Source organism: Allobosea sp. ASV33, assembly GCF_016428755.1.
Taxonomy (GTDB): Bacteria; Pseudomonadota; Alphaproteobacteria; order Rhizobiales; family Beijerinckiaceae; genus Allobosea.
This window is the reverse complement of record NZ_JAELTI010000023.1, coordinates 1-57,671: the sequence shown is the minus strand read 5'-3', so window position 1 is coordinate 57,671 and position 57,671 is coordinate 1. Positions and strand designations below refer to the sequence as shown.

Annotated in this window: 49 protein-coding genes and 1 tRNA gene (1 of these 50 running past the window's edge); 40 read left to right on the top strand and 10 right to left on the bottom strand. The window is 67.4% G+C overall.

The window, feature by feature from the left end:
* From hslU to trmB, 16 genes are all read left to right on the top strand, one after another.
* A protein-coding gene (gene hslU, locus JHD80_RS09815) for an ATP-dependent protease ATPase subunit HslU (protein WP_199086538.1) crosses the window boundary here: on the top strand, positions 1-803 show its 3' portion. The gene continues 508 nt to the left of window position 1, outside the view; only the last 803 of its 1,311 coding nucleotides appear in the window; its start codon lies off the left edge, out of view; the stop codon is at positions 801-803.
* Complete coding sequence (gene murJ, locus JHD80_RS09810; protein ID WP_199086536.1) at positions 803-2,371, top strand: murein biosynthesis integral membrane protein MurJ; 1,569 nt, start codon at positions 803-805, stop codon at positions 2,369-2,371. The genes hslU and murJ overlap by 1 nt, the downstream gene beginning before the upstream one ends.
* 46 nt (positions 2,372-2,417) lie before the next feature.
* Positions 2,418-3,479 carry a tryptophan--tRNA ligase gene (gene trpS, locus JHD80_RS09805; RefSeq protein WP_199086535.1) on the top strand — a complete coding sequence of 354 codons (1,062 nt, stop codon included), beginning with the start codon at positions 2,418-2,420 and terminating at the stop codon, positions 3,477-3,479.
* Between the two features lie 72 nt (positions 3,480-3,551).
* On the top strand, positions 3,552-4,046 hold the full coding sequence (locus JHD80_RS09800; protein WP_199086533.1) for a universal stress protein: 495 nt from the start codon (positions 3,552-3,554) through the stop codon (positions 4,044-4,046).
* A 103-nt stretch (positions 4,047-4,149) separates the two neighbouring features.
* A complete protein-coding gene (locus JHD80_RS09795; protein ID WP_199086531.1) occupies positions 4,150-4,710 on the top strand; it encodes a NifU family protein in 561 nt (186 codons plus the stop codon).
* Between the two features lie 57 nt (positions 4,711-4,767).
* The gene (gene tsaB, locus JHD80_RS09790; RefSeq protein ID WP_199086529.1) at positions 4,768-5,454 is read left to right on the top strand and encodes a tRNA (adenosine(37)-N6)-threonylcarbamoyltransferase complex dimerization subunit type 1 TsaB; all 687 of its coding nucleotides are present in this window, start codon (positions 4,768-4,770) and stop codon (positions 5,452-5,454) included.
* Positions 5,455-5,525: 71 nt separating this feature from the next.
* Positions 5,526-6,005 carry a GNAT family N-acetyltransferase gene (locus tag JHD80_RS09785; protein ID WP_248311466.1) on the top strand — a complete coding sequence of 160 codons (480 nt, stop codon included), beginning with the start codon at positions 5,526-5,528 and terminating at the stop codon, positions 6,003-6,005.
* Positions 6,006-6,086: 81 nt separating this feature from the next.
* Positions 6,087-6,887, top strand: a complete 801-nt coding sequence (locus JHD80_RS09780; protein ID WP_199086525.1) for a lysophospholipid acyltransferase family protein — start codon at positions 6,087-6,089, stop codon at positions 6,885-6,887.
* A 106-nt stretch (positions 6,888-6,993) separates the two neighbouring features.
* Positions 6,994-8,364, top strand: coding sequence for a tRNA (N6-isopentenyl adenosine(37)-C2)-methylthiotransferase MiaB (gene miaB / locus JHD80_RS09775; RefSeq protein ID WP_199086524.1), 1,371 nt, complete (start codon positions 6,994-6,996; stop codon positions 8,362-8,364).
* Positions 8,365-8,613: 249 nt separating this feature from the next.
* Positions 8,614-9,720, top strand: a complete 1,107-nt coding sequence (locus JHD80_RS09770) for a PhoH family protein (RefSeq protein ID WP_349237244.1) — start codon at positions 8,614-8,616, stop codon at positions 9,718-9,720.
* A complete protein-coding gene (ybeY, locus tag JHD80_RS09765) occupies positions 9,717-10,289 on the top strand; it encodes an rRNA maturation RNase YbeY (RefSeq protein ID WP_248311465.1) in 573 nt (190 codons plus the stop codon). Before JHD80_RS09770 ends, ybeY begins: the two co-directional genes overlap by 4 nt.
* 12 nt (positions 10,290-10,301) lie before the next feature.
* On the top strand, positions 10,302-11,291 hold the full coding sequence (locus JHD80_RS09760) for a hemolysin family protein (protein ID WP_199086522.1): 990 nt from the start codon (positions 10,302-10,304) through the stop codon (positions 11,289-11,291).
* Positions 11,291-12,886, top strand: coding sequence for an apolipoprotein N-acyltransferase (gene lnt / locus JHD80_RS09755; protein WP_199086520.1), 1,596 nt, complete (start codon positions 11,291-11,293; stop codon positions 12,884-12,886). The genes JHD80_RS09760 and lnt overlap by 1 nt, the downstream gene beginning before the upstream one ends.
* A gap of 116 nt (positions 12,887-13,002) precedes the next feature.
* On the top strand, positions 13,003-13,416 hold the full coding sequence (locus JHD80_RS09750) for a helix-turn-helix domain-containing protein (RefSeq protein WP_199086518.1): 414 nt from the start codon (positions 13,003-13,005) through the stop codon (positions 13,414-13,416).
* A gap of 155 nt (positions 13,417-13,571) precedes the next feature.
* On the top strand, positions 13,572-14,777 hold the full coding sequence (gene metK, locus JHD80_RS09745; RefSeq protein WP_465246512.1) for a methionine adenosyltransferase: 1,206 nt from the start codon (positions 13,572-13,574) through the stop codon (positions 14,775-14,777).
* Between the two features lie 220 nt (positions 14,778-14,997).
* Positions 14,998-15,693, top strand: a complete 696-nt coding sequence (gene trmB, locus JHD80_RS09740; protein ID WP_248311463.1) for a tRNA (guanine(46)-N(7))-methyltransferase TrmB — start codon at positions 14,998-15,000, stop codon at positions 15,691-15,693.
* Here trmB and JHD80_RS09735 read toward each other — a convergent pair.
* Positions 15,668-16,756: a DUF2336 domain-containing protein gene (locus JHD80_RS09735; RefSeq protein ID WP_199086515.1), complete on the bottom strand. Its 1,089-nt coding sequence runs from the start codon at positions 16,754-16,756 to the stop codon at positions 15,668-15,670. The two genes, trmB and JHD80_RS09735, sit on opposite strands and share 26 nt — an antisense overlap.
* 141 nt (positions 16,757-16,897) lie before the next feature.
* On the opposite strand from JHD80_RS09735, the gene rimP reads away from it, so the two are divergent.
* The 6 genes from rimP to truB all read left to right on the top strand — a co-directional run bounded on the left by rimP (position 16,898) and on the right by truB (position 24,327).
* Positions 16,898-17,674 (top strand): ribosome maturation factor RimP, encoded by a 777-nt coding sequence (gene rimP / locus JHD80_RS09730; RefSeq protein WP_465246511.1) that lies wholly within the window; start codon positions 16,898-16,900, stop codon positions 17,672-17,674.
* Positions 17,675-17,679: 5 nt separating this feature from the next.
* A complete protein-coding gene (gene nusA, locus JHD80_RS09725; protein ID WP_199086513.1) occupies positions 17,680-19,272 on the top strand; it encodes a transcription termination factor NusA in 1,593 nt (530 codons plus the stop codon).
* Between the two features lie 14 nt (positions 19,273-19,286).
* On the top strand, positions 19,287-19,976 hold the full coding sequence (locus JHD80_RS09720) for an RNA-binding protein (protein ID WP_248311462.1): 690 nt from the start codon (positions 19,287-19,289) through the stop codon (positions 19,974-19,976).
* Positions 19,973-22,795, top strand: coding sequence for a translation initiation factor IF-2 (infB, locus tag JHD80_RS09715; protein WP_199086510.1), 2,823 nt, complete (start codon positions 19,973-19,975; stop codon positions 22,793-22,795). Before JHD80_RS09720 ends, infB begins: the two co-directional genes overlap by 4 nt.
* Before the next feature lie 154 nt (positions 22,796-22,949).
* Complete coding sequence (rbfA, locus tag JHD80_RS09710; protein ID WP_199086508.1) at positions 22,950-23,390, top strand: 30S ribosome-binding factor RbfA; 441 nt, start codon at positions 22,950-22,952, stop codon at positions 23,388-23,390.
* Entirely contained in the window at positions 23,380-24,327 is a 948-nt protein-coding gene (gene truB / locus JHD80_RS09705; RefSeq protein WP_199086506.1) for a tRNA pseudouridine(55) synthase TruB, read from the top strand. The genes rbfA and truB overlap by 11 nt, the downstream gene beginning before the upstream one ends.
* A 123-nt stretch (positions 24,328-24,450) precedes the next feature.
* Here truB and hemA read toward each other — a convergent pair whose 3' ends face one another.
* The 3 genes from hemA to JHD80_RS09690 form a co-directional block, all read right to left on the bottom strand.
* On the bottom strand, positions 24,451-25,662 hold the full coding sequence (hemA, locus tag JHD80_RS09700; RefSeq protein WP_199086504.1) for a 5-aminolevulinate synthase: 1,212 nt from the start codon (positions 25,660-25,662) through the stop codon (positions 24,451-24,453).
* Positions 25,663-25,742: 80 nt separating this feature from the next.
* Positions 25,743-26,999 carry an allantoate amidohydrolase gene (locus JHD80_RS09695; protein WP_248311461.1) on the bottom strand — a complete coding sequence of 419 codons (1,257 nt, stop codon included), beginning with the start codon at positions 26,997-26,999 and terminating at the stop codon, positions 25,743-25,745.
* 287 nt (positions 27,000-27,286) lie between these two features.
* Positions 27,287-28,033 (bottom strand): SDR family NAD(P)-dependent oxidoreductase, encoded by a 747-nt coding sequence (locus tag JHD80_RS09690; protein ID WP_199086501.1) that lies wholly within the window; start codon positions 28,031-28,033, stop codon positions 27,287-27,289.
* Positions 28,034-28,444: 411 nt separating this feature from the next.
* Between JHD80_RS09690 and JHD80_RS09685 the strand changes: the two genes are divergently transcribed.
* Both JHD80_RS09685 and JHD80_RS09680 read left to right on the top strand, forming a co-directional pair.
* On the top strand, positions 28,445-29,251 hold the full coding sequence (locus JHD80_RS09685; RefSeq protein ID WP_199086499.1) for a WecB/TagA/CpsF family glycosyltransferase: 807 nt from the start codon (positions 28,445-28,447) through the stop codon (positions 29,249-29,251).
* Positions 29,252-29,261: 10 nt separating this feature from the next.
* Positions 29,262-30,164 carry a DUF6492 family protein gene (locus tag JHD80_RS09680; RefSeq protein WP_199086492.1) on the top strand — a complete coding sequence of 301 codons (903 nt, stop codon included), beginning with the start codon at positions 29,262-29,264 and terminating at the stop codon, positions 30,162-30,164.
* Here JHD80_RS09680 and JHD80_RS09675 read toward each other — a convergent pair.
* On the bottom strand, positions 30,156-31,397 hold the full coding sequence (locus tag JHD80_RS09675; protein ID WP_199086490.1) for a lipopolysaccharide biosynthesis protein: 1,242 nt from the start codon (positions 31,395-31,397) through the stop codon (positions 30,156-30,158). The two genes, JHD80_RS09680 and JHD80_RS09675, sit on opposite strands and share 9 nt — an antisense overlap.
* Before the next feature lie 153 nt (positions 31,398-31,550).
* On the opposite strand from JHD80_RS09675, the gene JHD80_RS09670 reads away from it, so the two are divergent.
* Positions 31,551-32,603 (top strand): endo-1,4-beta-xylanase, encoded by a 1,053-nt coding sequence (locus JHD80_RS09670; protein ID WP_199086489.1) that lies wholly within the window; start codon positions 31,551-31,553, stop codon positions 32,601-32,603.
* A gap of 24 nt (positions 32,604-32,627) precedes the next feature.
* On the top strand, positions 32,628-35,201 hold the full coding sequence (locus tag JHD80_RS09665; protein WP_199086487.1) for an exopolysaccharide transport family protein: 2,574 nt from the start codon (positions 32,628-32,630) through the stop codon (positions 35,199-35,201).
* Positions 35,202-35,225: 24 nt separating this feature from the next.
* Here JHD80_RS09665 and JHD80_RS09660 read toward each other — a convergent pair whose 3' ends face one another.
* Entirely contained in the window at positions 35,226-36,251 is a 1,026-nt protein-coding gene (locus tag JHD80_RS09660; protein WP_349237243.1) for a glycosyltransferase family 2 protein, read from the bottom strand.
* Positions 36,252-36,441: 190 nt separating this feature from the next.
* On the opposite strand from JHD80_RS09660, the gene JHD80_RS09655 reads away from it, so the two are divergent.
* Entirely contained in the window at positions 36,442-37,611 is a 1,170-nt protein-coding gene (locus JHD80_RS09655) for a glycosyltransferase (RefSeq protein ID WP_199086485.1), read from the top strand.
* Positions 37,612-37,617: 6 nt separating this feature from the next.
* Here the strand turns inward: JHD80_RS09655 and JHD80_RS09650 are convergent, their stop codons facing one another.
* Positions 37,618-38,721: an AbrB family transcriptional regulator gene (locus JHD80_RS09650; RefSeq protein WP_199086483.1), complete on the bottom strand. Its 1,104-nt coding sequence runs from the start codon at positions 38,719-38,721 to the stop codon at positions 37,618-37,620.
* Between the two features lie 302 nt (positions 38,722-39,023).
* Between JHD80_RS09650 and JHD80_RS09645 the strand changes: the two genes are divergently transcribed.
* The 5 genes from JHD80_RS09645 to JHD80_RS09625 all read left to right on the top strand — a co-directional run bounded on the left by JHD80_RS09645 (position 39,024) and on the right by JHD80_RS09625 (position 44,775).
* Positions 39,024-40,100: a DMT family transporter gene (locus JHD80_RS09645; protein ID WP_199086481.1), complete on the top strand. Its 1,077-nt coding sequence runs from the start codon at positions 39,024-39,026 to the stop codon at positions 40,098-40,100.
* Between the two features lie 110 nt (positions 40,101-40,210).
* Positions 40,211-41,254 (top strand): GMP reductase, encoded by a 1,044-nt coding sequence (locus tag JHD80_RS09640; RefSeq protein WP_199086479.1) that lies wholly within the window; start codon positions 40,211-40,213, stop codon positions 41,252-41,254.
* A 98-nt stretch (positions 41,255-41,352) separates the two neighbouring features.
* Positions 41,353-42,384 carry an amino acid ABC transporter substrate-binding protein gene (locus tag JHD80_RS09635; protein ID WP_199086477.1) on the top strand — a complete coding sequence of 344 codons (1,032 nt, stop codon included), beginning with the start codon at positions 41,353-41,355 and terminating at the stop codon, positions 42,382-42,384.
* Between the two features lie 187 nt (positions 42,385-42,571).
* Positions 42,572-43,735 carry an amino acid ABC transporter permease gene (locus tag JHD80_RS09630; protein WP_248311460.1) on the top strand — a complete coding sequence of 388 codons (1,164 nt, stop codon included), beginning with the start codon at positions 42,572-42,574 and terminating at the stop codon, positions 43,733-43,735.
* Positions 43,732-44,775 carry an amino acid ABC transporter permease gene (locus tag JHD80_RS09625; RefSeq protein ID WP_199086473.1) on the top strand — a complete coding sequence of 348 codons (1,044 nt, stop codon included), beginning with the start codon at positions 43,732-43,734 and terminating at the stop codon, positions 44,773-44,775. The genes JHD80_RS09630 and JHD80_RS09625 overlap by 4 nt, the downstream gene beginning before the upstream one ends.
* A gap of 185 nt (positions 44,776-44,960) precedes the next feature.
* On the opposite strand, the gene JHD80_RS09620 is transcribed toward JHD80_RS09625, so the two are convergent.
* Complete coding sequence (locus tag JHD80_RS09620) at positions 44,961-45,503, bottom strand: GcrA family cell cycle regulator (RefSeq protein WP_199086471.1); 543 nt, start codon at positions 45,501-45,503, stop codon at positions 44,961-44,963.
* Positions 45,504-46,048: 545 nt separating this feature from the next.
* Here JHD80_RS09620 and JHD80_RS09615 point away from each other — a divergent pair.
* From JHD80_RS09615 to JHD80_RS09605, 3 genes are read left to right on the top strand one after another with little or no spacing between them, the layout of a single operon-like run.
* Positions 46,049-47,269 carry an aspartate aminotransferase family protein gene (locus JHD80_RS09615; protein ID WP_199086469.1) on the top strand — a complete coding sequence of 407 codons (1,221 nt, stop codon included), beginning with the start codon at positions 46,049-46,051 and terminating at the stop codon, positions 47,267-47,269.
* A 43-nt stretch (positions 47,270-47,312) separates the two neighbouring features.
* The gene (gene argF / locus JHD80_RS09610) at positions 47,313-48,236 is read left to right on the top strand and encodes an ornithine carbamoyltransferase (RefSeq protein WP_349237242.1); all 924 of its coding nucleotides are present in this window, start codon (positions 47,313-47,315) and stop codon (positions 48,234-48,236) included.
* Positions 48,236-49,240, top strand: coding sequence for an Hsp33 family molecular chaperone (locus tag JHD80_RS09605; protein WP_199086467.1), 1,005 nt, complete (start codon positions 48,236-48,238; stop codon positions 49,238-49,240). Before argF ends, JHD80_RS09605 begins: the two co-directional genes overlap by 1 nt.
* A gap of 118 nt (positions 49,241-49,358) precedes the next feature.
* On the opposite strand, the gene argE is transcribed toward JHD80_RS09605, so the two are convergent.
* Complete coding sequence (gene argE, locus JHD80_RS09600) at positions 49,359-50,537, bottom strand: acetylornithine deacetylase (protein WP_199086465.1); 1,179 nt, start codon at positions 50,535-50,537, stop codon at positions 49,359-49,361.
* Positions 50,534-50,926: a Co2+/Mg2+ efflux protein ApaG gene (gene apaG / locus JHD80_RS09595; protein WP_199086463.1), complete on the bottom strand. Its 393-nt coding sequence runs from the start codon at positions 50,924-50,926 to the stop codon at positions 50,534-50,536. Before apaG ends, argE begins: the two co-directional genes overlap by 4 nt.
* A gap of 193 nt (positions 50,927-51,119) precedes the next feature.
* Here apaG and JHD80_RS09590 point away from each other — a divergent pair, with 193 nt between their 5' ends.
* The 5 genes from JHD80_RS09590 to JHD80_RS09570 all read left to right on the top strand — a co-directional run.
* Positions 51,120-52,208: a 2'-deoxycytidine 5'-triphosphate deaminase gene (locus JHD80_RS09590; RefSeq protein ID WP_199086461.1), complete on the top strand. Its 1,089-nt coding sequence runs from the start codon at positions 51,120-51,122 to the stop codon at positions 52,206-52,208.
* Between the two features lie 123 nt (positions 52,209-52,331).
* Positions 52,332-52,406 (top strand) — tRNA-Gly (locus JHD80_RS09585).
* Between the two features lie 397 nt (positions 52,407-52,803).
* On the top strand, positions 52,804-54,453 hold the full coding sequence (locus tag JHD80_RS09580; RefSeq protein WP_199086459.1) for a tetratricopeptide repeat protein: 1,650 nt from the start codon (positions 52,804-52,806) through the stop codon (positions 54,451-54,453).
* A 169-nt stretch (positions 54,454-54,622) separates the two neighbouring features.
* Positions 54,623-55,396: an SDR family oxidoreductase gene (locus JHD80_RS09575; protein WP_199086457.1), complete on the top strand. Its 774-nt coding sequence runs from the start codon at positions 54,623-54,625 to the stop codon at positions 55,394-55,396.
* 144 nt (positions 55,397-55,540) lie between these two features.
* On the top strand, positions 55,541-57,671 hold a 2,131-nt coding region (locus JHD80_RS09570; RefSeq protein WP_199086455.1), incomplete at its 3' end, for an autotransporter outer membrane beta-barrel domain-containing protein.

Genomic DNA, 57,671 nt, shown 5'->3' with positions numbered 1-57,671 from the left:
GCGGCGCATCCGCCCCGATGTTCGAGGTGCCCGGCATGCCCGGCGCCTCGATCGGCGCGATCAACCTCTCCGATATGCTCGGCAAGGCCTTCGGCCAGAAGGGCAAACCCAAGCGCGTCCTGGTCAAGGACGCCTACCAGCCGTTGCTGGCGGAGGAAAGCGACAAGCTGATCGACCAGGATGCGATCATCCAGGCCGCGATCCGCGAGGTCGAGGAGAACGGCATCGTCTTCCTCGACGAGATCGACAAGATCTGCGCCCGAGAGGGCAAGGGCGGCGCCGACGTCTCGCGCGAAGGCGTGCAACGCGATCTGCTGCCGCTGATCGAGGGCACCACCGTCGCGACCAAGCACGGCGCCGTGAAGAGCGACCACATCCTCTTCATCGCGTCCGGCGCCTTCCACGTCTCGCGCCCCTCCGACCTGCTACCGGAACTGCAGGGCCGCCTGCCGATCCGTGTCGAGCTCAACCCGCTCGACATCGAGGATTTCAAGCGCATCCTGACCGAGACCGAAGCCAGCCTGATCAAGCAGTCGGTGGCGCTGATGGCGACGGAGGAGGTCAGCGTGACCTTCACGCCGGACGCGATCGATGCCATCGCCCGCATCGCCGTCGAGGTGAATTCGACGGTCGAGAATATCGGCGCCCGCCGGCTCCAGACCGTGATCGAGCGCATTCTCGACGAGATTTCGTTCACGGCGCCGGACCGCTCGGGCGAGGCCGTGACGATCGACGCCCCCTATGTCGAGGCCCGCATCGGCGACCTCGCCAAGAACGCCGACCTGAGCCGGTTCATTCTCTGATGGAGCCGGCGGCATCGGCGCCGGAATCCTCCCGTCTCGCGCGCGATTCCGCCGTTGTCGGCGCAGCCACGATCGCCTCGCGCCTGCTCGGCTTCGCGCGCGACGTGCTGATCGCGCGGCTGCTCGGCGGGGGGCCGGTGGCGGATGCCTTCCTGGCGGCCTTGCGGCTGCCCAATCTTGTCCGGCGTGTCCTGGGCGAGGGTGGGCTGAATGCTCCCTTCGTGCCGCTCTATCTCGCGATTAAGGGCGAGCGCGGCGAGGCGGCGGCCCGCGGCTTTGCCGGCGAGGCCGCCGGACAGATCGGCATGCTTTTATTGGTGCTGGTCGGCTTAGGCGAGTTGCTCGCACCCTGGCTTGTCCTCGGCCTCGCCAGCGGCTTCGCCGAGGCGCCCGAAACCCTCGCATTGGCTGCCTCCTACACGCGGCTGATGCTGCCCTTCCTGTTCCTGACGACGCTGGCCGCCATGCTGGCGGCTTTGCTCAATGCCGAGAAGCGCTTCACGGTCGCCGCTCTGGCCCCGGCGCTGATGAACGCGATCCTGCTGGCCGTGCTCCTGCTGCTGCATGCGAAGGGTGTGCAGCCCGAGACCGGCGCCCGCTGGCTCGCGCTCAGCACCAGCCTGACGGGCCTCGCCCATCTCGTGATGATCCTGTTCGCTTTGCGCGGCCCGGGCCTGCCGCGCCCGAGCCTGCGCTGGTCCCCGGACATGACGCGGCTCGTCCGCACGGGCGGCGCGACCTTGCTCGCAGCCTCCGCCGCGCAACTCGTCCTGCTGGTGGCGACGCAGATTGCCTCGACGGGACCGGGCGCCGTCGCCGCGCTGTATTATGCCGATCGCGTCTTCCAGTTGCCGCTCGGCTTCGTCGGCGTCGCGATGGGCACCGTGGTGCTCTCGGACATGGCGCTGGCGGCGAACCGGGAAGGCCCTGACGCCCTGCTCGGGCAGGCCCTGGCGCTAGGTCTCGCGCTCGCCCTGCCGGCTGCAACGGCGCTGGTGGCGCTCGCGGAGCCGATCGTCTCGGCGCTGTTCGAATATGGCCGCTTCGATGCCGCCGATCGCGCCCGCACCGCCGCGGCGCTGGTCGCCTTCGGCTATGGCCTGCCCTTCGCCATCGCCGCAAAGGTCTTCGGCCAGGTCTATTTCGCGCGCCGCGCACCGCGCCTGCCGTTGCTGTCCGGCGGCCTTGCGGTGCTGGTCGCCGCCCTCGTCGGCTTCTGTCTGGCGAACGAGGGCAACGCGGCGCATATGGCGGCGCTCGCAGCGACCTTTGCTTTCGTGGCGCAGGCCTGCCTGCTGGGTGGAATGCTGCTGCGTGACGGCATCTGGCGCCCGAGCATCGGTAGCTTGCGGCCGGTCGCCGCCGGGCTCGCGGCCAGCGCGATCATGCTCGCCGTTCTGGAGCTGTCGCTGCGGTTCTTGGCCGGGCCTTTGGCCTTCGATCAGCCGGCCTTGCATCGGGTCGGAGCGCTCGGCCTGCTCTGCCTTGCGGGGCTCGTAAGTTATGGCGCGGCGGGCTGGGCGCTCGGTGCCTTTGGCGCTCTCCCCTTGCGCAAGCGGCGGGCTTGAGCCAGAAGCGCCGCTTCCCTTCTCCATCGTGACGACGGAGTGCCCCATGTCGGGTTTTCATCAGCGCGTATTCTCAGGCATGCAGCCGACCTCGACGCTGCATCTCGGCAATTATCTGGGCGCGCTGACCAACTGGGTCGCGATGCAGGATACGCATGAATGCATCTACTGCGTCGTCGACATGCACGCGATCACCCAGGGGCTGGACGTCTGGGGCGGGCCGAAGGTCCTGACGGGCGCGATTCGCGAGGTTGCCGCCGCCTATATCGCCGCCGGCGTCGATCCGAAGAAGAGCATCATCTTCAACCAGAGCCAGGTTGCCGGCCACGCCGAACTGGCCTGGGTCTTCAACACGGTCGCCCGGCTCGGCTGGCTGAACCGGATGACGCAGTTCAAGGAGAAGGCCGGCAAGGATCGCGAGAACGCCTCCGTCGGTCTCTACGATTATCCGGTGCTCATGGCCGCCGACATCCTGCTCTACAAGGCGACCCATGTCCCGGTCGGCGAGGACCAGAAGCAGCATCTCGAGCTCACCCGCGACATCGCCCAGAAATTCAACAACGACTTCGCCGAGCGGATCGCGGAGCTGGGCCTCGGGACGGGCGATCAGGGCTACTTCCCCCTGTCCGAGCCGATCATCATGGGCCCGGCCCAGCGCGTGATGAGCCTGCGCGACGGCACCAAGAAGATGTCGAAATCGGACGCGTCCGACTATTCGCGCATCAACCTGACCGATGATGCCGAGGCGATCGCCCAGAAGATCCGCAAGGCCAAGACCGATCCGGAGGCGCTGCCCTCCGAGGAGAAGGGGCTGGAAGGCCGGCCAGAGGCGGAGAATCTCGTCGGCATCTATGCCGGCCTCTCCGGTACCTCGAAGCAGGCGGTTCTCACGCAGTTCGGCGGCGGCCAGTTCTCCGGCTTCAAGGCGGCGCTGGTCGATCTCGCGGTCGAGAAGCTCGCGCCCATCGCCGGCGAGATGCGCCGCCTGCTGGCCGATCCCAGCCATATCGATGCGATTCTCGGCGAAGGCGCAGCCCGCGCCGATGCGATCGCCGCACCGATCATGCGCGAGGTCAAGGACATCGTCGGCTTCGTGCGCAGCCGGTAACGTTGGGTGGACTTGCGCCGGGATGCCGGCGCAGGCCACCATGCCCGTCCCTGAAGCGCGGCAGGACAATTCATGGTCAAGAGACGGCGCTCCTACGAGACAGGCCATCGCCCGAAATTCCTCGCCGTGGTCGACGGCAGCGAGGAATGCGCCAAGGCGATTCGCTTCGCCGCGCGCCGCTGCGCCCGCGTCGGCGCCTCCATCGTCCTGCTCGGCGTCGCCACCCCGCCCGAGCACGAAACCTGGCTCGGCGTCGGCGAAGTGATGCAGGCGGAGGCCGAGGCCGAGGCCGAGAAGCGCCTCGATGCGGCGGCTGCAGCGGTGCGGACCTTGGCCGGGCTTGAACCGGAGAAGGTCGTCCGCGTCGGCAACAAGGCGGACGAACTCGTCAAGCTGATCGAGGAGGACGAGGACATCTCGCTGCTCGTGCTCGCGGCCGGTACGAGCAGCAAGGGCCCCGGCCCGCTCGTCAGCGCGCTCGCGGGCAAGTCCTCGGCGAGCTTCCCGATCCCCGTCGCCATCGTGCCGGGCCATCTGGAGGACGAGGAGATCGACGCCCTCGCCTGAAGGCGGCGGTCTGCGATCCCATGCCGCTGGAATGATTCCAGCCGGCGGCCTATATCGGAGCCAGGAACGGCGACCTTGAATCGCCGGTACCGGAGGCAAGTCCATGTTCATCCAGACCGAAGCCACGCCGAATCCGGCGACCCTGAAGTTTCTTCCCGGCCGCGCCGTCATGCCCGACGGCACGCTCGACCTGCGCGATGTCGGCGATGCCGAGCGCTCGCCGCTGGCGCAGCGCCTGTTCGGCGTCTCCGGCGTTTCCGGCGTCTTCCTCGGCTCCGATTTCATCACCGTCACCAAGTCGGACGGCGAATGGCCGCATCTGAAGCCCGCGATCCTCGGCGCGATCATGGAGCATTTCATGTCGGGCGCCCCGGTCCTGGCGGCCGGCTCGGCCGCCGACGTGATCGAGGAGGGCGAGTTCTTCGATCCCGCGGATGCTGAGACCGTCGAGACGATCAAGGACCTGCTCGAGACCCGCATCCGCCCGGCGGTGGCCGGAGACGGCGGCGACATCACCTTCCGCGGCTATCGCGACGGCACGGTCTATCTGGCGATGAAGGGCTCCTGCTCGGGTTGCCCCTCCTCGACCGCGACGCTGAAGCACGGCATCCAGAACCTGCTGCGCCACTTCCTGCCGGATGTGCGCGAAGTCGAAGCCGTCTGAGAGAGTTGCGGGAATTTTTGTGACGATGAGCCGGGCCTTTCGCGGAATGACATCCTGATGCGCATTCTCGCGATCGATACCGCGCTCGGCGCCTGCTCGGCCTGTGTGCTGGATACGGCCGACATGGTGAAGCCCCTGGCGATCGAGCAGGTCGCGATGGATCGCGGCCATGCCGAGGCGCTGATGCCGCTTGTCGAGCGCGTCATGAAGGATATCGAGGGCGGCTTCGGCTCGCTCTCGCGCGTCGCCGTCACCGTCGGCCCCGGCAGCTATACCGGCCTGCGCGTCGGCGTCAGCGCGGCGCGTGCCATCGCCTTCGCGGCCGGTATCCCGGCCGTCGGCGTCACCACGGTCGCGGCCTGCGCCGCGCCCCTGATCGGGCGCGAATCGGGCCGTGTCATCGCCGCCGCGCTCGATGCCAAGCACGGCCAGGTCTGGTTCCAGGCCCTGACGGGCGAGGGCAAGCCGCTGGTCTCGCTCCGGCAGGTCAGCTATCGCGATGCGGCCCGCGCCATCGGCGCAGGTCCCGTCAGTCTCGTCGGGTCCTCGGCGCTCGCCGTTGCCAACGAGGCTTGGGCGATCGGCCTCGATGCGCTGGTGATCGACGATGCCAAGGCGCCCGATATCGCCTGGGTCGCCCGGCTCGGCTTCATCGCCGATCCGGAAACCGCGCCGCCCCGGCCGCTCTACCTGAAGGCGCCCGAGACGACGCCGCAGGACAAAGCCCGCCTGCCGCGCCGGTGAGCCTATCCCCCAAATGGTGGTTGCCGCTGCGTCAATCTGTGCGAACAGGCGGCATGGATTGGTTGCGCCGATTGCTTCACCCTGATTCGCCGCCGCCGCGGACGATGCGGCTCGATGCCGGCCACGCCTTGCAGGTCGCGACGCTGCACCATCAGGGCGGCTTCGCCCGCGGCTGGGAGCCGGCCGAATGCGCGGCGCTGATCGCCGATTCGGCGGTCGTGGGCGATGGCGTCTTCAGCGGCGGCCACAGCCGTCCCGAGGGTTTTGTCATCTCCCGCAAGGCTGCCGACGAGGCGGAGATCCTGAGCATCGTCGTCGCGCCTGCCCGCCGCCGCGACGGTTTCGGCCGCGCGCTGCTGGCAGCGCATCTCGCGCGGCTGGCCGAGGAGGGGGCGAACCACGTTTTCCTCGAAGTCGAGGAGGGCAATCTCCCGGCCGAGCGGCTCTACCGTCATTTCGGCTTCCGCGAGGTCGGCCGGCGCAAGGGCTACTATCCCAAGCCGGACGGTAGCCGCGCCACGGCGATCGCGATGCGGCTCGATCTCGCGTGACAAGCCGGCGCAATCGCGCCATTGACGGCAGCAGATTCCCAACGAGACCGCCCTTTCGCCGATGACCGAACCCGCCTCAGCATGAACGGACTCCGCTTCGGTGCGCTTGCCCGTCTGGTGATGCTGTGCACCGGCACGCTCGGGCTGGTCCTCGCCCAGCTCGTCGTCATGCGGGTCATGCCGTCGCGCCGGGGTGCCCTGCCGCTGCGCTTCCATCGCCTGACCTGCTGGTGTCTCGGCGTCCGGCGGCAGGTGCGGGGCACGCCGCCGCCGGCCGGGACCGGGGCGCTGATCGTCGCCAACCATGTCTCCTGGCTCGATATCGGCGTCATCGGTGCTGAGCGCGAGGTGGCTTTCGTCGCCAAGAGCGAGGTGGGGGAATGGCCGGTCGTCGGCTTCCTCGCCAATCTCCAGCGCACGCTCTACATCGACCGGCAGCGCCGCAGCGCGACCGCAGGCATGGCCGCCACGATGGGCGCGCGCATCGCCAATGGCGAGGAGGTCGTGCTCTTCGCCGAGGGCACGACCGGCGACGGCACGCGGATCCTGCCCTTCCGCTCCTCCCTGCTCGGCGCGGCGCATCAGGCGATGGGCGACGCCTCGGCGGATGTGACGGTCTATCCGCTGACCCTCACCTATACCGGCTGGCAGGGCCTGCCGGGCGGGCGCATCGGCCGCGCGGCCCTTGCCTGGTATGGCGACACCGAGCTCTGGCCGCATCTCAGGCATGTGCTGGAATGCGGCGCGATCGATGCCGAGCTGGTCTGGGGTGAGCCGATCGTGATGGGGCGTGCGACCTCGCGCAAGGAAGCGACGCGGCTTGCCGAAGCCGCGGTCCGCAAGGCGCGCCAGCAGGCCGTCACCGGCCGGCTCGACGCCTGACGCCGGTTGGTCCGCGGCTTGCTTGCCGTCGAACTGCGCCGCGCGGCCGTTCCCAAGGCGCCCGATCCGCAGTAAAGGATGCGTTTTGGAGACCCGATCCGCACCGATGAAGAAAGTCCATATCAAGTCCTTCGGCTGCCAGATGAACGTCTATGACGGGCAGCGCATGGCCGACATCCTGAGCCATCAGGGCTATGAGGAGACGGCTACGCCGGAGGGCGCGGACCTCATTCTGCTGAACACCTGCCATATCCGCGATCGCGCGGTGCAGAAGGTCTATACCGAGCTCGGCAAGCTCCGCGACATCAAAAAGGCGCAAGGCGCCGAAGGCCAGGAGACGAAGATCGTCGTCGCCGGCTGCGTCGCCCAGGCCGAGGGCGGCGAGATCCAGCGCCGCCAGCCCGCCGTCGATCTCGTGGTCGGGCCGCAGGCCTATCACCGACTGCCCGAGTTGCTGGCCGAGGCCGGCAAGCGCCGCGTCGTCGACACCGACCTGCCGGTCGAGGACAAGTTCGGCTTCCTGCCGGCACCGAAGCGTCAGGCGATTCTGGCCCGCGGCGTCTCCGCCTTCGTCACCGTGCAGGAAGGTTGCGACAAGTTCTGCGCCTTCTGCGTCGTGCCCTATACGCGTGGCGCCGAGTTCTCGCGCCCGGTCGCGCAGATCATGGCCGAGGTCGAGCGCCTGGCCGAGGCCGGCGTGCGCGACGTCACCCTGATCGGCCAGAACGTCAACGCCTATCATGGCGAGGGGCCGGACGGCGCCGTCTGGAGCCTGGCGCGCCTGATGCATCGCGTCGCCGCGGTGCCGGGGATCGCCCGCATCCGCTACACCACCAGCCACCCTCGCGATATGGACGACGATCTCATCGCCGCCCATCGCGATCTGCCGCAGGTCATGCCCTTTCTGCATCTGCCGGTGCAGGCGGGTTCGGACCGCATCCTCGCGGCGATGAACCGCAAGCATACCGGCGACGAGTACCGCCGCCTGATCGATCGCATCCGGAGTGCCCGGCCCGATATCGCGCTCTCCTCGGATTTCATCGTCGGCTTCCCCGGCGAGACCGATGCCGATTTCGAGGACACGATCCGCCTCGTCGATGAGATCGGCTTCGCCTCCAGCTATTCCTTCAACTATTCGCCGCGCCCGGGCACGCCGGCAGCCGATCTCGACGCGCAGATTCCGCGCGAGCTGATGAACGAGCGGCTCTATCGTTTGCAGGAGCGCATCGAGCATCACCGGCAGTCCTTCAACCGGGCCATGGTCGGACGGACGGTGGATGTCCTCCTGGAAAGAGCGGGACGCTATCCCGGACAGCTTGCCGGCAAGTCGCCCTATCTGCAGGCTGTGCAGATCGAGAGCGAGGCGAATCAGATCGGCGACATCGTGCGGGTGGTGATCGAGAAGACGAGCACGAATTCCCTGTTCGGCCGGCTGGCGGAGCCGGGCGAGACCGATGGAAAGGGCCTGGCCGCTTGAGCGCGACCGGCTTCATTCCCATTTGCCAGGGACGGGCGCCGGCCTGTCATCAGGCTGAAATCGTTGCGTCCGGTTATGCTGCGAGACGACCCGGCCGGGTGCTCCTGCCCGGCTGGAACAGGCGCCGGGAACGGACCATCCGCCACCCCGGCCTGAAACGAGGCGACGCATTTGGCACAGGCTGATTCGACGCAAAGACCCGACCGGAACCCGCGGCGCGATCTGGCGCCCACCCGCCCCGAGGGCGGTGTGCGCGAAAGCGCGGGCCGCGAAGGGCTTTCGGCGACGGAGGTCGTGCTCTCCTTCGACGACAACCGGCTCGCCAGCTTGGTTTTCGGCCAGTACGACCAGAATCTCGCCCATCTCGAGCGCCGGCTCGGCGTCGTGGTCAGCCCCAACGGCAACCACGTAACCGTCAAGGGCGCCCGCGAGACCGCCGAGCAGGCGGGGCGCGTGCTGAAGACGCTCTATGCCCGCGCCAAGGCCGGCGCACCGGTCACGCTCGGCGAGGTCGACGGCGCGATCGAGGAAAGCAACGTCCAGCGCTCGCTCTTCCCGACCGCGGATGCCGGAAAAACCTCCTTCGACGCGGTCGTGACCCGCAAGCGCGGTCCGGTCCGGGCGCGCAACGCCGCGCAGGACGCCTATCTGCGCCAGCTCAAGCGCCACGAACTGGTGCTCGCCGAGGGTCCGGCCGGTACCGGCAAGACCTGGCTCGCGGTCGGGCACGCCGTCTCGCTGATCGAGCAGGGCGTGGTCGAGCGCATGATCCTGTCGCGCCCGGCGGTGGAGGCGGGCGAACGGCTCGGCTTCCTGCCCGGCGATATGCGCGAGAAGGTCGATCCCTATCTGCGCCCGATCTACGACGCGCTGAACGACTTCATGGAAGCGCGCCATGTCGAGCGCGGCCTGCAGACCGGCATGATCGAGATCGCGCCGCTCGCCTTCATGCGCGGCCGGACGCTGTCCAACGCCGTCGTGCTGCTCGACGAAGCCCAGAACGCCACGTCGATGCAGATGAAGATGTTCCTCACCCGTCTGGGCGAGGGCTCGCGCATGATCATCACCGGCGATCCCTCGCAGATCGACCTGCCGCCCGGCCAGCGTTCGGGCCTGGTCGAAGCCACCAGATTGCTCAAGGATGTCGAGGGCGTCGGCTATGCCCGCTTCGAGGAAGGCGACGTCGTTAGGCATGAACTGGTGCGACGCATCGTCATGGCCTATGAGAGCGCGGCGCGCCATGAGCGCGCGGAACGGGAAGAGCGCTTGCGCAATCCCGAAACGCCCCCGGATCTCAACCGGGAGGGCGACAGCGAAGGGCTGAAGCGGATGTTGGCGCGGGAGCGGCCGCGATGAACGATCGACCTCGCGGGCGGCGCCCGGCGCCGCCACCCGAGACGATGTCTCCCGAGATTCATCTCGACGTCAGGGCGCAATCGCGCCGCTGGCACGAGCTCGGCAAGCTGCCGAGCCTGCGCGCTCTGCTGAACGAGGCGCTGGACGCGGGGATCGCGGTATCCCCGCGCAAGCCCATGCCCGGCGCCGAGCTCAGCCTGCTGCTGACCGACGACAAGCGCATCCGCATCGTCAACCGCGACTGGCGCGGCTTCGACAAGGCGACGAACGTGCTCTCCTTCCCGGCCGCTCCGCCGGAGCGCATCGCGCAAAGCCCGCTGCTCGGCGACATCGTGATCGCCTATGAGACGGTGCTGCGCGAGGCCGAGGCCGAATCCAAGAGCGTGACGGACCATCTCCGCCATCTCGCGATCCATGGCCTGCTCCATCTCCTCGGCGAGGATCACGAGACCGAGGCCGAGGCGCGCCGCATGGAAGCGCTCGAAGTCGAAGCCCTCGCCCGCCTCGGCGTAGCCGACCCCTATGCCGGTGCCGATCTCGTCACGGCGCCCAGCCCTTCTTCCGCGTAAGTCCCCACGATCATGAGCGACGACAGTCGACAATCCCAGAACGAAACCGCCGGCCGCGGCCTCGGCCACTGGCTCGGCCAGTTTCTCGACCGCCTCGGCCTGCGTGGCGGCGGCACCGCCCGCGAGGAAATCGTCGAGGCCCTGGCCGAGCAGAATGGCGAGCTCGCCGATATTTCGGCCCAGGAACGGGCGATGCTCAGCAATGTGCTGAGCCTGCGCGAGCGCCGCGTCGGCGATGTCATGATTCCCCGCGCCGATATCGTCGCCGTTCCTGCCGAGGCGACGCTTGACGAGCTGCTCGCGCATTTCCGCACCGCCGGCCATTCGCGCCTGCCGGTCTTCGACGACACGCTCGATGATCCCCGCGGCATGGTCCATATCCGCGACTTCCTCGAATACATCGCCGAGAAGGCCCGGCCCGGAGAGAACGGGCCGCCGGAGGAGAATGGCAAACTCGCGGTTCCGCATACGCTTTCGGATGTCGATCTCACGACCCGCCTGTCCGAAACCAAGCTCTTGCGCCCCGTCCTCTACGTCCCGCCCTCGATGCCGGCGGTCGACCTGCTCGTGCGCATGCAGTCGACCCGCACCCATATCGCGTTGGTCATCGACGAATATGGCGGGACCGACGGTCTTGTCTCGATCGAGGACCTGATCGAGATCGTCGTCGGCGATATCGAGGACGAGCATGATCTCGAGGAGACGCCGATCGTCCCCGCCGGTGAGAATCGATTCACGGCCGATGCCCGCGCGACGCTGGCCGAGCTCAAGGCCGCGACCGGCGTCGATCTCTCCGGAAACGAGATCGCCGACGATATCGATACGCTCGGCGGATTGATCGTGACGCTCGCAGGGCGCGTTCCGGCTCTTGGAGAAACGGTGAGAGGCCCGGACGGGCTCAGCTTCGAGATCCTCGATTCGGACCAGCGCCGCGTGAAGCGCCTGACCATCCACTGCCATAGCGAACCCGCGACCGACGAACCGGCGATGGAGTCGGGTTGATGGGGCTCGCGGGGGTCGCGGAGGCCGTCATCCTGGGCTGGGGGTGGCGGAAGCGCCTGATCGCGCTCGTCGCCGGCGCGAGCGGGGCGCTCGCCCTGCCGCCGCTCGATCTCTGGCCTGTTATCATCGTGCCGATGACCGTCGCGGTCTGGCTGATCGACGGCGCCGTCGGCACCAGCGCCTGGCGCCGCTTCCGCGCCGGTTTCGCGGTCGGCTGGTGGTGGGGCTTCGGCTTCTTCCTCGCCGGTCTGTGGTGGCTGGGCGCGGCTTTTCTCGTCGAAGCCGATAAGTTCGCCTGGGCGATGCCGCTGGGTGTCGTCGCGCTGCCGGCCTTCCTCGCCGTCTTTCAGGCCGGCGCTTTCGGCCTGGCGCGGCTGGCCTGGCCGCAGGGGGCCGGGCGCATCCTCATGCTCGCCGCGATGCTGGCGATCAGCGAATGGTTGCGCGGCCATGTCCTGACCGGCTTTCCCTGGAACATCTACGGCATGGTGCTAACGGGCGAGATCCATCTCGCTCAGGCCGCCTCTCTCGTCGGGCTCTACGGGCTGACGCTCTTTGCCGTCGCGATCGGCGCGGCGCCGGCCGTGCTCGGAACGGCGCAGACACCGGCGGGGCGCCGCCTGGCGCCGCTCCTGGCTCTGGTGACATTGGCGGGCTTCTTTGCCTTCGGATATTGGCGCGTGCCGGCCGCGCCCGCGCCGCTCGTCGCCGGAGTGAAGCTCAGGCTGATGCAGCCCAACCTGCCGCAGGGTGCGAAGTTCAACGGCCGCAACGGCGAGGCGATCCTCAACAACTACCTGGCGCTGAGCGACCGGGCGACCAGCCCGACCACGCCGGGCCTGCAAGGCATCACGCATCTGATCTGGCCGGAATCGGCCTTTCCCTTCCTGCTCGGCCGCACGCCCGGCGCCTTATCGCGCATCGGAGCGGCGCTCCCGCCCGACGTGACGCTGATCACCGGCGCGGCGCGGGCCGGCGAGATGCTGCCGGGCGAAAGCCGGCCGCCGATCTACAACGCGATCCAGGTGGTCAATGACGAGGGCGTCATCGTCGCCAGCTACGACAAGGTCCATCTCGTCCCCTTCGGCGAATATCTGCCGCCCTTCCTGGACACGCTGATCCGCGGCGTCGGCCTCTCCCAGTTCGTCTCGATCCCCGGCGGCTTTTCTGCCGGCGGCACCCGTGCGCCGCTCGCGATCAAGGGCCTGCCGACGGCCGCGCCGCTGATCTGTTACGAGGTGGTCTTCCCCGGCGATGTCGCGCCGCGCGGCCCGCGTGCGGGCTTCTTCCTGAACCTGACCAATGACGGCTGGTTCGGCCAGACCAGCGGCCCCCATCAGCATTTCGCGCAGGCGAGGTTGCGCAGCATCGAAGAGGGCTTGCCGCTGGTGCGCGTCGCCAATACCGGGATTTCCGCGGTGGTCGATGCCTATGGGCGGGTCGTGGCAAGCCTGCCGCTCGGCGTCGAAGGCGTGCTGGATTCGGGGCTGCCCCGCAGCGGTCCGCTCACGCTCTACGCCCGCTGGGGGGACAGCCTGTTTGCGGGGCTTCTGCTCGTTTTTCTGGCATTTTCCCGTTTTCAGGGCCGGAAATAATCCCAAGTGGAACTTTTTCGGTAGACCACCTGCCAAGCCTATAATACATGACGGCTTCCGCGCCGACCAGGATGGCGGCTCCTGGTCATGACACTGATGCCTAAGCAGGGTGAATCATGATCAAGAAGGTCCCCAATCCGATCGACAAGCATGTCGGCAGCCGCGTCCGCATGCGGCGTATGCTGGCGGGGGTCAGCCAGGAAAAGCTGGGCGAGGCGCTCGGGCTGACGTTCCAGCAGGTCCAGAAATACGAGAAGGGCTCCAACCGCATCAGCGCGAGCCGCCTGCAGCAGATCGCCAAGATGCTCGACGTGCCCGTGTCCTTCTTTTTCGACGGCGCCCCGACCGGCGACATGCCGGAGACCGGCTTCGCCGATTCCGCTGCGACGACCTATATTTCCGAGTTTCTTGCGACCAGCGAGGGCGTGCAGCTCACCAAGGCCTTCACGCGGATCAAGAGCGGCCGCGTCCGCCGCCGGATCATCGACCTCGTCGAGGCCTTGGCGGAGGAAGACGCCGGAACGGCGTGAAATTACGCTCGTTTCGTTCGATGTGACGAACGATCTTCCCGATAAGCGGATTTTAGCGCTTGACGACGAACGCGTCCGCTGCAATGACGGGCCGTTCATTGGCTGGCGCGGCTGTGCCGGCCTTTTCCATGTGCCGATTCAGGGAATCCCCGACCGTGTCACGCCAGAATTACCTGTTCACCAGCGAGTCCGTCTCGGAGGGGCATCCCGACAAGGTCTGCGATCGCATCTCCGACGAGATCGTCGATCTGTTCTTCAGGGAAGCGGTGAAGGCCGGCTATGAGCCCGCCAAGGTGCGCGTCGCCGCCGAGACGCTGGCGACCACCAACCGAGTCGTGATCGCCGGCGAGGTCCGCACCCATCTCGACGAGAAGCAGATCAAGTCGAAGGTGAAGTCGGCCGCCCGCAAGGCGATCCGCAACATCGGCTACGAGCAGGACGGCTTCCACTGGAAGAAGTGCAAGATCGACGTGCTGCTGCACCCGCAATCCGCCGATATCGCCCAGGGCGTGGACGAGTCCGGCAACAAGGATGTCGGCGCCGGCGACCAGGGCATCATGTTCGGCTATGCCAGCCGCGAGACGCCCGAGCTGCTGCCCGCCCCGATCTACTACGCCCACAAGATCCTGGAGACCCTGACGCTCGCCCGCAAGAAGGGCGAGGGCGACGCCGCCAAGCTCGGCCCCGACGCCAAGAGCCAGGTCACCGTCAAGTACGAGAACGGCAAGCCGGTCGGCGTCACCCAGATCGTGCTCTCGACCCAGCATCTCGACGAGAGCCTGACCTCGGCCGACGTCCGCAAGATCGTCGAGCCCTATATCCGCCAGGCGCTGCCGGATGGCTGGATCTCCAAGGACACGGTCTGGCACATCAACCCGACCGGCAAGTTCGTGATCGGCGGTCCTGATGGCGATGCCGGCCTTACCGGCCGCAAGATCATCGTCGACACCTATGGTGGTGCGGCTCCCCATGGCGGCGGCGCCTTCTCGGGCAAGGACCCGACCAAGGTCGACCGTTCGGCGGCTTACGCGGCGCGCTATCTCGCCAAGAACGTCGTCGCGGCCAAGCTCGCCGACCGCGCCACGATCCAGCTCTCCTACGCCATTGGAGTCGCCAAGCCGCTGTCGATCTATGTCGACCTGCACGGCACCGGCAAGGTCGACGAGGCTAAGCTCGAGGAGGTCCTCGGCAAGCTGGTCGACCTGTCGCCGAACGGCATCCGCAACCATCTCGGCCTCAACAAGCCGATCTACGCCAAGACCTCGGCCTATGGCCATTTCGGCCGCAAGGCCGGGCGTGACGGTTCCTTCTCCTGGGAGAAGACCGATCTCGTCGACGCGCTGAAGAAGGCCGTCGCCTGAGATAGCGCTTCCGCTTAAATTGACGAGGCCGGAGCCGATCGCTCCGGCCTTTTCATTTTGCTACAGGCATTCTATCCGCGCCGTCATCCCGGGCGGAGCGAAGCGTAGACCCGGGATCCATGCCTGAGCCTCGAGCGGATGCGCTCTGGCATGGATCCCGGATCGGCGCGGCTGAAGCCGCTTGTCCGGGATGACCTCGGTTTCTGCGAGACGACCTCGAATGACCCACCCCTCCGATCATGACGAACGCGCCTTCTACGGCCGCCGCAAGGGCAAGGCCTTGCGCGACGGCCAGAGCCATCTGATGGAGCACACGCTGCCGCGCCTGCGCCTGCCGGAGGGTGAGATCGCCGATCTCAAGGCGCTGTTCCCGCAGCCCGTCGAGGCGGTCCGGCTGGAGATCGGCTTCGGCGGCGGCGAGCATCTTCTGATGCGGATGCGCGAGAGCCCGCAGATCGGCTTCATCGGCGTCGAGCCCTTCATCAATGGCATGGCCAAGTTCCTGGCGGTGGCCGAGCGCGAAGGACTGACCAATATCCGGGTCTGGGACGACGATGCCGCGCTCCTGCTGCCACGCTTTCCGGCCGGCAGCCTCGATGCGATCGACCTGCTCTATCCCGATCCCTGGCCGAAGCGCCGCCAGCGCAAGCGCCGCTTCGTTTCGGAGCACACGCTGGGCCTGTTCGCCCGAGCGCTTCGCCCGGGCGGGCGCTTCCGCTTCGCCAGCGATATCGACGATTATGTCGGCTGGACCCTGTCGCGCCTGATGGCCTCGCCCGATTTCGACTGGACCGACGAGCGGCCGGGCGACTGGCGCACGCCCTATCCGGGCTGGATCCGCACTCGCTACGAGGCGAAGGCGGTCCGGGAGGGGCGCATCTCCAGCTATCTCACGGCTTTGCGTCGCGCATCCTGAGGAAGCCGAGCACGCGCTGGGCGGTGCCCTGGGCGAGGTTGCGGAAGCTTTCGCGGGCGCGCTCGACCGCGGGCTGCGACTTGCCGAAATCCTTGCGCAGTGAGATCAGCGCAGCCGTCGTCTCCCACGACCAGCCGAGCGCGCGGGCCACGAGCAGAACGGCCTCGCGGTCGCTGCCGAGGATGATCTGTTCGCTCGCCGGCAGGCCGAGCTGCGCCAGCACGGCGACACCGCAGATCGCATGCTCGGTCGCGCCTTCCTGAGCGTAGGCACGGACCTTGGCCTCGTCGAGCAGGCCGGCTTCGTTGAGCTCGCGAATATTGACGAGCGCCGCGCTGATCGCGCCGAGCTCGCCCGGCATCTGGCCGCCGGCCGTGATGGCGTCCGCCCCGCGCTCGACTGCGCTGTCGACATCGCCTGCCAGCGTCGGTTCGAGGCTCTCGCTCAAGCGTCGCCGCGCGGAGTTCTTCGCCGCGGTCATCAACTGGGCGACGAGCTCGGCCGGAATGTCGCGGCGCAGGCCCAGCGTCGCCTGGAGCGCGTCGTCCTGTGCTGCCCGCATCACCAGCACGCCCATGCCGTGGCGGGAGAAGCGCGCGGTCTGGTTGGCGGCGACCGCATGGGTGACGACGCGCCCGCCGCGCAGGATCAGGAAATCGGTGACGGGCTCGCCGAGCTCGGGCCGCTCGGTGATGGCGAGCATATGGTCGCGGCCCTTGGCGGCGGAGACCGCGACGAGATCCTGGTCGTTCAGGCGCGGCGACTGCACCAGCACGGCGCGCGCCACGGCGATTTCGTCGAGCGCGAGCTGGCGGACGACGCCGCTCGGCGCGTTCGGCACCGGCGCGATCCGCTCGGACAGTTCGACCCTGGCGCGCAGTTCGATGGCGCGCGACAGTCGGCCGATCACCACGTCGAAGACGCCGACCTGCTCTTCGTCCATATGCACGGCGGTGGCCAGGAACAGGTCCGTCAGCCGCGACAGGATGTCGGCGCGCTCGTCATTCGAGCCGCGCAGCATCGTGGATTCGAGATCTCGCAACAGCGAGCCGACCGCACTCATACCAAGTCCTCAACCGATATCCCGTTGCGTCATCTGACACGCGAAGGATGACCATCGGGTTAGCGCCGCCGCAACCGAGCTTGCATATCGGGGCGATGCGGACTAAATAGCGGCCAACAGCTCTGGTATCGGTTAACGCCGATGATCAAGAGCGGGCCCACCGGCCCGCTCTTTTTTATTGGCCGCGACCCGCCGGAGGCAGACGGAACGGTCCGGGCCATGAGTGAACCCACCCACGAGCCGATAACGGCAGCCGATCAGGAACCCCGCCTCGTCGTCGAGAGCGGCGTGGCGTTGCGTGTTGCCGCGATCATCGAGCCGGCGATCGTCGATCTCGGCTACCGGCTGGTGCGCGTGCGCATCAGCGCCCAGAACGGCTGCACCCTGCAGATCATGGCTGAGCGACCGGACGGCACGATGAATGTCGAGGGTTGCGAGGAGATCAGCCAGGCGGTGTCGCCGGCGCTCGACGTCGACGACCCCATTCAGGCGGCCTATCACCTCGAGGTGTCCTCGCCCGGCATCGACCGGCCGCTGGTGCGCGCCAGCGATTTCGAACGCTGGGCCGGCCACCTCGCGAAGGTCGATACCAGTGAGATCGTCGCAGGCCGCAAGCGCTTCCGCGGCATCCTGCGCGGTGTCGCCGGGCAGGATGCGCTGCTGTCGCGCGACGACGCCAAGAGCGAGGAAGAGCGCGACGTCGCGATTCCGATGCGCGCGATCGCCGAGGCCCGTCTCGTCCTGACCGATGCGCTCATCACCGAGGCGCTGCGCCGCGGCAAGTCCGGCCTGCCGCCGGAAATGCCTGCCGCCGAAGAGATCGCCAGCCCGAAAAAGGGCCGAGGAAAATCGCTGGGGCCGCGGCCGAAGAAGGCCGACACGCAGGCCCCGCACGAAAACGATAACGAAGAGGAGTGAGCGTCATGGTCGTCAGCGCCAACCGGCTCGAACTGCTGCAGATCGCCGACGCGGTCGCCCGCGAGAAGTCGATCGATCGCCAGATCGTCGTCGACGCCATGCAGGACGCCATCGCCAAGGCCGCCCGCTCGCGCTACGGCATCGAGACCGACGTCCATGCCGAGATCAACACCAAGACCGGCGAACTGCGCCTCGCCCGCCATCTCCAGGTCGTCGACACCGTCGAGAACCCGGCGATCGAGATCACGGTCGACGAGGCCAAGCGCCATAACCCGGCCGCGCAGGTCGGCGACGTCATCGCCGATCCGCTGCCGCCCTTCGATTTCGGCCGCATCGCCGCCCAGTCGGCCAAGCAGGTCATCGTCCAGAAGGTGCGCGAGGCCGAGCGCGACCGCCAGTACGACGAGTACAAGGATCGCATCGGCGAGATCGTCAACGGCGCGGTCAAGCGCGTCGAATACGGCAACGTCTTCGTCGATCTCGGCCGTGGCGAAGCCATCATCCGCCGCGACGAGATGATCCCGCGCGAGACCTTCAAGGTCGGCGACCGTGCCCGCGCCTATGTCTACGACGTGCGCCGCGAGCCGCGTGGCCCGCAGATCTTCCTGTCGCGCACCCATCCGCAGTTCATGGCCAAGCTCTTCGGCCAGGAAGTGCCGGAAATCTACGACGGGATCGTCGAGGTGAAGGCTGTCGCCCGCGATCCGGGCTCGCGCGCCAAGATCGCCGTGATCTCGCGCGATTCCTCGATCGACCCGGTCGGCGCCTGCGTCGGCATGCGCGGCTCGCGCGTGCAGGCCGTCGTCGGCGAGCTCCAGGGCGAGAAGATCGACATCATCCCGTGGTCGCCGGACGTCGCGACCTTCGTCGTCAACGCCTTGCAGCCGGCTGAGGTCGCCAAGGTCGTGCTCGACGAGGAGGCCGACAAGATCGAGGTCGTGGTCCCCGACGAGCAGCTCTCGCTCGCCATCGGCCGCCGTGGACAGAACGTGCGCCTTGCCTCGCAGCTCACCGGCTGGGACATCGACATCCTGACCGAGCAGGAGGAGTCGGAGCGCCGCCAGAAGGAATTCGTGCAGCGCACGGACCTGTTCATGAACGCGCTGAACGTCGACGAGACGGTCGGCCAGCTCCTGGCTTCGGAAGGCTTCCGCAATGTCGAGGAGCTCGCCTATGTCGACCTCTCCGAGCTCGCCTCGATCGAGGGCTTCGACGAGGACACCGCCGGCGAGATCCAGAGCCGCGCGCAGGAGCATCTCGCCGCCGTCGAGGCCGAGCTGGACGAGAAGCGCCGTGCGCTCGGCGTCGAGGACGCCTTGCGCGAGGTCGACGGCGTCACCACATCGATGATGGTCGCGCTCGGCGAGAACGATGTGAAGACCGTCGAGGATCTGGCGGGCTGCGCTACCGACGATCTCGTCGGCTGGACCGAGCGCAAGGACGGCGAGACCACTCGTCACTCCGGCTATCTCGACGGGTTCGACCTGTCGCGCCAGGATGCGGAAGCGATCATCATGGCTGCCCGTATCCATGCGGGCTGGATCGAGGCGCCGGCCGAGGAGCCTGAGGCGGAAGCCGACGAGGCGGCCGAGGCCTGAGCGGGATCGTCGCGATGAAGGCGGCTCGGAACGAAGGACCGGAACGGAGCTGCGTCGTGACGCGGGCCGTGAAGGCGCCTGACGATCTGATCCGCTTCGTCGCCGGGCCCGACGGGACCTTGGTCCCGGACCTCCGGCGCAAGCTGCCCGGGCGGGGCGTCTGGGCGAGCCTCAGCCGCAAGACGGTGGCCGAGGCGATCAAGCGCAAGGCCTTCGAGCGCTCGCTCAAGGCGAAGGTCGCGGTTCCCGCCGACCTTCCGGGCATGATCGATGCGCTGATGCTGCGCGATGCGCTGCAGGCGCTGTCGATGGCTAACAAGGCGGGGCTCGTCATCGCGGGCTTCGCCAAGGTCGAGGCCCTGATCGGCTCGGGCCGCTGCGTCGGCGTCATTGCCGCCAGCGACGGGGCCGAGGACGGCAAGCGCAAGATCGGCCAGGCCGTCAGGCGGCTTGGCGTGGCGCGCGAGGCCGAAGGGCTCAAGGCCCGTGAACTGCCCGTCGTCACGATTTTCGCGGCGGCGGATTTGGAATTGGCGTTGGGGCGGGCACATGTGATACATGCCGCGCTTGCTCCGGGACCGGCGGCCGAGGGTGTCCTCTCCCGCTGGCGTCGGCTCGTCCGGTACCGGACGGACGATACCGCCGCATCCGACCAGAACGATACCGAAGACACGACCGAACCGGCAGGACCGAACGCGGAATGACCGATACCAAGAACCCGGGCGACAAGACACTCTCCGTCAACCCGCCCAAAACCCTGTCGCTGAAGCGGCCTGTCGAGCAGAGCACTGTTCGCCAGAGCTTCTCGCATGGGCGCACGAAGCAGGTCGTCGTCGAGGTCAAGCGCCGCGCCGCCGGGCATGAGGTCAAGGAGCCCGTTGCGCCGCGTGCGCCGCAGGCCCCGGCTCCGCAGGCGACCCAGCCGCGCCCTGCCGCTCCGCCGCCGCCCCAGCGTCCCGCCGGCAGCATGCTGCTGCGCACCCTCTCCGACGAGGAGAAGGACGCTCGTCAGCGCGCCCTTTCGGAAGCCCGCAGCAGCGAGGCCGAAGCCCGCCGCATCGCCGAGGACGAGGCGCGCCAGCGTGCCGCCGCCGCCGAGCGCGAGCGTCAGGAGCGTGAAGCCGCCGCCGCCCGTCAGCGGCAGGAGGAAGAGCGCCGCCGTCAGGAAGACGACCAGAAGCGCCGCGTCGAAGTCGCCGCGCGCCAGCGCGACGAGCCGCCGGCCCGTCCGGCCGCCCCGCCGCCGCAGGCCCGCGAGGCCGCGCCTGCGCCGCAGGCTCCGGCGCCCCAGCCCACCCAGTATTACGGTCGTCAGGCACCGTCCGGCCCGCGCGAGTTCACCTCGCGTCCGCCGATGCGTGACACCGGCGCCCGCCCGCCGCGGCTCGACAGCCGTCCGCCGCGCTCCGATGCGCCGCGCACGCCCCGTATCGACACCACGGCTCCGGCCGAGCCGGCGATCGCCCGTCCGGTCCGCCAGGCGCCGTCGGCCAACACCACGCGCAATCGCTCTGACGATGTCGACGTCAAGGCCGCCTTCCGCCGCCCCGGCCTGAGCGCCGGCGCCGGCCGTGGCCCGGCTCCCGCCGCGCCCAAGACTCCGAAGGTCGCCAACGACAAGCCGCGCGGTCGCCTGACGCTGTCGACCGCGACCGGGAGCGAGGACGAGCGGACACGCTCGGTCGCCTCGTTCCGCCGGCGCGTGCAGCGCATGACCGGCCATCGGGCTTCCGATGTGCAGAAAGAGCGCGTGATGCGCGAGGTGATCATCCCCGAGACGATCACCATCCAGGAACTCGCGAACCGCATGACGGAACGCGGCGTCGACGTCATCCGCCTGCTGATGAAGCAGGGCGCGATGCACAAGATCACCGACGTGATCGATGCCGACACCGCCCAGCTCATCGCCGAGGAAATGGGCCACACCGTCAAGCGCGTCGCCGAGTCCGACGTCGAGGAAGGCCTGTTCGACACGCCGGATACCGACGAGACCCTGGAGTCGCGGCCTGCGGTCGTGACCATCATGGGCCATGTCGACCACGGCAAGACCTCGCTGCTCGACGCGATCCGCAAGACCAAGGTCGTCACCGGCGAGGCCGGCGGCATCACCCAGCATATCGGCGCCTATCAGGTGACGACCCCACTGGGTAGCCAGGTGACCTTCATCGACACTCCCGGCCACGCCGCCTTCACGGCGATGCGCGCCCGCGGCGCCAAGGTGACGGACGTCGTCGTGCTGGTCGTGGCGGCCGATGACGGCGTCATGCCGCAGACGGCCGAGGCGATCCATCATGCCAAGGCAGCCGGCGTGCCGCTGATCGTGGCGATCAACAAGGTCGACAAGTCCGACGCCAACCCGGATCGCGTCCGCGCCGAACTGCTGCAGTACGAGATCCAGGTCGAGACGCTGGGCGGCGAGACCCTCGAAGTCGAGGTCTCCGCCAAGACCGGCCACAACCTCGACAAGCTGCTGGAAGCGATTGCGCTGCAGGCCGAGGTGCTCGATCTCAAGGCCAATCCCCATCGTCCGGCCGAAGGCACGGTCATCGAGGCCAAGCTCGACCGCGGCCGCGGCCCGGTCGCGACGGTCCTCGTCCAGCGCGGCACGCTGCGCACGGGCGACATCGTCGTGGCGGGTGCCGAATGGGGCCGCGTCCGCGCCCTGATCGCCGATACCGGCGCGCAGGTGAAGGAGGCTCCGCCCTCCATGCCGGTCGAGGTTCTCGGCTTCAACGGCACGCCCGAGGCCGGTGACCGCGTCGCGGTGGTCGAGTCCGAGGCCCGGGCCCGCGAGATCACCGATTACCGCGAGCGTCAGCGTCGCGATCGCCTCGCCGCCCGCGGCGCGGCTTCGGGCGCCGGCCGTTCGCTCGCCGAAATGATGCGCGAGCTCAAGGAAGGCGCCGGCCGCAAGGAGTTCCCGCTCGTCGTCAAGGGCGACGTGCAGGGCTCCGTCGAGGCCATCGTCGGAGCGCTTGAAAAGGTCGGCAACGACGAGGTGCGCGCGCGCGTTCTCTCCTCGGGTGTCGGCGCCATCACCGAGTCGGATGTCACGCTCGCCCAGGCTTCGGGCGCGGTGGTCGTCGGCTTCAACGTGCGTGCCCACAAGGAAGCGCGCGAGGCGGCCGACCGGGCCGGCGTCGAGATCCGCTATTACAACATCATCTATAACCTGATGGATGACGTGAAGGATGCGATGTCGGGCCTGCTGGCGCCGACGCTGCGCGAGACCATGCTCGGCAATGCGACGATCCTCGAGATCTTCAACGTCTCGAAGGTCGGCAAGATCGCCGGCTGCCGCGTCACCGACGGCACCATCGAGCGCGGCGCCAATGTCCGCCTGATCCGCGACAACGTCGTGGTTCACGAGGGCAAGCTCGGCCAGCTCAAGCGCTTCAAGGACGATGCCAAGGAAGTCGTGGCCGGCCAGGAATGCGGTATGTCCTTCGAGAACTACCAGGACATGCGCGCCGGCGACGTGATCGAGTGCTATCGCGTCGAAGAGATCAAGCGCAGCCTCTGAGGGCTGCGCTTCCTGAAACAGCGCGTCATGGCCGGGCCCTGTGGTCCGGCCATCTCGTGACGAGAAGAGCGCGTCCAGCGCCTGATCATCCTGAGACGGCGGGCCAAACCTGCCGGGACGTTTGGTCCGGTCCGATCCCGGAGAAACGAGAACCATGGCTAAACCTGCAAAACCCACAGGCCCGTCCCAGCGGCAATTGCGCGTCGGCGAACTGATCCGCCATGCGCTGGCCGAGATGCTGGCGCGCGGCGACATTCATGACGACGTGCTGGCGAAGCATGTCGTCACCGTGCCGGAGGTGCGCCTCTCGCCGGATCTCAAGCTCGCGACCTGCTACATCATGCCGCTCGGCGGGCAGGATGTTCCGGCTGTGCTCAAGGCGCTGGAGGCCAACAAGAAGTATCTGCGCGGCGAGATCGCCCATAGCGTGAACCTGAAATATGCGCCCGACCTGCGCTTCCGCGCCGATGAGAGCTTCGCCGAGGCCGAGCGCATCGACGCGCTGCTCGACACCGACGCCGTGCGCCGCGATACGCTGGTCCAGCGTCTCAGGATCGACCAGGACCACGAAGACGACCGTGACGATGACCGCTGATAACGCCCCCGAGATCGCCCGCGATCAGGACGCCGCCCCGGCGCCGCGCCCGAAGAAGCGCGACGTCCATGGCTGGGTCATCCTCGACAAGCCGATCGGCATGACCTCGACCCATGCCGTCAGCGTCGTGAAGCGCGCCTTCGGCGCCAAGAAGGCCGGCCATGCCGGCACGCTCGACCCGCTCGCCTCCGGCCTGCTGCCGATCGCGCTGGGCGAGGCGACCAAGACGGTTCCCTTCGTGATGGATGGCCGCAAGGCCTATCAGTTCACCGTCGCCTGGGGCACGCAGACCAATACCGACGACACCGAGGGCAGCGTCATCGCGACCTCGGACAAACGCCCCGACGAGGCGGCGATCCTGGCCCTGCTGCCGCGCTTCACCGGCACGATCCTGCAGACGCCGCCCAAGTTCTCGGCGATCAAGATCGCCGGTGAACGCGCCTATGACCTCGCCCGCGACGGCGAGGATGTCGAACTGGAGGCGCGGCCCGTCGAGATCGACGCGCTCCGCATCGTCAGCCATGACGGCGCCACCACCACCTTCGAGGCCGAATGCGGCAAGGGCACCTATGTCCGCGCCATCGCGCGCGATCTCGGCCTGGCGCTCGGCTGCCTCGGCCATGTCGCGCATCTGCGCCGCACCCGCGTCGGCCCCTTCGCGGTCGCGGACGCCGCGAGCGTCGAGACCTTGCGCGAGAGCCCGGAGAGCGCGCTGACCGCCCTCCAGCCGGTCAAGGCGGCACTGACGCTGATCCCGGAGATCGTGCTGCATCGCGACGCCGCCGCCCGCCTGAAGCGCGGCCAGAGCGCGCTGCTGCGCGGTGCGGGCGCCCCGATCGAGCTGGAGGCCGCCTACGCGACCTGCGCGGGCACGCTGGTCTCGACGGGCTCGGTCCAGAACGGCGAGTTCGTCCCGCACCGCGTCTTCAATCTCTGATTTGATCGCGTATGGGCGTCATGCTCGGGCTTGACCCGAGCATCTCGTGCCGGAAGGGGCTCCCGGCTCTTTCTCGTCAGGAGTTTCTCGGGTCAAGCCTGAGCATGACGCCTCGGACGACCCTCAAGCCGCCCGCTTCAACCCGTCACGGGCCCAGATCGCACCGAGCGCCGCCACCAGGGCGTCGATATCGGCGTCGGAATGGAAGGGCGAGGGCGTGATCCGCAGGCGCTCCGTGCCGCGCGGCACGGTCGGGTAATTGATCGGCTGGACATAGATGTCGAAGCGATCCAGCAATTCGTCGCTGATCGCCTTGCAGGCTTGAGCATCGCCGACCATCACCGGCACGATATGGCTGGGATTGGCGAGATGCGGGATGCCGGCGGCGTCGAGCTTGGCCCGCAACGCCGCGACGCGGTCCTGCTGGCGCTCCCGCTCGGCGGAGCTGTCCTTGAGATGCCGGATCGCGGCAATCGCTCCCGCCGCCACGGCCGGCGGCAGCGAGCTGGAGAAGATGAAGCCGGAGGCGAAGCTACGGATGAAATCGCAGAGCGCGGCCGAGCCGGTGATATAGCCGCCGATCACGCCATAGGATTTCGCCAGGGTGCCCTGGATCAGGGTGAGACGGTCGGTCAGCCCCTCGCGCTCCGAGATGCCGCCGCCGCGCGCGCCGTAGAGACCGACGGCATGGACCTCGTCGATATAGGTCATCGCGCCGAATTCCTCGGCGATGTCGCAGAACTCCCTGACCGGCGCGATGTCGCCATCCATCGAATAGACCGACTCGAAAGCGATAAGCTTCGGCCGGTTCGGATCGAGCGCCGCAAGCTTGCGGCGCAGGTCGGCGGGGTCGTTATGGGCGAAGATATGCTTTTCCGCGCGCGAATGGCGGATGCCCTCGATCATCGAGGCATGGTTCAGCCCATCCGTCAGCACGATGCAGCCGGGAATGCGCGCGGCCAGCGTCGAGAGCGAGGCCCAGTTCGAGACATAGCCGGAATTGAAGATCAGTGCGGCTTCCTTGCCGTGCAGGTCGGCAAGCTCGCGCTCCAGCAGGACATGGTAATGGTTGGTGCCGCCGATATTGCGGGTGCCGCCGGCGCCGGCGCCGCTGCCGTCGAGCGCGTCGTGCATCGCGGCGAGCACCTTCGGATGCTGGCCCATGCCGAGATAGTCGTTCGAGCACCAGACGGTGACGTCGCGCGGGCCGCCCAAGCCATGATAGGTCGCGAGCGGAAAGCGGCCGGCCTGCCGCTCCAGGTCGGCGAAGACGCGATAGCGGCCTTCGCGGCGCAAGCCGTCCAGCTCCTCGCGGAAGAAACTCTCGAAATCCATTCCAGCCTCCTGCGGCGCGCCTCTCCTAGGCCTTTCGGGCCGTCTCCGGAATGGCGCGCGGTGTCGCGGCTGGAATCGTTCTACTTCGCCTTTTCGGCGAGCTCCAGAATCGTTTCGATGAGGACACGGATGGCGATCCCGGCATCGGCCTCGGTCATGTTCTCCAGCGGGGAATGGCTGATGCCCTTCTCGTTGCGCACGAAGAGCATGGCGACGGGCGCGACCTGCGCGATCGCCATGGCGTCGTGCCCGGCGCCGGAAGGCAGGCGCCGGCCGGCGAGATTGCTGCCGGCCCGGGCGATGCCGGCGGCGAAGGCATCCTGCAGCCTGGGCTCCATCGGCACCGCCGCGGCCTTGGCATAGGGCACGATCTCGAGCCCGACGCCGCGCCGCGCCGCGATTTCGGCGAAACGGCTCCGGATCTGCCCCTCCATCGAGGCGAGCGTCTCGTTCTTCGGGGCGCGGTAGTCGATGGTGAACTCGGCCGCGCCGGGGACGACATTGGTCGCGCCCGGCTCGGGCCTGAGCACGCCGACCGTGCCGACGGCGAGCTCATGCGCGCCCGCGATCTGTTCCAGTGCCAGCGCCATCTCGGCGGCGGCCGTCAGCGCATCCTTGCGCAGCGCCATCGGCACGGTGCCGGCGTGTCCGGCCTCGCCGGTGACGCGCACCCGCGCGCGGCTCTGCGCGTTGATGGCGGTGACGATGCCGACCGGCTCGTTCTCCGCCTCCAGCACCGGTCCCTGCTCGATATGGACCTCGAGATAAGCCTGGATCGAGCCTGGCTTGCGCGCGAGCGCCGCGATCCCCGCCGGATTGCCGCCGAAGGCGACGAGGGCCTCGCCGAGCTTCACGCCCTCGCTGTCGCGTGCCTCCAGCCAGGCCGGGTTATAAGCGCCGGCCAGCGCCTCGGAGGTCGAGAGATGCGTGGGAAAGCGGACATTCTCCTCGTCGCCGAAGCCGATCACTTCCAGCGCGAAGGGCAGGCTGATTCCGGCATCGCGCAGAGCCTGCGCCGCGAGGATGCCGGCGACGACGCCGAGATTGCCGTCGAAGCGCCCGCCATCCTTCACGGTGTCGATATGCGAGCCGATCAGCACGGCGGGCGCCCCCGGTACGGTGCCTTCGCGCCGTCCCTGCACGGAGCCGGCGGCGTCGATGAAGGCGGTCAGCCCCGCGACTTCCATCGCGCCCTTGACCCATTCCGCCGCCTGCTTGTGCGCAGGCGAAAGATAAAGCCGAGTCAGCTTGCCGGGCTCGTCGCTGAAGCGATTGAGGCCGGCCAACGCGGCGAAGGCGCGGGCACCGAGGACGGCGGCGGAAGGAAGCGTCTGCATCATGCCGTCAAGCTAGAGCAGGGTTTTGAAAACTGCGACCGGCATTTTCGCCAAGCAGCTTCTCTACGGCGGCATTGCTGGCAGCCTCCAGCCCTCATCATTTGATGGAAAGCATGCCGTCATTCCGGAGCTTCGCGAAGCGAAGAGCCCGAAACCCAGAACCGACACCGTTTCCGTAAAAGGCGCGGGTGAGCGATCGCTCAAATTCCTGCTGGCATCGGCTCTGGATTCCGGGCTCAGGCCTGCGGCCTGCCCCGGAATGACGGTGAGGCTATGGACCCGGGGTCTCAGTAGGTCGCGCGCCCGCCTGACAGGTCGAACACGCCGGCCGTGGTGAAGCTGTTCTCGGCCGAGGCCAGGAAGGCGACCATCGCAGCGACCTCGTCGGGCAGCAGGAAGCGCCCGCGCGGGATCTTCGCCAGCATGTAGCCGATATGCTCTTCGCTCATCTGGTCGAAGATGCGGGTGCGCGCCGCCGCGGGCGTGATGCAGTTCACCGCGACATCCTTGTCGGCGAGCTCCTTGCCGAGCGATTTCGTCAGCGCGATCACCGCCGCCTTCGAGGCGGAATAGGCGGAGGCGTTGGGATTGCCCTCCTTGCCGGCGATCGAGGCGACCAGAACGATGCGGCCATAGTTGCGTTTGACCATGCCGGGAATGACCGAGCGGCAGCAATGCAGCGTGCCGTCGACATTGAGCTTCATGACCTTGGCCCAGTCCTCGAGCGGGTATTCCCAGGTCTTGTGGTTGGGCCCGGCGATGCCGGCGCTGGTGACGAGGATGTCGATGCTGCCATGCTGCGCTTCCAGCGCATCGCTCGCCTTCTGGACGGCGTCGGCATCGGTCACGTCGACGCCGACCCCGATCGCGCCATGGCCGATCTCGGCCGCGGCCTTCGCGGCGAGCGCCGCATCGACATCCCAGATCGCCACGGTCGCGCCACTCTGCGCGAAGCGCTCGGCGACGGCGCGGCCGATGCCTTGCGCCCCGCCGGTCACGATCGCGACCCGCTTCTTTAAATCGATTTGGTTCATGCCCGGCCCTCCCGCCTTGTTATGCGAATCACCCTAGCCGTCCGGTCGGGGAGCGGCCAGAGGGCGAGGCGGCTTCAGAGAAATCTGCAGACCCGCCATGCAAGCCGTTAAGGACAACGCCAAAAAAACCTGGGAACCGGGACCTCCGGCGCGTGCCGGATCGGGGCGGTCCGGGCGGGGTCTGTGTCGAGCTGGGACGGGTCCGGAAGAGGCACGCACGGGTCGGGGTGCTTTTCGTTTCGGTTCGGTACAAGCCCTTGTTGCTGCAAGCGGATTGCCATTAACGCGGCTTCGCGGATCGCGGGAATAAGCCGTTCACCTTTGCTCCGGCTTTGCCTTGACCCGGCCCCTGAAACGGCAAAGACAAGTGGGTATTCGCAATGGGCCGCCGTGCCCTTCATCGAGAAACCCGTGCCCGCAACCGCCTCCATCACGATCGCCAGCGAAGCCGGGAGCCGCAAGCGGCCGGGCTATGCCAAGCGCGACATCGGGGGCATCGGCATCGCGGTGATGGAGCGCGAGACGGCGATCGCCGAGGTCAGCGACGCAGTCTTGACCGGCGGCCACATGAAGCTGGCCTTCTGCAATGCCAACCTGGTCAACGTCGCCGCCGGCAACGCCGCCCTGCAGCGCAGCCTCTCGACCTTCCTCGTGCTGGCCGACGGCATCGGCGTCGATGTCGGCAGTTGGATGCTCTACGGCAAGGCCTTCCCGGCCAATCTCAACGGGACGGATTTCTTCCCGACCCTCTTCGCGCAGGCCGGGCGGCCCATGCATGTCGCCTTGCTCGGCGGCCGGCCCGGTGTCGCGGACCGGGCGGTGGCGAATCTGGCGAAGCGCTATCCGGGGCATCATTTCAGCGTCGTCTCGCACGGCTATTTCGCCGCCGACGAGGAGCAGGCGCTACTCGACAAGCTGAAGGTCCAGCGCCCGGATCTCCTTCTGGTCGCGATGGGCAATCCGTTGCAGGAGCGCTTCATCGCCGACAAGCTCGGGCCGCAGCATTGCTCGGTCGCGGCCGGCGTCGGGGCGCTGTTCGACTTCTTCGCCGACGAGGTGCCGCGTGCGCCGGAGCTCGTGCGCCAGATCAGGCTCGAATGGATCTATCGGCTCTGGCTCGAACCGCGCCGGCTCTGGCGCCGCTACGTGCTCGGCAATCCCGCTTTCCTTCTGCGCATGGCCCGGCAATATGCCATGGGCGGCCGAAGGAGCGGGTGAGACCAATCCATTGAGCGAAACCTTTGCCCTGGCGACGCCGAGCTACAGGGGCGATATCGAGCGCTGCCGGCTGCTCTGCGCCAGCATCGACCGCTTCGTCAGCGGCCATGCGGTCCATTATCTCCTGGTCGAGGATCGCGACGTCCCGCTCTTCCGCGATCTCGAGGGCCCGCGTCGCCGTATCCTGCCGGAATCGCAATTGCTGCCGGGCTGGCTGCGCTCGCGGCCTGACCCGTTTTCCCTTGGCAAGCGCCGGCTCTGGACCGGGATGCAGGCGCTGGCGCGCGGCATCCCGCCGCTGCGCGGCTGGCATGCCCAGCAGCTCCGGAAATTCGCCGTCGCCAAGGCCGGCACCGAGGACGTAATCCTCTTCGCCGATTCCGACATGCTGTTCGTGCGGCCCTTCGACCTGACCAGCCTGTCGGATGAGGGCGCGATCCGGCTCTACCGCAAGCCCGATGCGATCACCGCCGACATGGCGCGCCACATCCCCTGGTGCACGCATGCCTCCGCTTTGCTCGGACTCGATGCGCCATCGTTTCCGAGCCCCGACTACATCAACAACCTGGTGAGCTGGCGCCGCGACCATGTCCTGGCCCTGCTCGACCATGTCGAGAGCGTCAGCGAGCGCGACTGGGTCTCCGCCATCGCGCGCGAGCGCCAGTTCTCGGAATACATGATCTACGGCTATTTCGTCGAACGCGTGCTCGGGCTCGACGCCGCCGGCCACTGGCCGGACGCGCGCGAGCTCTGCAAGGTCTACTGGTTCAGCGAGGACGCTGTCGGCATGGCAGAGCTGCGCTCCTTCGAGGAGGTGCTGGAGCCCTGGCAGGTCGCCGTCGGCATCCAGTCCTTCATCGGCCAGCCGCTCGATCGCATCCGCGCCCTGTTCGACAAGCAGGCCTCAGCGTAGCGGCGCGCGCCGCGCCTGCGCCAGCAGCGTGTAAGTGAAGCCGGCCGAGGCGAGATAGACCACCCCGAAGACGAGGTTCATTCCGGCGGCCCAGCTCCCGGCGTCCGGATAGCGGGTCATCACCAGCGAGATCAGCCCGGCCTTGATCGCGGTCAGCAGGCAAAGCAGCGCGATGCGCGAGCCCGTGCGTTCGCGCGCATAGAGCAATTCGGCATGGTACTCGACGAGGTTGCGGAAGGCCGGGACCAGCAGCATCGGCGCGAACAGATAGGCGGCTTCCGAGACATTGCGCCCGAGCAGGTTCGGGAACGGCTTGAGCGCGACGATGACGGCGACGAGCCCGGCGACCGAGACCAACGCGATGCCGGCCTCGTAGGCCGCGAGCCGTTTGAAGCCGCCGATGCCGCGCTCCTGCATGATCTTCTGGACCAGCATCTGGTTGAAGCTGCGCACCGGCATGGCGGTGAGGTCGATCACCCTGAGCGCGATCGCATAGAGCCCGGCGGTGCGCTCGCCGGCCAGACCCAGCACGAGCAGTTTGTCGAGCTCGGACTGGATGTAGAACACGATATCGGCCGCGCCGGCGAAGACGGCATCGGCCATCCGGCGTGGATAGAGGCTGCGCACGAAGCGCCAGCGCGCGGCCGGCAGGAAGGCGATCAGCGCGATCAGCGCGCTCGCCATCGTCGCCGCGCAATAGGCGAAGGCCCAGATATCGAGATCGGCATGGCCGAATGCGGCGAAGAGCAGCGCCGCGACCGTCCGCAAGCTCGAGCCGATGATGACCAGCAGCGCCGCCTGCCGGAAGCGCCGGAGGCCGTTATTGACTATGGCGACGACCTCGACCAGCCGCCAGCCCAGCACCTCGGCGACGATGATCACCGCGAAGGGCAGGACTGCCAGGCGCTCCGCGAACAGGAGCAGATAGGCACCGCCGGCCACGGCAATGATGAGCGGCAGCGACAGAACGGATAGCCCGGCGAAACCCGAGAGATAGGCGCCGAGCAGCCGCGGCTTGACCGTGGCGACCCGGTAGAGCGGCGAGATGAATCCGAAGGCGAGAAGCCGCGACAGGATGAGCCCGGTCGAGGAGGCCGTGGCGAACAGACCGAATTCGCCGAGGGTCAACGTATTCGCAACGATGAGGAAGTAGACAAGGGAGATCACGAGCCGGCCGGCGGAGCCGCTCAGGATGGTGAGGTAGGCGAAGATGGTGGCGCGATCCGGCAGCATGAACCCGTTTCCGCGGCGGCTGGCCCGGCGCGTGCCTTAGCGTTGCAGCATGACGGATCCCTCTTAGACCAGAGGCGTTGAACGACCCTAAACGACACGGAAGCGTCCCGATTGACCGAACGGAAAGCTGAAACGGACCGGAATGAAGCGTCCTTGACGCGCCGCGGCCTGCTGCGCGGGACTTCGGCTTGCCTGGCGGCGGCCGGGAGTTTGGGTGCGGCGCTTGCGGCCGACAGGCCGATTCCGTTCGGCTCCGCGGCGGAGATCGAGACCTTTCGCAAGGACGCGCGCTATCGCGACGCGCTGAAGCGCTATTGCGACGTCATCGTCCCGATGAACGATCTGAAATGGGAGGCGCTGCGGCACGACCGGCCGCGCTTCGATTTCTCCGGCGCCGACGAGCTCGTCGGCTTCGCCGAGGCGAACAAAAAGGCGCTGCGCGGCCACACGCTGCTCTGGGGCGAGGCTCTGCCGCCCTGGGCGAAGGAGATGGCGACGCGCGCCGAAGCCGAGCGCGAGCTCGTCAACCACATCGAGATCGTGGTCGACCGCTACAAGGGGCGGGTCGGGACCTGGGACGTGGTCAACGAGGTCATCAAATATGATCCCACGGAAGGCGGGCCGTATCGCGACACGATCTGGCAGCGCCTGCTCGGGCCGGAGCATGTCGACATCGCCTTCCGCACGGCGGCACGGGTCGATCCCAAGGCCCGGCTCGTCCTCAACGATTTCCATTTCGAGGAGCCGGTTCCCGGCGCCGCCGCGCGCCGCAAGGTCGCGCTCGATATCTGCCGGCGCCTCAAGGACAAGGGCATCCCTGTGCATGGCATCGGCATGCAGGCCCATCTTTATGCCGACAAGGGCATCGACGTGGACGGATTGCAGCGCTTCATGCGCGACCTCGACGAACTCGGCCTGGATGTCGAGATCACCGAGCTCGACGTCATCGACTGGAAGCTGCCCGCCGATCCCGCGCAGCGCGACAAGACAGCCGCCGCCCTGGTCTCCACCTTCCTCGAGGCGATCGTCTCGGCCAAGCGGCCGAAGGCGATCGTCACCTGGGGGCTGACCGACCGCTATTCATGGGTTCACGAAACTTTCCCGCGCAAGGACAGCGCCCGCGCAAGGCCCCTGCCGCTTGATGCCGATTACCGGCAAAAGCCGATGATGGCCGTGCTCGAACGCTATCGGCGTGGGCTGGCGTGATGTGGGACAGTGAAGCGTAGCGTCATGTTCACGACCGAGCCCGCTGCAAGCGAAGCACAGGAGAAGCCGGAGCGCCGCGAGCGGCCGGCTTCGGCCATGCCCGCTCAGCTTGGCCGCCTCACCGATCCCGCCTGGATCGTCGGGACGCTCTGGGCGCGGCGCGGATTGATCCTGCTGATGGCCGTGCTCGGCCTCGTCCTGGCGATCTTCGGCAGCCTGCTGATCGCGCCGAAATACGTCTCGACCGCGCAGCTCTTCATCGATCCGCGCGACCTGCGCGTGCTCCAGAACGACGTCTCGCCCAACACCGTCGGCAGCGATCCGACCTCGATCACCGGCTATCTCGAAAGCCAGGCGCGGGTGATCGCATCCGACAGCATCAAGTCGCGCGTGGTCGAGCGGCTTGGCCTCGACCGCGATCCCGATTTCGGCGGCGCTTCGGCCGGCTTCCTGTCTCGCCTGTTGGGCACTGATACCGGCCTCTCGCCGAAGGCGACGCTCTATGCGCTGGCGGCGCTCGACCGCACCGTGAGCGTTCGCCGCGGCGAGCGCACCTTCGTCATCGACATCTCCGCGACGGCGCAGGACCCCGACAAGGCGGCGAAGATCGCCAATGCGCTGGCCGAGGCCTATCTCGAAGACCAGACGGCAGTGCGTGCCGAGGCCGCCCAGCGCGCGACCACGGCCCTGACCGGCCGCTTGGAGGAACTGCGCAATCGCCTGCGCACCGCCGAGGAAAAGGCGGAGAAATACAAGGAAGCCAATAATATCGTCGGCGTCGGCGGCCGCTCGCTGAGCGAGGAGCAGCTTTCGCTCAACAATGCCCAGCTCGTCGCGGCGCGGACACGCGCGACCGAAGCCAAGGCCAAATACGACCAGATAACCGCGACGCGCGCCGCCAATATCGAGGCCGGTGCGATCCCCGAAGCCGTCGCCTCCAACACGATGACCGCCCTGCGCGCCCAGCTTGGCGCGGCGCTGGCCCGCGAGGCCGATCTCGTCTCCTCGCTCGGCGCGCGGCATCCGGCGCTCGCCTCGTCGCAGTCTCAGGTGCGCGACGCCCGCCGCCAGATCGCCGACGAGCTCTCCCGCATCGCCCGCGCCGCCAAGGCCGAATATGACCGCGCGGTCGAGGCCGAGCGCCAGCTCGCCCGCCGCGTCGACCAGCTCACCGCCGGGCAGTACGCCGCCGGCCGCGCCTCCGTGCAGTTGCGCGAGCTCGAACGCGAGGTCGAATCCTCGCGCGCCATCTACGATGCCTTCCTCAAGCGCGCCCGCGAGACCGGCGAGCTCGGCGGCATCGACACCACCAATGCCCGCATCATCAGCCCGGCCATGCCGCCGCTCGAAAAGAGCGGCGTCAGCCGCCGAACGCTCGCTTTGCTCGGCCTGGTCGGCGGCGGCGGCGTGGGCATGCTGCTCGCGCTCGGCCTCGCCCTGTTCGCGGTGCCGCGCCCGGCCGTCGCCTCCGAGCCGCGTCCGCGCAAGCCGTTCTGGCGCCGCGCGCCACGTCCGGTCCCGACCGAGGCGGTTGTCGAGCAGCCGCCCGCGCCCGCCCCATCATCGCCCGCCGCCGCTGCTCCCTCTCCGCCGCCGCGCCAGCCGTTCTGGCGCCGGGCGCCGCGCCCCGTCGTCACTGACACGGCCGAGCAGGAGACGCCTGCACCGTCGGCTGCCGCTCCGCCGCCTCGTTCGCAGCCCGCGGCAGCGGCGGCGCAGGAAGCTTCGCCACCGGCCGTTTCCACGGGGCTGGGACCGGCGGGCTGGCGGCGCCTCATGGCGATCCAGGGCGGGCAGGCGGACCGTGTCGCGCGCCAGCCGGAGCCGGCAGCCGAGCCCGCTGCCGAGCCGGTGCATCGTTCCGTACCCCTGAGCATCCCGGAACCGGCACCGGAGCTAGCCTCCTTGCCGGCGCTCGGAACCCTTCCGGCGGTGCGCAACCGTCGCTGGCGCCGTGGCGTCGAGGCTCGTTCTGTCTTCCAGGGGCAGGCACATCTGGTCGATGTCATCGACAAGCCGCAAGGCGCCTTCGCCGAGGCCGTCTCCGCGATCCGTCTGGCCCTGGCTAAGGCGGGGGGCGGCGAGCAGCGCCGCCGCATCCTGATCCTCGGCCTGGAGCCGCAAGCGGGCACGACGACCCTCGCCCTCAATCTCGCGCTGGATGCGGCCGCGGCGGGCCTGCCTGCATTGCTGGTCGATGCCGGTGACGGTGCCCACGGCCTGACCCCTGTCTTCGCGGCCGACGCCCCGCTCGGGCTCGGCGACGTCCTGGCAGGGCGCGCGGCACTAGCGCGCGCGATCCTCAAGGACGAAGGCACTGGCCTGACCTTCCTGCCCTTCGCTGGGAATTTGCCGCCGGCGGGGCAGGTTTCGCTTCGCACCGGGCCGTTCGCTGCCGCGCATCGCTTCGGGCCGATGATCGTCGATGGCGGCAGCCTGCCGGTCGCGGGCCTGATCGAGCGCTTTGCCGAAGCCGTCGACGATATCGTGCTGGTCGCGCGCGAAGGACGCTCCGCCAAGGCTGCGGCCGAACGCTGGCAGGACGCGCTCGGGCCGCATGCCGCCAAGCTGCGCGGCCTCGTCGTCAACGCGGCCTGAACCTCTACTGCGGCGAAGGCCGGATCAGTTCTTCTCGGGCTTGCGGTATTGCTCGTTGGCGACGCCGAATTCCGACATCAATCGGCCGATCGCGACCTGTCCATGGTAGAGCCCGATCAGCCCGGAGCGGGTCCGCAGACCCAGGACAAGACCGCGCGGGACTGACGCCGCGAGCAGGGCGAGCGACTTCACCAGTACTTTCAGTCTTCCGAACGGCCCCGGATTCTGCCGCCTTTCGATCGCGGCCGAGATCGCGCCATTGCGCAGGCCGCGCGCATTGATCCAGTCGAACGTGCTGCGCCGCTCCGGCATGGTCTCGCGTTGCGCGGCCTCTTGCACCCACCAGAAGCGGAAGCCGGCCGCCTTGGCGCGGGTGAAGAAATCCGTATCGCCGCCGCCGGTGAAGTCGAAGCTTTCGTCGAGGAACGGAAATCCGAGCCTGTCGAGCACGCTGCGCCGGATCAGGTAGTTCGCGCTGGAATAGAGCATCGGCACCGGCCCGGAGATATTGTAATGCGAGCGGAACACCGGATGCGCCGAAAGCCAGGCGCGCGACGGGTCGGCGAAGACGGCCGTGACCGAGCCGCCGAACAGCTCGGCCGGGGTGGCCCGTGCCGCTGTGACGAAGGCATCGAGCCAGCCAGGCTCGGCCTCCTCGTCATCGTCGATGCCGAGAACCTGTTCGAGCGCCGGAAAGCGCGTCAGCGCGCAGCGCCAGGCGGCGTTATAGGCCTTGCAGTTGCCCTGGCGCGGCTCGACGATGACGAAGCCCTTGAACAGCCCCGCCGCGTGCAGGGCGCTGGCGCGGGTAGCGCCGGCGCGCTCGACGCCCTCGTTCTCGACCACGATCACCGCGAAATCATGCCCGCCCGTCTGGTTGGCTAGCGACCGCAGGGTCGCCTCCAGCATGTCCGGGCGCCGGAAGGTCGGGACGCAGACGACGCTGGCGATGCCCGCCAGGGCTTCCGGCGCCGAGCTGGCGACCACCTCGAAGCTCTCGGGCATGCCGAAGACCGGCCGGGTGGAGCGGTCCTGCTCACCTCCGGTCACGCTAGCGCTTGTTTGGCTGGCCGTCGTCATCGAGCCGCAAACTAGGCCGTGACGGCTTAAGGTTCGGTGTTCGCCATTGCCGAAACAGCCGATGATCCGGCGAGGCCCTGTTGATCATAGATGGCGGGGCCGCTTGACCTACCCGGCCAATGGGAGGAGTGGAATACCATCTGCCGACGAGCTTGCCCTCTTGCGCCTTGCTTTCCTGACATCGCTGATCCCCGTCGCCCGGCCGGATACCGGCTTCGAGATCGCCAATGCGGCGATCCTCTCGGCGTTGCGCGCGGCCGGCCACGACGTCACCGCGATCGGCTTCCTGCGTCCGGGCGAGGTTCCCGCCGATCCGGACCGTGCGATCGTTGTCGCCGAGGCCGATATCGAGAACGCGGTGGTGCCGGCCGCACAGAAGCTGCGCTGGCTCGCCGCCGCCGCCCGGCTCCGCTTGCCGGTCGCCTGTGCGAAGCTCCGGCTCGCCGGGGCCGGCCGCCTGGTCGAAGCCGTCCGGGCGCACGGGCCCTTCGATGCGCTGGTCCTCAATTCGGTGCTCCTGCCCGGCGCTTTTCCGGAGCTTTTGCGGATCGCGCCCAGCATCCTCGTCGAGCACAATATCGAGCATGTCTCGGCCGAACAGAATGCCGACCATGCCGGCAATCCGTTGTTCCGCCGGCTCTACCGGCGCGAGGCGCGCCTGCTGGAGCGGTTGGAGCGAAGGCTCTGGGACGATGCGCGCTTCATCTGGACGCTGGCCGAGGAAGACCGGCAGGCGCTCGGGCCGGCCTATCAGCGGAAATCCTGTGCCTTGCCGCTGGTCTCGGGCGATCCGGCCGCAGCCTCGCCCGCCGGTCTCGGAGAGGACCCGGCTTTCGATGTCGGTCTGATCGGCACCTGGACCTGGGGTCCCAATCTCATTGGCCTCGAATGGTTCCTACGCGAGATCTGCCCGCTTCTGCCGGACGATATCCGCATTGCCGTCGCCGGCCGCGTGCCTCCCGACCTGCAGGCGCCGATGAACGTGACCCTGGTCGGGCGCGTGCCCTCGGCCGAGTCGTTCCTGCGCTCCTGCCGGCTCGTTGCCCTGTCGAGCCGGGCCGGCACCGGCGTGCAGCTCAAGACGATCGAGGCGATGCAATTCGGCTTGCCCGCGGTAGCGACGACCCTGTCCTGCCGGGGATTCACGGAAATGCCCGCTAATTTCACACTTGCCGATACGGCGGCGGATTTCGCCCGCGCGGTGACCGAGCGTGTCGCCGCGATCCGCGCCGGAGATCGCCAGCGTATCGACGGCGCGGCCTTCATGGCGGGCCAGCGCAGCGCGCTGGCGGACGGGCTCGTGCGCGGGCTCGCCGCGGCGACGGCGTGAAAGCGGCTAGTCCGCCGCAGCTTTCCGGCGGCCGATCAGGCCGAAGATCGGCCCGGCCGAGACCATCACCAGGAAGACGCGGATGATGTGATGGGCCGCGACGAAGGCGACCTCGGTGTGCAGCGCCAGCGCGATCAGGCTCATCTCGGCGAGGCCGCCGGGCGAATAGGCCAGGATCAGCGGGACATGGCCATGTACGGACATCAGCGCGACCAGCCAGGCGAAGCCCAGCGTCAGCGCCAGCAGAATCACGGTCGAGCCCACCGAAAGCAGGAGCACCCGCAGGATGATGCGCGGCGCCGTGCCGACGAAGCGGCAGCCGATCGTCACGCCGAGGATGAGCTGGGCGGCATTGACGATCTCCGCCGGCGGCATCGCCGCGCTCAGGCCCGTGACATGCACGATCGCGCTGACCAGCATGGGGCCGAGCAGGAATTTCGCGGGCATCCGGAGCCAATGTCCGACGATGACCCCCGCGATGCCGCAGCCGATCAGCCAGAGCTCGGAACCGAGCGGCGTCTGCATGATCGATGGGCCCGCGACGCGACCGCCGCCTAGCGTCACGCCGCCGATCCACTGCACGATGAAGGGCAGCGTCATCACGACGAGCAGGATGCGGGCGGAATGGATCAGCGCGATGATGCGGGCATCGCCGCCCTTCTCCTCGCCGACCGTGACCATCTCGATCAGGCCGCCCGGCATGCCCGAGAAGAAGGCGGTGACCGGGTCGAACCCCGCGACGCGGCGGAAATAGCTGACGCAGCACAGCCCGCAGGCGACCATGAACAGCACGAGCCCGGCAAGCGTCGGCAGCCAGTTCGGCAATTGCGAAACCACCTCCGGCTTGAACGAGGCGCCGAGCATCACGCCGATCACCGCCGTCATCGGCGGGCGGATCACGGCCGGCGCGGCGACGGGCAGGCTGATCAGCGCGGCGAAGGTGCAGAACACCATCGAGCCCAGCATCCAGGGCAGGGGCAGCCTGGCCTGCACGAAGAGCCAGCCGCCGAGCCCGCCGAGCGCCAGCGCCAGGGCAAAGCGGCGATAGGGAAAGCGGCTGGGAGCGAGCTGGCGCAATCCGCCGACGAAATCGTCGAGAAGGACTTTCATCGCGGCCGCCCGCCGCATTCGGCCGGGCGACACGGGCCGCCCGAACGCGCTTCTGCGTCAGGGCGGCAGGGATATGGGCGGTCTTGAAGCGTCAAGCGGCAGGTCCCTTTCGGGCTCGTCCTAGAATCTGTTCGCGCCATTGCACAGCCCATGCCGGGTATGCCGCCCCTGCGCGTCGCGCGGCCGGCACAATGCGGCCATGTGACTTTGTCATTGGCCGAATTGCCACGTTTCCTCAATGATTTGGCGTTAGGGATGAAATGCCGGGCCGATCATCGGCCGCCGACCATTGGTTGAGGGTGATGAGCGAGGAGCGGCAGTCCGCCCGGCACGACCGGTCGGCGTTTGAGGGCGATGCCCCGGCATGGCACGAGCTGGCCGCTTCCGTACCTCCCGAGCCCGGACCGTCCCGCTCCCTCCCGATCGTCGCGGCCGAACCGCCTGTCAGCGCGAGCCGGACCGGCTGGCTGGAGAACCGCCGGCAGCGCCTGCGCTATTGGTGGCGCGGGGCGAGCCCGAACCTGCGCGGCTCGGTCTTCATGTTCGCGGCGATGCTCGTCTATGCGGTGATGGTCGCCGGCATCAAGCATGTCGGGCAGGGCATCCCGCTCGTGCAGATCCTGCTGATCCGCCAGGTCATCATGACGGCGATCCTGCTCCTCTTCGCCGCCGGTAGCCTGCGCCAGGCCTTCCATACCGACCGGCTCGGACTCCAGGTTTTCCGCAGCGTCGTCACGCTGCTCTCGATGCTCTGCGGCTTTACCGCGGTCGTCAAAATCCCGCTCGCCCAAGCCACGGCGATCGGTTTCAGCCAGGTGCTCTTCGTAACCATCGCGGCGGTCCTCGTCCTCAAGGAGGTGGTCGACGGCCGGCGCTGGGCTGCGACCGTGATCGGCTTCGCCGGCGTGCTGATCATGCTGCGGCCGAGTTCGGAAGGGCTCGATATCTACGCCCTGCTCGCGGTCGCCGGCGCGGTCTGTGGCGCCGCGATCACCGTGAGCGTCCGCAAACTCGCGGCGAGCGAGCGCACCGACACGATCCTGCTCTATCAGGGCATCGTGCTGATCGTTCTGCTCGCCGTGCCGACCTGGGCCTGGTGGCAGACGCCGACGTCCAACCAATGGTTCTGGCTGATCACGCTCAGCCTGTTCGGCACGGCCGGGCAATGGCTGATCACCCGCGCCTATCAGGTCGGCGAGGCGGCGGCGCTGGCGCCACTGGATTTCAGCCGCCTGCTCTTGGCGAGCTTCACCGGCTTCGTCTTCTTCGCCGAAATCCCGGCGCTCACCACCTGGCTCGGCGCGGCCGTCGTTATCGGGGCGACGCTCTACACGATCCGCAAGAACGCCCGGACGAGCCCTCCGCCCGCGGCCGCCTGACCGCCCCGGGATTGCGCCGCTCCCCTCCCGGGCGCTATGAATCGGCGCACGCCTCTCCCGCGTGCGGCCGCCGGGCCTCGAGCCCGCGGCAAGACAGCCCGAGGCCGATCATGCGCATCGAAAACGATCCGAAGCTCGATTTCCGCGATGTCTTGATTCGCCCGAAGCGCTCGACGCTGGGCAGCCGTGCCGAGGTCGATGTCGAGCGCTCGTTCCGCTTCGCCCATACCGGTAAGGAGTGGACGGGCTTTCCGCTGATCGCCGCCAATATGGACGTGGTCGGCACCATGGCCATGGCCCGCGCGCTCCTGAAACACGGCGCCATGGTCGCCCTGCACAAGCATTACAGTGCCGAGGAACTGATCGCTTTCTTCCGCGAGCCGGGCTCTGCCAACGCCTTTTACTCGCTCGGCACCACCGAGTCCGACCATGACAAGCTGAAGGCCGTCCACGCCCAGTCGCCGATCACCAAGATCTGCCTCGACGTCGCCAACGGCTATACCGAGAAATTCGTCGACACGGTCAAGGCGACGCGCGCCGCCTTCCCGGATGCGGCGATCATGGCCGGCAATGTCGTGACCGGCGACATGACGGAGGCGCTGATCCTCGCCGGCGCGGACATCGTCAAGGTCGGCATCGGGCCGGGCTCGGTCTGCACCACCCGCAAGATGACCGGCGTCGGCTATCCCCAGCTCTCCGCCATCATCGAATGCGCGGATGCGGCCCATGGCCTGAAGGGCTTCGTCTGCGGCGATGGCGGCCTCACCGTGCCCGGCGATGTCGCCAAGGCCTATGGCGGCGGCGCCGATTTCGTGATGATGGGCGGCATGCTCGCCGGCCACGACGAATGCGAGGGCGAGATCCGCTACGAGGAGCACGACGGCGAGAAGGTGCCGGTGGCGATGACCTTCTACGGAATGTCCTCGGACACCGCGATGAACAAGTATTCCGGCGGCGTCGCCAAGTACCGCGCGTCCGAAGGCAAGACCGTCGAGGTGCCCTATCGCGGCCCGGTCGAGGGCACGATGCAGGAACTGATGGGCGGCGTGCGCTCGGCCATGACCTATATCGGCGCGGTTCGCCTGAAGGAGGTGCCCAAGCGCACCACCTTCATCATGGTCGGAAGCCAGCTCAACACCATTTTCGGCAACTGACGCGGATTGGCATTTCTGCCGCTACCGCTTTCGGTAGGCCTGTTGCATAGTCGGTTTTCAACGCAGAAAGCCGCTGACGGCTTCGGGGAGACGGATACATGACGTTCAGGATCTTGGGTGCGGCGGCTCTGCTCGCTGCGGGGGCTTCGATGGCGCAGGCGCAGCAGCTCGCGCCGAGCCCGACGCTGGACGCCGTCAAGGCGCGCGGCAATCTCGAATGCGGCGTGCATCTCGGCCTGCCCGGCTTCTCCTTCGCCAATGACAAGGGCGAGTGGAGCGGGCTCGACGTCGATTACTGCAAGGCGCTCGCCGCGGCCGTCCTCGGCGATGCCAACAAGGTGAAGTACACGCCGACCTCGGTGCAGCAGCGCTGGCCGATCCTGCAGTCCGGCCAGGTCGACGTGCTCTCGCGCAACTCGACCATCACCTTCTCGCGCAACGCGACGCTCGGCCTCAACTTCCAGGGCATCAATTTCTACGAGGGCCAGACCTTCATCGTCCGCAAGTCGGCCGGCGTGAAGGATGCCGCCGGCCTCGATGGCGCCTCTGTCTGCGTCGCCGCCGGCTCGACCGAGGAGAAGAACGCCGCCGACTGGTTCCGCGAGCGCAACCTCAAGACCACGATCACCAATTTCCAGAAGAACGACGACGCCATCGCGGCCTATGACGCCGGCCGTTGCGACGCCTATACCGCCGGCGTCGGCGCGCTCGCCGGCCAGCGCGCCAAGCTCAAGAACCCCGACGATCACGTCATCCTGACCCAGCCGATCTCGAACGATCCGCAGGGCCCGGTGACCCGCTGGGGCGACGAGCGCTGGCAGCTCATCGTGCGCTGGGTGCTGAACGGCACGATCGCGGCGGAGATGCTCGGCGTCACCTCCAAGAATGTCGACGAGATGAAGGCCAACTCGAAGAACACCGAAGTGCGCCGCCTGCTCGGCGCCGAGGGTGGCTTCGGCGCGATGATGGGGCTCTCGAACGACTGGATGTACAACGCCATCAAGCAGGTCGGGAATTACGGCGAAAGCTATGAGCGCACCGTCGGCATGGGTTCGCCGCTGAAGCTCGAGCGCGGCCAGAACCAGCTCTGGACCAAGGGCGGCCTGCTCTTCACCCCGCCCTTCCAGTGAGAGCGGGCTTCCCGGACGTCTGCGCTCGCCAATGAAGCGCAGCCGTCATTCCGGACAAGCCGCGTAGCGGCGCCGATCCGGAATCGATCGTAGCGCGCATGGCCCTACGATGGATTCCGGGTCTCCGCTTCGCTCCGCCCGGAACGACGGCTGGCTTTCCTCCCAGCCTCCTGCCGGAGGACCGCCTTTGGCCCAGGTTCTATCCTTCATCAACGACAAGCGCGTCCGGGACTGGTTCTACCAGATCGCCCTGATCCTGCTGCTCGTCGGCCTCACGGTGTTCTTCGTGCGCAATGCCTCGGAGAACATGGTCAAGGCCGGCATCGCCTCGGGCTTCGACTTCCTCTGGCGGACATCGGGCATCGAGGTGCCTTTCGTCCTGACCGGCTACACCCAGTCCGACAATATCCTCGCGCTGTTCTGGGTCGGCGTCGCCAACACCATGCTGGTGAGCGTGATCGCGATCGTGCTTGCGACGCTGCTCGGCTTCGCGCTGGGCATCGCGCGCCTGTCCTCGCACTGGCTGCTCTCGACCATCGCCGGGGCCTATATCGAGTTCGTCCGCAACATCCCGCTGCTGTTCTTCGTGCTGTTCTGGTATTTCGGCGTCATCGCCGCCCTGCCGCAGCCGCGCCAGAGCATCGGCCTGTTCGGCGTCGCCTTCCTCAACAACCGCGGCATCACCATTCCGCTGCCGGATGCGCCCGATAATTTCCGCTGGGCGGCGCTGGCGATCCTGGTGTCCTGGGTCGGCTACTGGCTGGCCAGCGCCTGGGCGCGCAAGCGCAAGGAACGGACCGGGCAGGACGCGCCGCTGCTTGCCATGGGTATCGGCCTGATCCTCGTGGTCCCGGCGCTCGCGATCGCCTGGGCCAGCCTCGCCACGCGCTGGGATATTCCGGTGCTGCGCGGTTTCAACTATCGCGGCGGCTTCGTCGTCATCCCTGAATTCGTCGCGTTGCTCGCCGCGCTCGTCACCTATACCGCCGGCTTCATCGCCGAGATCGTGCGCGGCGGCATCGAATCCGTGGCCAAGGGCCAGAGCGAGGCCGCTTCTGCATTGGGCCTCCGGCCCGGCCGCATCCTAAGCCTCGTCGTCATCCCGCAGGCCTTGCGCGTGATGACCCCGCCCTTGACCAACCAATATCTCAACGTGCTCAAGAACTCGTCCTTCGGCGCGGCCATCGCCTATCCCGACGTGGTCAGCCTGTTCATGGGCTCGGCGCTCAACAATACCGGCCAGGCGATCGAGATCATCGCCATGACGCTCGCGGTCTATCTCGTCATCGGCCTCGCCGTGTCGGCGCTGATGAACTGGTACAATGCCCGCATCGCCCTGGTGACGCGATGACCCGCACCTCCTCCCGCTCCCTCTGGCGCGAGCGCCTGTTCGGCACGCCTTTCACCGGCTTCACCAGCGTGGTGCTGGTCGTGCTGATCGCCTGGATCGCCATTCCGCTGATCCGCTGGGCCGTAATCGACGCGACCTGGGTCGGCTCGACGCGGGCCGACTGCGTGCCCGGCGGTGCCTGCTGGGTCTTCATCCGCGCGCGCTTCGGCCAATTCATGTACGGGCTCTACCCCGTCGATCAGCGCTGGCGTGTCGATATCGCCGGCATCGCCTTCGTGCTGGGCATCGCCTCGGTCGTCCTGGCGCCGCAGCGCCTCCGGCTGAAGCTCGCGCTGGCGATGCTCGTCATCCTGCCGCCGCTCGGCATCTGGCTGCTCTCCGGCGGCTTCGGCCTGACTTACGTCGAGACGCGCGACTGGGGCGGGCTGATGCTCACACTGTTCATCTCGATCTATTCGAGCCTGATCGCGATCCCGCTCGGCATTCTCTTCGCTCTCGGCCGGCAGTCGGAACTCAGGATCATCCGGCTGATCAGCGTGATCTTCATCGAGTTCTGGCGCGGCGTGCCGATCATCGCGGTGATCTTCCTGGCCTCGCTCCTGCTGCCCTTGATCCTGCCCGGCGGCATCGGCATCGACCGATTAGCGCGCGCCGTGATCGGGCTCGGCTTCGTCATCGCTGCCTATATGGCGGAAGCGGTGCGGGGCGGCCTGCAGGCCCTGCCCAGGGGCCAGCGCGAGGCCGCGACCGCGCTCGGCCTCCCCTACTGGAAGGCGACGGGGCTGATCGTCCTGCCGCAGGCCTTGCGCATCTCGCTGCCGGCGATGACCAACGAATTCATCGCCCTGATCAAGAACACCACGCTGGTCCTAGTCGTCTCGATCCTCGACCTGCTCGGCATCGCACAGGCCTCGCTTGCCGATCCCAACTGGGTCGGCATGAACATGGAGGCCTATGCCTTCTCGGGCGCGATCTACTGGCTGATCTGCTTCGCTCTCTCGCGTTGGAGTCGCTCGCTGGAGAAGAAGCGGCGATTGTGAGCATCCCCACGGCCGTCATCCTCGGGCGAAGCGAAGCGTAGACCCGAGAATCAGGCAGGATGAGGCTCACGGAGCCCCTTCCGGCAGAGGATGTTCGGGACGAGCCCAAACATGACGCACCCTTCACGCAGACAACAAAAAACCGGCCTTTCGGCCGGTTTTCTAATTCGTGCTCCGAAACCCGATCAGGCCCGGACCTTGCTCCGGTCGCGACGGCGGTCGGCGGCGGGCTGATAGGCGATGCGGGCATGGTGGCTGCAATAGGGCAGCCCGGTCTGCGAGCGGGCGCCGCAGAAGCGGAATTCCGGCGTCGTCGGGTCGCCCATCGGCCAGCGGCACATATATTCGCGCAGGTCCATGATGGTGACGCGCTCGGAGAACGGGATCACCACGTCCTCTGATTGCGAGGGCACGGCTTCGACCTCGATCTCCGCCTCGGGGGCGAAGTCCGGCGCCAGCGCGTGGGCGCCGCGCGTCGGGGCGGGCGTTGCCATCGGATGGCTCGGCGAGCGGGCCGGCGCCTTGCGCGGGGCGCTGTTGCGCGGCGCGGCAGGCTGCGCCGCGCTCTTGGCCCGGCCCGAAAGGCCGAGACGGTGGACCTTGCCGATCACCGCATTGCGCGTGACGTTACCCAGCTCGGCGGCGATCTGGCTGGCGCTCAGCCCGTCGCTCCAGAGCTTCTTGAGCTGCTCGACGCGCTCTTCCGTCCATGCTCCGGCTTCGTTCATCCGCATCACCTGTCTTGTCCGGCCGGCCCCTCGCGGGTCCTGCCTTTAAGGGCGCTTCGTGACGGAATCCGGGACCGGCGGCTTGTGTCGCTGGGACAAAGCCGTTGCTGCCGCAACAGACGGTACAGGAGGCGCCGCACGAAATGTCGTATCTGACGAAGCCGAGCATACAAGCTGCGGTGACTCGCGAACAAGAGTCGCCGAATCCGAATTGGGCTTTTCCCCAGGCGATTCGCGATTGAGCCGTCAAGCGAATCCTTTCGGCAACACTGCCCCAGCGGCATTCAATTGACAGTCGCGGCCGCCTTAAGCATATTTATCCACAAGGTGACGCCGCCCATGCTCGGGCGGCGCTTATGTTTGGCGGATCAAGGTCCCGACGATGCGGATGACGGCGCGACGAGAGGTCAGGAGCTGGGTGCGACGATAACGTCGCCGCCGGGTCGTATCATGGCTGCATCATGCAGCGTCCATCCCCGGATCGTCGTTCTCCGTCCAGCGCCAATCCGATCTCACCCCGTCCCCCTCGCGAGGATCTTCGCCCCATGGCTCCCGCCCCTGTTTCCGCCAGCCAGTCCGTGCTTGTCCCGACCTATGCCCGTGCCCCCGTCGCCTTCGAGCGCGGCGAAGGCCCTTGGGCGATCACGGCGGACGGCACCCGCTATCTCGATTTCGGCGCCGGCATCGCGGTCAATGCGCTCGGCCACGCCCATCCGCATCTCGTCAAGACGCTGACCGAGCAGGCCGGCAAGATCTGGCACACCTCCAACCTCTATGGCGCGCCCGATGGCGAGCGGCTGGCTCGCCGGCTCTGCGAGGCGACCTTCGCCGAACGCGTCTTCTTCACCAATTCGGGCGCCGAGGCGAACGAGTGCGCCATCAAGATGGCGCGGAAGTATCATGCGGCGAAGGGCCATCCCGAGCGCTACCGCATCATCACCTTCGAAGGCGCCTTCCACGGCCGGACGCTGGCGACCATCGCTGCCGGCGGCCAGCAGAAATATATCGACGGCTTCGGCCCCAAGGTCGACGGGTTCGACCAGGTGCCCTTCGACGACGAGAAGGCGCTGCGCGCCGCGATCACGCCGGAAACCGCCGCGCTGATGATCGAGCCGATCCAGGGCGAGGGCGGCCTGCGCTCCGTCCCGGCCCGTTTCCTCAAGCTGCTGCGCGATCTCTGCGACGAGCACGGCCTGATGCTGATCTTCGACGAGATTCAGACCGGCGTCGGCCGCACCGGTAAGTTCTTCGCCCATGAGAAATACGGCGTGACGCCCGACATCATGTCGATCGCCAAGGGCATCGGCGGCGGCTTCCCGATGGGCGCCTGCCTCGCGACGGAAGAGGCGGCATCGGGCATGACGCTCGGCACGCACGGCACCACCTTCGGCGGCAACCCGCTCGCCATGGCGGTCGGTAATGCCGTGCTCGACGTGGTGTTGGCGCCCGGCTTCATCGAGAATGTCGGTCAGATCGCTCTTCGCCTGAAGCAGTCGCTGGCCGAGCTCAAGGACAAGCATCCCGATGTTATCGCCGAGATTCGCGGCGAGGGCCTGATGCTCGGCCTCAAGCTGCACACGCTCAACACCGACTTCGTCAACGAAGCCCGCGCCCACGGCCTGCTCGTGGTCGGTGCCGGCGACAATGTCGTGCGTCTGCTGCCGCCGCTGATCATCACCGAGGCCGATGTGGCCGAGGCGGTGTCGCGTCTCGACAAGACGGCGTCTGCCGTCGAGGCCACGCTGAAGCGCCCGGCTGCCGAATAAGTTCACCCGCAAGACCCACACCAGCGAAGCGAAGGAAGCGCCCGTGACGCGCCATTTCCTCGATCTCTCCGATTTCTCCGGCAGCGAGCTGCGCGCGATCCTGCGCACGGGCGAGGAGATCAAGGCGCGACGCCGTACCCCCGCCGCTGCCGGCGACCGTCTGCTCGAGGGCAAGGTCGTCGCGACCATCTTCGAGCAGCCGTCCTTGCGCACGCGCGTCTCCTTCGATGTCGGCATCCGCGAGCTCGGGGGATCGCCGATGATGGTCGCCGGCCATGAGATCGAGCTCGGCGAGCGCGAGACCATCGCCGACACCGCCCGCGTGCTGTCGCGCTATGTCGACGCGATCATGATCCGCATCCTCGATCACGATTCGCTGGTCGAGATGGCGAAATACGCCACCGTCCCGGTGATCAACGGCCTGACCAAGCGCCAGCATCCATGCCAGGTCATGGCCGATGTCATGACCTTCGAGCAGCGCAAGGGCGCGATCGAGGGCAAGCGCATCGCCTGGACCGGCGACACCAACAACGTGCTGACCTCCTGGGTCCATGCCGCCGGCCGGCTCGATTTCGAGTTGGCCGTCGCGACGCCCGAGGAACTGGCCCCCCCGCCGGCCCTGATCGCCTGGGCCAAAAAACAGGGCGCCAAGATCAAGCTCACCAACCATCCCGAGGAAGCGGTCGAAGGCGCCGATTGCGTCATCACCGATTGCTGGGTCTCGATGGGCGACGACGACGAGGGCACCCGCCACAACCTGCTGCGGCCCTATCAGGTCGATGACCGGCTGATGGAGCGCGCCGAGAAGGACGCGATCTTCATGCATTGCCTGCCGGCCTCGCGCGGCGAGGAGGTCACGGACGCGATCATGGACGGTCCGCAATCGGCCGTTTTCGACGAGGCCGAGAACCGCCTGCACGCGCAGAAGGGCATTCTGGCCTGGTGCTTCGGCGGAGTGGCGGCCTGATGGCCGTGGACGACACCATCGGCGCCGCCGGGCTCGACGATCGGGTCATTCCCTTCGCCGTGCCCGATCTCGACGTGCGCGGCCGCGTCGTGCGGCTGGGTGCGTCGATCGACACGATCCTCGATCGCCACGGCTATCCCGAGCCCGTCTCGCGCGTGCTCGGCGAAGCGGCTGCGCTTACCGTGCTGCTCGGCACGGCGCTCAAGTTCGAGGGCCGCTTCCAGCTCCAGACCAAGAGCGACGGCGCCATCCCGATGATGGTCGTCGATTTCAACGCGCCCGACAATTTCCGGGCCGTCGCCCATATCGACGAGGCCAAGCTCGCCGAGGCGATCGCGCTCGACAAGGTGTCGACCGGCGCGTTGCTCGGCGAGGGCCATCTCGCCATGACCGTCGACCAGGGCTCGGCCACGACGCGCTACCAGGGCATCGTCGCCTTGCAGGGCCAAAGCCTGGAAGAGGCGGCGCATCAGTATTTCCGCCAGTCCGAGCAGATCCCGACGCGGGTTCGCCTCGGCGTCGGCACCGTCACCACCGGCGGGCGACCGCAATGGCGGGCCGGCGGCATCCTCGTGCAGTTCATGCCGCATTCGCCGGATCGCCTGCGCGCGGCCGACATCCATCCCGGCGACGCGCCCGAAGGCCATGAGATTCTCGCCGGAACCGATCCGGACGGCATCGCGGACGATGCCTGGATGGAGGCGCGCTCGCTGGTCGAGACGGTCGAGGATCACGAACTGCTCGACCCGACGCTGGAAAGCGAGCGCCTGCTTTACCGCCTGTTCCACGAGCGCGGCGCCCGCGTCTTTGAGCCGGTTAGCGTGCATGAGGCCTGCCGCTGCTCGCGCGAACGCGTGCTCTCGATGCTGCGCGGCTTCGCGCCGGAGGATCGCAAGGCGATGATCGCCGATGACGGCAAGCTCGGCGTCACCTGCGAATTCTGCTCGCGGCGCTATTCCTTCGACCCGGCAGAGGTCGAAGAGGGGCAGGCGGCGGGCGAGTAAGCTCCTCCGTCATTCTCGGGCGCCGCGAAGTGGCGACCCGGGAATCTCATGCCAGAAAGGCGCGGGAGCCTCCCTCGTCAAGAGATGCTCGGGTCAAGCCCGAGCATGACGCTTGAAGCTACCCCGCCTGGCACTCCGCTATCAGCTTGCGCATGAAGGCCTCGCCTGCCGCCAATTGCTCCAGCGTGATGTACTCGTCCGGCTGATGCGCCTGGTCGATTGAGCCGGGGCCGCAGACCACGGTCGGAAGCCCCGCCTGCTGGAAATGCCCGGCCTCGGTCGCATAGGCGACGGCGATCGTGTGGTTGCGGCCGGAGAGCCGCATGGCGAGCCGCTCGGCCTCCGAGCCCGGATCGGGCGCCAGACCCGGCACGTCCGAAGTCATCTGCGTCTCGATCGCGGAACTCGGCGCGGTCGAACGCATCCGCGCCAGAACCTTGTCGGCCGTCTCGGCGAAACGAGCCGGGCCGGCCTCGGGGTCGGAGCTCGGAACCGTCCGGATCTCCCAGAGGAGTTCGCTGCGATCGGCCAGGATGTTGCGGGCGATGCCGCCATGGAAGGTGCCGATATGGATGGTGTCATAGGGCGGATCGAAGCGACCGCTCGGGTCCGGACGTGTCTTGGCATCCTCGGCCATATGGTCGAGTTCGGCGGCGAGCAGGGCGCCGGCATGGACGGCGCTGGCGCCGAGCTGCGGCTTGGAGGAATGGGCCGCGAAGCCCTTCACCACCGTCTGGAAGGTCCGCACGCCCTTATGCGCGTCGCAGATGTCGAGCATGGTCGGCTCGCCGACGATGACGGCGCGGGGCCGCGGCAGCGTCTTGCCCATGGCGGCGATGCCGTCGACCACGCCGAGGCAGGTCACCTCCTCGTCATAGGACAGGAAGAGATGGATCGGCGTCTTGAGATTGGCCGCCAGAAAATCCGGCACCAGGGCGAGCCCCAACGCGAGGAACGCCTTCATGTCGACGGCGCCGCGGCCATAGGCCTTGCCATCCTCGACATGCAGCGTGAACGGGTCGCGGCTCCAGGCCTGGCCGGCCACCGGCACCACGTCCGTATGGCCGGATAGAACGATGCCGCCGCGATCCTGCGGGCCGACGGTGGCGAACAGCGCTGTCTTGTCGCCGGTCTCATTGGGGAAGCGCACGGAGGAGACGCCCCAGCCGGCGAGGTAATCCTCGACGAAGTCGATCAGCGGCAGGTTGGACTTGTCGCTCACGGTGTCGAAGGCGACGAGGCGGGCGAGCATTTCGAGCGGCGTGTAGCGCTGCCCGGCTTGAACGGAGGCGGTCAATGCAGAACCTTCTTCACATAGGGGGAATCGAGCGGGAAGAGCGGCACCTCGACATCGAAGATCGTGCCGCTCTCATCCTGCATGGCGTAGAAACCGTGCATCGAACCATCCGGCGTCGTCAGCGGGCAGCCCGAGGTGTAGTTGAAGCTCTCGCCCGGCCGCAGCACCGGCTGCTTGCCGACGACGCCCTCGCCGCGGACTTCATGAACCTCGCCGCGCCCGTCGGTGATGAACCAGTGCCGGGTCATCAACTGCACGGTCTGTGTCGAGAGATTCACGATCTCGATCTGATAGGCCCAGAAATAGCGGCCCTGCGCATGCGAGGATTCCGCATCCATGAAACGCGGCGCCACGGTGACACGCACGCCATGCGTCTGGGCCTGGTACATCGAAGGCTCCGCCTTGGCCGGTCGCGGCTTTGCCGCTGTGATGTGTTATCGGCCAGCCGGCGCCAGCGTCAATGTGGTGGCGGGCCATTCTGGCGTGGACAACCCCTCGGCGTGCGCATGCCCTGCTGCCGGCATGCTTGGCCTCGGGAGCCCGCTTCGCTAGCTATGATCGATTATCCCCAGCGGAACGCGCATGCTGACCTTCAAGCCCGGCATCCAGCCCGACAGCTCCATCCGCGCCTTCATCGAGGCGGGAGCGATCACGCTCGCCCGGCCCCCGGCCGAGGGGCAGATCCAGCCCGCGAGCCTCGATCTGCGCCTGGGCGCGCGGGCCTATCGCGTCCGTGCCTCGTTCCTGCCCGGTCCCGACCGCACGGTGCATAGCCGCATCGAGGACCTCTCGCTGCACGAGATCGACCTGACGCAGGGCGCGGTGCTCGAGACCGATTGCGTCTATATCGCCGAACTGATGGAAGGGCTGCGCCTGCCCAAGGGTCTGCGCGCCGCTGCCAATCCGAAGAGCTCGACCGGCCGGCTCGACGTCTTCACCCGCGTCATCACCGATCGCGCCCGCGAGTTCGATCTGGTCGAGGACGGTTATGAAGGGCCGCTCTTCATCGAGATCTCGCCGCGCACCTTCCCGGTTCTGGTCCGCTCCGGCTCGCGCCTCTCGCAGATCCGCTTCCGCGCCGGCGAGACCCGGCTCGACGACCGCGCGCTCGGCGAAATCCACCAGCGCGAGACGCTGGTCAGCGCGGCCGAGCCCTCCTTCCAGGGCGGCGTCGCCGTCAGCGTTGATCTCTCGGGCTTCGACGGCCTGCTCGGCTACCGCGGCAAGCATCACACGGCGCTGATCGATGTCGACCGCGTCGGTGCCTATCGCCCCGCCGATTTCTGGGAGCCGATCCATGACGACGGCTCGGGCAGCATGATCCTCGATCCCGGCCAGTTCTACATTCTCGCCTCCAAGGAGGCGGTGCATGTTCCGCCGGACTACGCTGCCGAGATGACGCCGTTCGATGCGCTGGTCGGCGAGTTCCGCGTGCATTATGCCGGCTTTTTCGATCCCGGTTTCGGCCATCGCGCCGCCGGCGGTCAGGGCGCCCGCGCCGTACTCGAGGTCCGCTCCCGCGACGTGCCCTTCATCATCGAGGACGGCCAGATCGTCGGCCGCCTGGTCTATGAGAGCATGGCGGCCCGCCCCGATGCGCTCTACGGCGCCGACCTGAAGTCGAACTACCAGGGCCAGGCCCTGAAGCTCTCCAAGCACTTCAAGAGCTAGGCAGACGCCCGCTCCGGCCTTCCCGCAATCGGTGGGGCGGCTCGCGATTCCCGGATGACACCCGCCTTCGGACCCGCTATGAACGCGGGCCTGCCGCGCGTTGCTTTGCAGCGTGAAGGGCATGCGGGCGTAGTTCAGTGGTAGAACGTCAGCTTCCCAAGCTGAATGTCGTCGGTTCGATCCCGATCGCCCGCTCCAAAAATCTCTTGGAACGTCAGCCCGTTACGATGGCCCGCCATCAAGCGCGCGTTCCCCGCTTCCCCAATCCCTGTTCAGGGGTTGTTCGGCTCGCCGCGCAGTGCGGTCTTCCTCCTATTGCCGATTGCGGCGCGTGAAGATCGGCGCCGTCGGTTTGGCCAGGGCATGGCCGATCACGCTGCGAACCATGTCCATCTCGGCGCCAGGACCATCAACGACCGTCGGCCCTTGGAACGCACCAAGGATCGCGAGAAAATCGCGAGAGTCTCAAGGGGCGATTGTGGAATGCCTGGCGTTATGCTGCTGTGAAACGAGGCGCGGTCAGGCGAAGGAGCTGGATCCGTGCCATTGGCTCCCTGCACGTCAGGTGCATGGGTAGGGTGGGTTCGGCAGCGATATGCCTATCGACGGCGTTGAAGAGAGCGAAATCGCATCGGCGCTCGACAATCTGTTGAATGCGCCGGGCACTCGGATTTCAGCACGAGGCGCGCGCTTCCTCCGCTATGTCGTCGAAAAGGCCATCGCGGGACAAAGCGCCCAACTAAAGGCCTATACGATCGCTGTGGACGTCTTTGGCAGGGGTGTCGATTTCGACCCCGCCAAGGATGCCGTCGTTCGCAACGAGGCAACCCGCCTGCGTTCGGCGCTGGCGCTTTACTACGCTGTTGATGGCGCCGCCGAGAGCGTGACGATCCAGCTGCCCGTTGGCGGATACGGACCGCGCTTCGCCCGGCGCCCGGGAAAAGTGGCGGGGTCTTCGGGCAGCGACGAGACATTGGTCCGGGCGGGGCTTCGCCCGATCGCCGCGCCGGCGCAGCCGGGAGAAGCCCGGCCAGGCCCCGAGCACAGGATCCCGATCATCGTGATCAGGGCAGCGGCCGGCGGGACACCTAGCGAGGCATCTTCTCGCATGATCCGCTCGGTCGTTGCTGCTCTCGTTCCCTATCACGGCCTGCGGATCGCCGGTCTCGAGCCTCATAAATCGTTCGAGGATCTCGTCGCGTCGCTGCGTCCCGGCGGGGCGGGCAGCATCTATGTCCTCGACATTGCCGCCGACGTCGAGGATCGCGTGCTGCGATGCCAATGGATGCTGAGCGAGCACCGGTCGGGTCTCATTCTGGCGTCGCGCGAGAAAATCGAATCCGCCGGAGCGTCCTCGATGATGGCGGCGGAGAAGATCGTCGGCGAAGACGTCGCGCGGGCGATCGGGCAGCGCTGGGGCATCGTCAACGTGAACGAGCGCAAGCTCCATCCGGACAAGCACCAGGATGCCTATAGCTGTGTCGTGCACGCCGTCACTTACCTGGCGAACCTCGACGATACGGAGCAGAAGGATATCCGGACATGCCTCGAGGCCGCGGTCAGGGCGGAGCCGTTCTATTCGGACGCTTGGGCGATGCTGTCCTATATCCAGATGAACGAGATTCGCGGTCTCTACGCCCGGCCGGCCGAGAGCGGCAGGATCCTGCAGGAAGCTCTGGACATGGCCGACGAGGCCATTCGCGTCGCGCCGCACTCGGCTCTGGCTCATAGCATGCGCTCGACGGTGCTGTTCGCCATGGGGAAGTTCGAGGAATTCGAAAGGGCCGGGCGCCGGGCCATAACCCTGAACCCGGGATCCGGCGAGCATCAATTGACGCTAGGCAATCGGCTCTATGTCATGGGGCGCTATGCGGAGGGAGCCGAACTCGTGCGGCTTGCGAACGTGCGCGAGCACTACCATCCGGCGATGTCATACGGTGTCCCGATCCTGGAGCTCTATCGCCAGCGCGACTACGAGGGCGCCTTGTGGCTGGCCTCGAACCTCAGCATCGATGAGAAGTATTATTTCATGCATGTGATGCTGGCCGCTGTCTGCGGGCAGCTCGGCGCCACAGCCAAAGCAGAGACGCATCTTCAAATCCTGCGCCGTTTGAGGCCCCACTACGCCACCGAATTCTATTTGGATTGGCGCGGGCGCAAGTTCCAGGAAGATTACATCGCCCATATCGTGGAGGGCCTGGACAAGGCCGGGTTCGCGGTGACCGATACTCGCATCGACTCCTGAAAGAGCCGGATAGCCACGAATCCCGGTATCTCGGGGCCGGAATCCAGAAAGCGCATTCCGTCAAGGGGAGTCAGGAGCAGAGACTGTCGCTGCTCTGGTCAGGCGTTCAAACCGTGATCAGTTCCGTCGAGGGTCGCGTTTTGACAGCAGCGACCAGCGGAGACGGAACATGCTCGATCACGGCATCAAAGGTAAGACGGTTCTCATTGCTGGCGGGGCGAAGAACCTCGGCGGGCTGCTGGCCCGTGATCTGGCCGAGCATGGCGCAAGGGCCGTGGCGATCCACTACAACACGAGCGCGACCAAACCCGCGGCGGATGATACGGTTGCGGCGATCAAGGCCGCCGGTGCGTGGGCCGTCGCGCTTCAGGCCGACCTGACCACGGCCGTTGCCGTCGAAAAGCTCTTCGCAGACACAATCGCTGCCGTCGGCAAGCCGGACATCGCCATCAACACGGTCGGCAAGGTTCTGAAGAAGCCCTTCGTCGAGATCACCGAGGCCGAATACGACGAAATGACGGCGGTGAACTCGAAATCCGCCTTCTTCTTCCTCAAGGAGGCCGGCAAGCACGTCAACGACAACGGCAAGATCTGCACGCTCGTGACCTCGTTGCTTGGCGCCTACACGCCCTTCTATGCCGCCTATGCCGGCACGAAGGCGCCGGTCGAGCATTTCACCCGCGCCGCTTCGAAGGAGTTCGGCGAGCGGGGCATCTCGGTGACCGCCATCGGCCCGGGCCCGATGGACACGCCGTTCTTCTACCCGGCGGAAGGCGCTGACGCTCAAGCCTATCACAAGGCGGCGGCAGCTCTGTCGAAGTTCACCAGGACAGGCCTCACCGACATCGAGGACATCGTCCCCTTCATCCGCTTTCTCGTCTCGGATGGCTGGTGGATGACCGGGCAGACCATCCTCGTCAACGGCGGCTACACCACCAAGTGAGGGCGTTCGGCTGCTATCTGGGACCAACAATCGATACAGATAAGCCGCCCTTTATATTGACGATTAACTATTGAACTTCAAATTATGAAGCCGGTAGCGTCGATTCGCTTGAAGCAGGATTGTCCGTGGAGCCACCGCCACGCGATGAATCGGACGATCAAGGGTGACATCACGGCCGGGGGGCTGGAAAACGTGTCGAGACGGACCACCACGAACCCTATCGCTTCCGGCTTCCGCGGCCAGCCGCTGCTTTTGTCGACGGCGATCGCCGCATTGCTCTGCGCTGCCGGCTTCCCGGCGCGCGCGCAATCGGTCACCGGTAGCGGCGACCTGAACCCGGGCCCGGCTCAGACACCGAACTGGGCCGTCGGCGGGGATCTTCTCGTCGGCGATACCGGCATCGGACAGCTCAACATCACGGCCGGCGGAACCGTGACCAATGATCTCGGCACGATCGGCAATAATGTGGCCGGGAATGGCACCGTCACCGTTTCAGGCATCGACGGCAGCGGCAATGCATCGACCTGGACCAATAACGGCGACCTCGTCGTCGGGCAGTCCGGCACCGGCTTGCTGACCATCCTCGATGGCGGCAAAGTCAGCAGCCTGAACGGCTATATCGCCAGCGATCTCGGCAGCCAGGGTACGGTCACGGTCTCGGGCGTCGGCAGCAACGGCAGCGCTTCAACCTGGACCAACGCCGGTAGTCTTTTGATTGGTAGCAATGGTGTCGGCGCGCTGAACATTCTTGCCGGGGGCAGGGTCTCTAGCGCGACCAGCTATATCGGTGGTGATACCCTGGGAATCGGCAGCGCCCTGGTCAGCGGGATCGGCTCGTCCTGGCAGAATAGCGGGCGACTGAGCGTCGGCACGTACGGCGCCGGAAATCTGCGTGTCGAGGGCGGCGCGACGATTTCGAGCGCGGATGGCATCGTCGGCGATGGGGCGGTGGGTGATGCCGTCCTGACCGGCCCGGGCACAACCTGGACGAATGCGGGGCAATTTAGCGTCGGCAGCTTTGGCGTCGGCACTTTGCGCATTGAAAACGGCGCCAGTGTCCGCAGCAATCAGGGCTATATCGGAGCCAGCAGCACCGGCAGCGTGAACGTGACCGGCGTGGGGTCAAGCTGGGTGATGGCGCCGTACAGCCTGACCATCGCCAACTTCGGCACCGGCACGCTGACGGTGGATGGTGGACTGGTTAGGGCCGAAGGCGGCGTCCTGATCGGCATGAATTCGGGCGCGAGCGGGAACGTGACCCTGGTGGATATCGGGGGCAGCCGCGGCGTTCTCGAAACCAGTGGGATCCGGGGCGGCGACGGCACGGCAATCGTCACCTTCGACGGCGGCTTGCTGCGCGCCACATCGGACAACCCCACCTTCTTTAGGGGCTTCGACACGCGCACCATCTTCATCACCGGGAATGGCGCCGTCATCGACACGGATGGCCATGATATCGGCATCTCTCCTACCTTCACCGGCGCGGGCGCGCTGATCAAGGATGGCCTGGGCAAGGTGACGCTGACCGGCAACAGCGGCGCGACCTATACCGGTGCCGGCAGCGTATTGGCCGGCACGCTCGCGGTGAACGGGGTCCTCGGCGGGACGATGGAGGTCATCGGCGGTCGCCTCCAGGGCATCGGCACGGTCGGCTCGACGATCAATCAGCCGGGCGGCACGATCGCACCAGGCAATTCGATCGGTACGTTGACCATCAACGGCAATTATCTCGGCAATGGCGGCCGGCTCGAAATCGAAACCGTGCTCGGTGGCGATGCCTCGCCGTCCGACCGCCTCGTCATCACCGGCAACACAGCGGGCTCGACCCCCGTGACGGTGCTGAATCAGGGCGGCGGCGGCGCACCGACGATCGAAGGCATCAAGATCATCACCGTCGGCGGAGCCTCGAACGGCGTCTTCACGCTCCAGGGCAATTATGTCTTCCAGGGTCAGCAGGCCGTCGTCGCCGGCGCCTATGCCTATACCCTGCAGAAGAACGGCATCAGCACGCCGAACGATGGCGCTTGGTACTTGCGTTCGGCCTATATCGAGCCGTCCACTCCGGCCACTCCATCGACACCGTCCTCTACACCGACCGTCACAGGCCCGATCTACCAGCCCGGAGCCCCCGTCTACGAAGCCTATGGCCAGGTCCTGCAGAGTCTGAACGAGTTGCAGACCCTGCGCCAGCGCGTCGGCGAGCGCTTCGACGGCAGAGCTGACGACGCCGCGAACGCGGCGGGCCGTGCGATCTGGGCCCGCATCGATGCGGCCC

Coding starts and splice junctions, on each gene's coding strand:
- murJ (WP_199086536.1), top strand. CDS start 803: ATGGAGCCGGCGGCATCGGCGCCGGAATCCTCCCGTCTCGCGCGCGAT.
- trpS (WP_199086535.1), top strand. CDS start 2,418: ATGTCGGGTTTTCATCAGCGCGTATTCTCAGGCATGCAGCCGACCTCG.
- JHD80_RS09800 (WP_199086533.1), top strand. CDS start 3,552: ATGGTCAAGAGACGGCGCTCCTACGAGACAGGCCATCGCCCGAAATTC.
- JHD80_RS09795 (WP_199086531.1), top strand. CDS start 4,150: ATGTTCATCCAGACCGAAGCCACGCCGAATCCGGCGACCCTGAAGTTT.
- tsaB (WP_199086529.1), top strand. CDS start 4,768: ATGCGCATTCTCGCGATCGATACCGCGCTCGGCGCCTGCTCGGCCTGT.
- JHD80_RS09780 (WP_199086525.1), top strand. CDS start 6,087: ATGAACGGACTCCGCTTCGGTGCGCTTGCCCGTCTGGTGATGCTGTGC.
- miaB (WP_199086524.1), top strand. CDS start 6,994: ATGAAGAAAGTCCATATCAAGTCCTTCGGCTGCCAGATGAACGTCTAT.
- ybeY (WP_248311465.1), top strand. CDS start 9,717: ATGAACGATCGACCTCGCGGGCGGCGCCCGGCGCCGCCACCCGAGACG.
- JHD80_RS09760 (WP_199086522.1), top strand. CDS start 10,302: ATGAGCGACGACAGTCGACAATCCCAGAACGAAACCGCCGGCCGCGGC.
- lnt (WP_199086520.1), top strand. CDS start 11,291: ATGGGGCTCGCGGGGGTCGCGGAGGCCGTCATCCTGGGCTGGGGGTGG.
- JHD80_RS09750 (WP_199086518.1), top strand. CDS start 13,003: ATGATCAAGAAGGTCCCCAATCCGATCGACAAGCATGTCGGCAGCCGC.
- trmB (WP_248311463.1), top strand. CDS start 14,998: ATGACCCACCCCTCCGATCATGACGAACGCGCCTTCTACGGCCGCCGC.
- JHD80_RS09735 (WP_199086515.1), bottom strand. CDS start 16,756: ATGAGTGCGGTCGGCTCGCTGTTGCGAGATCTCGAATCCACGATGCTG.
- rimP (WP_465246511.1), top strand. CDS start 16,898: ATGATCAAGAGCGGGCCCACCGGCCCGCTCTTTTTTATTGGCCGCGAC.
- nusA (WP_199086513.1), top strand. CDS start 17,680: ATGGTCGTCAGCGCCAACCGGCTCGAACTGCTGCAGATCGCCGACGCG.
- JHD80_RS09720 (WP_248311462.1), top strand. CDS start 19,287: ATGAAGGCGGCTCGGAACGAAGGACCGGAACGGAGCTGCGTCGTGACG.
- infB (WP_199086510.1), top strand. CDS start 19,973: ATGACCGATACCAAGAACCCGGGCGACAAGACACTCTCCGTCAACCCG.
- rbfA (WP_199086508.1), top strand. CDS start 22,950: ATGGCTAAACCTGCAAAACCCACAGGCCCGTCCCAGCGGCAATTGCGC.
- truB (WP_199086506.1), top strand. CDS start 23,380: ATGACCGCTGATAACGCCCCCGAGATCGCCCGCGATCAGGACGCCGCC.
- hemA (WP_199086504.1), bottom strand. CDS start 25,662: ATGGATTTCGAGAGTTTCTTCCGCGAGGAGCTGGACGGCTTGCGCCGC.
- JHD80_RS09695 (WP_248311461.1), bottom strand. CDS start 26,999: ATGCAGACGCTTCCTTCCGCCGCCGTCCTCGGTGCCCGCGCCTTCGCC.
- JHD80_RS09690 (WP_199086501.1), bottom strand. CDS start 28,033: ATGAACCAAATCGATTTAAAGAAGCGGGTCGCGATCGTGACCGGCGGG.
- JHD80_RS09675 (WP_199086490.1), bottom strand. CDS start 31,397: ATGCTGCCGGATCGCGCCACCATCTTCGCCTACCTCACCATCCTGAGC.
- JHD80_RS09665 (WP_199086487.1), top strand. CDS start 32,628: ATGTTCACGACCGAGCCCGCTGCAAGCGAAGCACAGGAGAAGCCGGAG.
- JHD80_RS09650 (WP_199086483.1), bottom strand. CDS start 38,721: ATGAAAGTCCTTCTCGACGATTTCGTCGGCGGATTGCGCCAGCTCGCT.
- JHD80_RS09645 (WP_199086481.1), top strand. CDS start 39,024: ATGAGCGAGGAGCGGCAGTCCGCCCGGCACGACCGGTCGGCGTTTGAG.
- JHD80_RS09640 (WP_199086479.1), top strand. CDS start 40,211: ATGCGCATCGAAAACGATCCGAAGCTCGATTTCCGCGATGTCTTGATT.
- JHD80_RS09635 (WP_199086477.1), top strand. CDS start 41,353: ATGACGTTCAGGATCTTGGGTGCGGCGGCTCTGCTCGCTGCGGGGGCT.
- JHD80_RS09625 (WP_199086473.1), top strand. CDS start 43,732: ATGACCCGCACCTCCTCCCGCTCCCTCTGGCGCGAGCGCCTGTTCGGC.
- JHD80_RS09620 (WP_199086471.1), bottom strand. CDS start 45,503: ATGAACGAAGCCGGAGCATGGACGGAAGAGCGCGTCGAGCAGCTCAAG.
- JHD80_RS09615 (WP_199086469.1), top strand. CDS start 46,049: ATGGCTCCCGCCCCTGTTTCCGCCAGCCAGTCCGTGCTTGTCCCGACC.
- JHD80_RS09605 (WP_199086467.1), top strand. CDS start 48,236: ATGGCCGTGGACGACACCATCGGCGCCGCCGGGCTCGACGATCGGGTC.
- apaG (WP_199086463.1), bottom strand. CDS start 50,926: ATGTACCAGGCCCAGACGCATGGCGTGCGTGTCACCGTGGCGCCGCGT.
- JHD80_RS09590 (WP_199086461.1), top strand. CDS start 51,120: ATGCTGACCTTCAAGCCCGGCATCCAGCCCGACAGCTCCATCCGCGCC.
- JHD80_RS09580 (WP_199086459.1), top strand. CDS start 52,804: ATGCCTATCGACGGCGTTGAAGAGAGCGAAATCGCATCGGCGCTCGAC.
- JHD80_RS09575 (WP_199086457.1), top strand. CDS start 54,623: ATGCTCGATCACGGCATCAAAGGTAAGACGGTTCTCATTGCTGGCGGG.